The 57,671-nt window shown below is 34.4% G+C and carries 53 protein-coding genes and 1 tRNA gene (1 of these 54 running past the window's edge); 29 read left to right on the plus strand and 25 right to left on the minus strand.

Features of this window, described 5'->3' with window-relative positions; translation table 11 throughout:
- Nucleotides 1–106: 106 nt before the first annotated feature.
- From PQO00_RS00690 to PQO00_RS00700, 3 genes are all read left to right on the plus strand, one after another.
- Nucleotides 107–265, plus strand: coding sequence for a hypothetical protein (locus PQO00_RS00690; protein WP_274182894.1), 159 nt, complete (start codon nucleotides 107–109; stop codon nucleotides 263–265).
- Between the two features lie 152 nt (nucleotides 266–417).
- A complete protein-coding gene (locus PQO00_RS00695; protein WP_274182895.1) occupies nucleotides 418–738 on the plus strand; it encodes a helix-turn-helix domain-containing protein in 321 nt (106 codons plus the stop codon).
- Nucleotides 738–2,000 carry a type II toxin-antitoxin system HipA family toxin gene (locus PQO00_RS00700; protein ID WP_274182896.1) on the plus strand — a complete coding sequence of 421 codons (1,263 nt, stop codon included), beginning with the start codon at nucleotides 738–740 and terminating at the stop codon, nucleotides 1,998–2,000. The genes PQO00_RS00695 and PQO00_RS00700 overlap by 1 nt, the downstream gene beginning before the upstream one ends.
- A gap of 129 nt (nucleotides 2,001–2,129) precedes the next feature.
- Here the strand turns inward: PQO00_RS00700 and PQO00_RS00705 are convergent.
- From PQO00_RS00705 to trxA, 4 genes are all read right to left on the minus strand, one after another.
- Nucleotides 2,130–2,203: transfer RNA gene (locus tag PQO00_RS00705), tRNA-Asp, on the minus strand.
- Between the two features lie 291 nt (nucleotides 2,204–2,494).
- Nucleotides 2,495–3,424, minus strand: coding sequence for a DUF58 domain-containing protein (locus PQO00_RS00710; protein WP_274182897.1), 930 nt, complete (start codon nucleotides 3,422–3,424; stop codon nucleotides 2,495–2,497).
- 160 nt (nucleotides 3,425–3,584) lie between these two features.
- On the minus strand, nucleotides 3,585–4,130 hold the full coding sequence (locus PQO00_RS00715; RefSeq protein ID WP_274182898.1) for a ClpP family protease: 546 nt from the start codon (nucleotides 4,128–4,130) through the stop codon (nucleotides 3,585–3,587).
- Between the two features lie 81 nt (nucleotides 4,131–4,211).
- The gene (trxA, locus tag PQO00_RS00720) at nucleotides 4,212–4,529 is read right to left on the minus strand and encodes a thioredoxin (protein ID WP_274182899.1); all 318 of its coding nucleotides are present in this window, start codon (nucleotides 4,527–4,529) and stop codon (nucleotides 4,212–4,214) included.
- 312 nt (nucleotides 4,530–4,841) lie between these two features.
- Here trxA and PQO00_RS00725 point away from each other — a divergent pair, with 312 nt between their 5' ends.
- From PQO00_RS00725 to PQO00_RS00735, 3 genes are all read left to right on the plus strand, one after another.
- Nucleotides 4,842–5,273, plus strand: a complete 432-nt coding sequence (locus PQO00_RS00725) for an SRPBCC domain-containing protein (RefSeq protein WP_274182900.1) — start codon at nucleotides 4,842–4,844, stop codon at nucleotides 5,271–5,273.
- Nucleotides 5,263–5,592: a helix-turn-helix transcriptional regulator gene (locus tag PQO00_RS00730; RefSeq protein ID WP_274182901.1), complete on the plus strand. Its 330-nt coding sequence runs from the start codon at nucleotides 5,263–5,265 to the stop codon at nucleotides 5,590–5,592. Before PQO00_RS00725 ends, PQO00_RS00730 begins: the two co-directional genes overlap by 11 nt.
- Before the next feature lie 131 nt (nucleotides 5,593–5,723).
- Nucleotides 5,724–6,098 (plus strand): hypothetical protein, encoded by a 375-nt coding sequence (locus PQO00_RS00735; RefSeq protein WP_274182902.1) that lies wholly within the window; start codon nucleotides 5,724–5,726, stop codon nucleotides 6,096–6,098.
- Between the two features lie 402 nt (nucleotides 6,099–6,500).
- On the opposite strand, the gene dnaE is transcribed toward PQO00_RS00735, so the two are convergent.
- Together dnaE and PQO00_RS00745 are read right to left on the minus strand one after the other, a co-directional pair.
- Nucleotides 6,501–10,889 carry a DNA polymerase III subunit alpha gene (dnaE, locus tag PQO00_RS00740; protein WP_274182903.1) on the minus strand — a complete coding sequence of 1,463 codons (4,389 nt, stop codon included), beginning with the start codon at nucleotides 10,887–10,889 and terminating at the stop codon, nucleotides 6,501–6,503.
- Between the two features lie 207 nt (nucleotides 10,890–11,096).
- The gene (locus PQO00_RS00745; protein WP_274183203.1) at nucleotides 11,097–11,546 is read right to left on the minus strand and encodes a PA2169 family four-helix-bundle protein; all 450 of its coding nucleotides are present in this window, start codon (nucleotides 11,544–11,546) and stop codon (nucleotides 11,097–11,099) included.
- Nucleotides 11,547–12,034: 488 nt separating this feature from the next.
- Here PQO00_RS00745 and PQO00_RS00750 point away from each other — a divergent pair, with 488 nt between their 5' ends.
- The 3 genes from PQO00_RS00750 (at nucleotide 12,035) to rimM (ending at nucleotide 14,468) form a co-directional block, all read left to right on the plus strand.
- Nucleotides 12,035–13,096 carry a lactonase family protein gene (locus PQO00_RS00750; RefSeq protein ID WP_274182904.1) on the plus strand — a complete coding sequence of 354 codons (1,062 nt, stop codon included), beginning with the start codon at nucleotides 12,035–12,037 and terminating at the stop codon, nucleotides 13,094–13,096.
- Between the two features lie 84 nt (nucleotides 13,097–13,180).
- A complete protein-coding gene (locus PQO00_RS00755) occupies nucleotides 13,181–13,753 on the plus strand; it encodes a 30S ribosomal protein S16 (RefSeq protein WP_274182905.1) in 573 nt (190 codons plus the stop codon).
- A gap of 190 nt (nucleotides 13,754–13,943) precedes the next feature.
- The gene (rimM, locus tag PQO00_RS00760) at nucleotides 13,944–14,468 is read left to right on the plus strand and encodes a ribosome maturation factor RimM (protein ID WP_274182906.1); all 525 of its coding nucleotides are present in this window, start codon (nucleotides 13,944–13,946) and stop codon (nucleotides 14,466–14,468) included.
- Nucleotides 14,469–14,485: 17 nt separating this feature from the next.
- Here the strand turns inward: rimM and PQO00_RS00765 are convergent, their stop codons facing one another.
- The gene (locus tag PQO00_RS00765; protein ID WP_274182907.1) at nucleotides 14,486–14,935 is read right to left on the minus strand and encodes a hypothetical protein; all 450 of its coding nucleotides are present in this window, start codon (nucleotides 14,933–14,935) and stop codon (nucleotides 14,486–14,488) included.
- Nucleotides 14,936–15,075: 140 nt separating this feature from the next.
- On the opposite strand from PQO00_RS00765, the gene PQO00_RS00770 reads away from it, so the two are divergent.
- From PQO00_RS00770 to PQO00_RS00800, 7 genes are all read left to right on the plus strand, one after another.
- On the plus strand, nucleotides 15,076–15,840 hold the full coding sequence (locus PQO00_RS00770) for a tRNA1(Val) (adenine(37)-N6)-methyltransferase (protein ID WP_274182908.1): 765 nt from the start codon (nucleotides 15,076–15,078) through the stop codon (nucleotides 15,838–15,840).
- A 108-nt stretch (nucleotides 15,841–15,948) separates the two neighbouring features.
- Nucleotides 15,949–17,127: an acyl-CoA dehydrogenase family protein gene (locus tag PQO00_RS00775; protein ID WP_274182909.1), complete on the plus strand. Its 1,179-nt coding sequence runs from the start codon at nucleotides 15,949–15,951 to the stop codon at nucleotides 17,125–17,127.
- A gap of 129 nt (nucleotides 17,128–17,256) precedes the next feature.
- Complete coding sequence (locus PQO00_RS00780) at nucleotides 17,257–18,153, plus strand: metallophosphoesterase family protein (RefSeq protein WP_274182910.1); 897 nt, start codon at nucleotides 17,257–17,259, stop codon at nucleotides 18,151–18,153.
- 24 nt (nucleotides 18,154–18,177) lie between these two features.
- On the plus strand, nucleotides 18,178–18,972 hold the full coding sequence (locus PQO00_RS00785; RefSeq protein ID WP_274182911.1) for a DUF1853 family protein: 795 nt from the start codon (nucleotides 18,178–18,180) through the stop codon (nucleotides 18,970–18,972).
- A gap of 671 nt (nucleotides 18,973–19,643) precedes the next feature.
- Nucleotides 19,644–20,345 carry an ABC transporter ATP-binding protein gene (locus PQO00_RS00790; protein ID WP_274182912.1) on the plus strand — a complete coding sequence of 234 codons (702 nt, stop codon included), beginning with the start codon at nucleotides 19,644–19,646 and terminating at the stop codon, nucleotides 20,343–20,345.
- 9 nt (nucleotides 20,346–20,354) lie between these two features.
- Complete coding sequence (locus PQO00_RS00795) at nucleotides 20,355–21,761, plus strand: DUF3526 domain-containing protein (RefSeq protein ID WP_274182913.1); 1,407 nt, start codon at nucleotides 20,355–20,357, stop codon at nucleotides 21,759–21,761.
- A gap of 1 nt (nucleotide 21,762) precedes the next feature.
- Nucleotides 21,763–23,196: a DUF3526 domain-containing protein gene (locus tag PQO00_RS00800; protein WP_274182914.1), complete on the plus strand. Its 1,434-nt coding sequence runs from the start codon at nucleotides 21,763–21,765 to the stop codon at nucleotides 23,194–23,196.
- 284 nt (nucleotides 23,197–23,480) lie between these two features.
- Here PQO00_RS00800 and PQO00_RS00805 read toward each other — a convergent pair whose 3' ends face one another.
- The 5 genes from PQO00_RS00805 to PQO00_RS00825 all read right to left on the minus strand — a co-directional run bounded on the left by PQO00_RS00805 (nucleotide 23,481) and on the right by PQO00_RS00825 (nucleotide 29,099).
- Entirely contained in the window at nucleotides 23,481–23,810 is a 330-nt protein-coding gene (locus tag PQO00_RS00805; RefSeq protein WP_274183204.1) for a 2Fe-2S iron-sulfur cluster-binding protein, read from the minus strand.
- Nucleotides 23,811–24,081: 271 nt separating this feature from the next.
- Nucleotides 24,082–25,092: a 2-oxoacid:ferredoxin oxidoreductase subunit beta gene (locus tag PQO00_RS00810; protein ID WP_274182915.1), complete on the minus strand. Its 1,011-nt coding sequence runs from the start codon at nucleotides 25,090–25,092 to the stop codon at nucleotides 24,082–24,084.
- A gap of 7 nt (nucleotides 25,093–25,099) precedes the next feature.
- Nucleotides 25,100–26,956, minus strand: a complete 1,857-nt coding sequence (locus tag PQO00_RS00815) for a 2-oxoacid:acceptor oxidoreductase subunit alpha (protein WP_274182916.1) — start codon at nucleotides 26,954–26,956, stop codon at nucleotides 25,100–25,102.
- A 712-nt stretch (nucleotides 26,957–27,668) separates the two neighbouring features.
- Nucleotides 27,669–27,908, minus strand: a complete 240-nt coding sequence (locus tag PQO00_RS00820) for a NifU family protein (protein ID WP_274182917.1) — start codon at nucleotides 27,906–27,908, stop codon at nucleotides 27,669–27,671.
- Nucleotides 27,909–27,962: 54 nt separating this feature from the next.
- Nucleotides 27,963–29,099: an Mrp/NBP35 family ATP-binding protein gene (locus PQO00_RS00825; RefSeq protein ID WP_274182918.1), complete on the minus strand. Its 1,137-nt coding sequence runs from the start codon at nucleotides 29,097–29,099 to the stop codon at nucleotides 27,963–27,965.
- A gap of 860 nt (nucleotides 29,100–29,959) precedes the next feature.
- Here PQO00_RS00825 and PQO00_RS00830 point away from each other — a divergent pair.
- Nucleotides 29,960–30,349, plus strand: a complete 390-nt coding sequence (locus PQO00_RS00830; protein WP_274182919.1) for a hypothetical protein — start codon at nucleotides 29,960–29,962, stop codon at nucleotides 30,347–30,349.
- 16 nt (nucleotides 30,350–30,365) lie between these two features.
- Here the strand turns inward: PQO00_RS00830 and PQO00_RS00835 are convergent, their stop codons facing one another.
- Genes PQO00_RS00835 through trmB form a run of 3 tightly spaced genes read right to left on the minus strand, consistent with a single transcriptional unit; the run spans nucleotide 30,366 to nucleotide 32,005 of the window.
- The gene (locus PQO00_RS00835; protein ID WP_274182920.1) at nucleotides 30,366–30,695 is read right to left on the minus strand and encodes an MGMT family protein; all 330 of its coding nucleotides are present in this window, start codon (nucleotides 30,693–30,695) and stop codon (nucleotides 30,366–30,368) included.
- A gap of 3 nt (nucleotides 30,696–30,698) precedes the next feature.
- A complete protein-coding gene (locus PQO00_RS00840; RefSeq protein ID WP_274182921.1) occupies nucleotides 30,699–31,328 on the minus strand; it encodes a lysine transporter LysE in 630 nt (209 codons plus the stop codon).
- The gene (trmB, locus tag PQO00_RS00845) at nucleotides 31,328–32,005 is read right to left on the minus strand and encodes a tRNA (guanosine(46)-N7)-methyltransferase TrmB (protein ID WP_274182922.1); all 678 of its coding nucleotides are present in this window, start codon (nucleotides 32,003–32,005) and stop codon (nucleotides 31,328–31,330) included. The genes PQO00_RS00840 and trmB overlap by 1 nt, the downstream gene beginning before the upstream one ends.
- Nucleotides 32,006–32,194: 189 nt before the next feature.
- Here trmB and PQO00_RS00850 point away from each other — a divergent pair, with 189 nt between their 5' ends.
- Entirely contained in the window at nucleotides 32,195–33,250 is a 1,056-nt protein-coding gene (locus PQO00_RS00850) for a glycosyltransferase (RefSeq protein WP_274182923.1), read from the plus strand.
- Here PQO00_RS00850 and PQO00_RS00855 read toward each other — a convergent pair.
- Together PQO00_RS00855 and PQO00_RS00860 are read right to left on the minus strand one after the other, a co-directional pair.
- A complete protein-coding gene (locus PQO00_RS00855; protein WP_274182924.1) occupies nucleotides 33,224–34,267 on the minus strand; it encodes a cell wall metabolism sensor histidine kinase WalK in 1,044 nt (347 codons plus the stop codon). The two genes, PQO00_RS00850 and PQO00_RS00855, sit on opposite strands and share 27 nt — an antisense overlap.
- Entirely contained in the window at nucleotides 34,267–34,947 is a 681-nt protein-coding gene (locus PQO00_RS00860) for a response regulator transcription factor (RefSeq protein WP_274182925.1), read from the minus strand. Before PQO00_RS00860 ends, PQO00_RS00855 begins: the two co-directional genes overlap by 1 nt.
- 203 nt (nucleotides 34,948–35,150) lie before the next feature.
- Here PQO00_RS00860 and PQO00_RS00865 point away from each other — a divergent pair, with 203 nt between their 5' ends.
- The 3 genes from PQO00_RS00865 (at nucleotide 35,151) to PQO00_RS00875 (ending at nucleotide 36,916) form a co-directional block, all read left to right on the plus strand.
- Nucleotides 35,151–35,492 carry a T9SS type A sorting domain-containing protein gene (locus PQO00_RS00865; protein ID WP_274182926.1) on the plus strand — a complete coding sequence of 114 codons (342 nt, stop codon included), beginning with the start codon at nucleotides 35,151–35,153 and terminating at the stop codon, nucleotides 35,490–35,492.
- A gap of 125 nt (nucleotides 35,493–35,617) precedes the next feature.
- Entirely contained in the window at nucleotides 35,618–36,598 is a 981-nt protein-coding gene (locus tag PQO00_RS00870) for an acyl transferase (protein WP_274182927.1), read from the plus strand.
- Nucleotides 36,599–36,643: 45 nt separating this feature from the next.
- Nucleotides 36,644–36,916, plus strand: a complete 273-nt coding sequence (locus PQO00_RS00875; RefSeq protein ID WP_274182928.1) for a YHS domain-containing (seleno)protein — start codon at nucleotides 36,644–36,646, stop codon at nucleotides 36,914–36,916.
- Nucleotides 36,917–37,410: 494 nt separating this feature from the next.
- Here PQO00_RS00875 and tyrS read toward each other — a convergent pair whose 3' ends face one another.
- Complete coding sequence (gene tyrS / locus PQO00_RS00880; protein WP_274182929.1) at nucleotides 37,411–38,706, minus strand: tyrosine--tRNA ligase; 1,296 nt, start codon at nucleotides 38,704–38,706, stop codon at nucleotides 37,411–37,413.
- A 251-nt stretch (nucleotides 38,707–38,957) separates the two neighbouring features.
- Here tyrS and PQO00_RS00885 point away from each other — a divergent pair, with 251 nt between their 5' ends.
- Nucleotides 38,958–39,959 (plus strand): NAD-dependent epimerase/dehydratase family protein, encoded by a 1,002-nt coding sequence (locus PQO00_RS00885; protein ID WP_274182930.1) that lies wholly within the window; start codon nucleotides 38,958–38,960, stop codon nucleotides 39,957–39,959.
- Here PQO00_RS00885 and PQO00_RS00890 read toward each other — a convergent pair.
- Genes PQO00_RS00890 through PQO00_RS00900 form a run of 3 tightly spaced genes read right to left on the minus strand, consistent with a single transcriptional unit; the run spans nucleotide 39,934 to nucleotide 42,562 of the window.
- Complete coding sequence (locus PQO00_RS00890; RefSeq protein WP_274182931.1) at nucleotides 39,934–40,488, minus strand: DUF4296 domain-containing protein; 555 nt, start codon at nucleotides 40,486–40,488, stop codon at nucleotides 39,934–39,936. The two genes, PQO00_RS00885 and PQO00_RS00890, sit on opposite strands and share 26 nt — an antisense overlap.
- Nucleotides 40,485–41,831, minus strand: a complete 1,347-nt coding sequence (locus PQO00_RS00895; protein ID WP_274182932.1) for a dihydroorotase — start codon at nucleotides 41,829–41,831, stop codon at nucleotides 40,485–40,487. Before PQO00_RS00895 ends, PQO00_RS00890 begins: the two co-directional genes overlap by 4 nt.
- 8 nt (nucleotides 41,832–41,839) lie before the next feature.
- A complete protein-coding gene (locus PQO00_RS00900; protein WP_274182933.1) occupies nucleotides 41,840–42,562 on the minus strand; it encodes a polyprenol monophosphomannose synthase in 723 nt (240 codons plus the stop codon).
- Nucleotides 42,563–42,682: 120 nt separating this feature from the next.
- Here PQO00_RS00900 and PQO00_RS00905 point away from each other — a divergent pair, with 120 nt between their 5' ends.
- Together PQO00_RS00905 and PQO00_RS00910 are read left to right on the plus strand one after the other, a co-directional pair.
- A complete protein-coding gene (locus PQO00_RS00905) occupies nucleotides 42,683–43,333 on the plus strand; it encodes a DUF4271 domain-containing protein (protein WP_274182934.1) in 651 nt (216 codons plus the stop codon).
- A 24-nt stretch (nucleotides 43,334–43,357) separates the two neighbouring features.
- Nucleotides 43,358–44,107 carry a uroporphyrinogen-III synthase gene (locus PQO00_RS00910; RefSeq protein ID WP_274182935.1) on the plus strand — a complete coding sequence of 250 codons (750 nt, stop codon included), beginning with the start codon at nucleotides 43,358–43,360 and terminating at the stop codon, nucleotides 44,105–44,107.
- A 595-nt stretch (nucleotides 44,108–44,702) separates the two neighbouring features.
- Here PQO00_RS00910 and pckA read toward each other — a convergent pair.
- Nucleotides 44,703–46,319, minus strand: coding sequence for a phosphoenolpyruvate carboxykinase (ATP) (gene pckA / locus PQO00_RS00915; protein WP_274182936.1), 1,617 nt, complete (start codon nucleotides 46,317–46,319; stop codon nucleotides 44,703–44,705).
- Nucleotides 46,320–46,379: 60 nt separating this feature from the next.
- On the minus strand, nucleotides 46,380–46,778 hold the full coding sequence (locus tag PQO00_RS00920; protein ID WP_274182937.1) for a DUF423 domain-containing protein: 399 nt from the start codon (nucleotides 46,776–46,778) through the stop codon (nucleotides 46,380–46,382).
- Nucleotides 46,779–46,860: 82 nt separating this feature from the next.
- Between PQO00_RS00920 and PQO00_RS00925 the strand changes: the two genes are divergently transcribed.
- The gene (locus tag PQO00_RS00925; protein WP_274182938.1) at nucleotides 46,861–48,225 is read left to right on the plus strand and encodes a saccharopine dehydrogenase family protein; all 1,365 of its coding nucleotides are present in this window, start codon (nucleotides 46,861–46,863) and stop codon (nucleotides 48,223–48,225) included.
- Between the two features lie 435 nt (nucleotides 48,226–48,660).
- Nucleotides 48,661–49,131 carry an Lrp/AsnC ligand binding domain-containing protein gene (locus PQO00_RS00930; protein ID WP_274182939.1) on the plus strand — a complete coding sequence of 157 codons (471 nt, stop codon included), beginning with the start codon at nucleotides 48,661–48,663 and terminating at the stop codon, nucleotides 49,129–49,131.
- 888 nt (nucleotides 49,132–50,019) lie between these two features.
- Here the strand turns inward: PQO00_RS00930 and PQO00_RS00935 are convergent.
- Nucleotides 50,020–51,561 (minus strand): glycine--tRNA ligase, encoded by a 1,542-nt coding sequence (locus tag PQO00_RS00935; RefSeq protein WP_274182940.1) that lies wholly within the window; start codon nucleotides 51,559–51,561, stop codon nucleotides 50,020–50,022.
- A 173-nt stretch (nucleotides 51,562–51,734) separates the two neighbouring features.
- Entirely contained in the window at nucleotides 51,735–52,352 is a 618-nt protein-coding gene (locus tag PQO00_RS00940) for an RNA polymerase sigma factor (protein ID WP_274182941.1), read from the minus strand.
- A 112-nt stretch (nucleotides 52,353–52,464) separates the two neighbouring features.
- Here PQO00_RS00940 and PQO00_RS00945 point away from each other — a divergent pair, with 112 nt between their 5' ends.
- From PQO00_RS00945 to PQO00_RS00955, 3 genes are all read left to right on the plus strand, one after another.
- Nucleotides 52,465–53,604: a FecR family protein gene (locus PQO00_RS00945; protein ID WP_274182942.1), complete on the plus strand. Its 1,140-nt coding sequence runs from the start codon at nucleotides 52,465–52,467 to the stop codon at nucleotides 53,602–53,604.
- Between the two features lie 278 nt (nucleotides 53,605–53,882).
- Nucleotides 53,883–57,074 carry a SusC/RagA family TonB-linked outer membrane protein gene (locus PQO00_RS00950; protein ID WP_274182943.1) on the plus strand — a complete coding sequence of 1,064 codons (3,192 nt, stop codon included), beginning with the start codon at nucleotides 53,883–53,885 and terminating at the stop codon, nucleotides 57,072–57,074.
- A gap of 11 nt (nucleotides 57,075–57,085) precedes the next feature.
- A protein-coding gene (locus tag PQO00_RS00955; RefSeq protein ID WP_274182944.1) for a RagB/SusD family nutrient uptake outer membrane protein crosses the window boundary here: on the plus strand, nucleotides 57,086–57,671 show its 5' portion. The gene runs 827 nt beyond the window's last position; 586 of the gene's 1,413 nt are visible here — the first part of the coding sequence; the start codon lies at nucleotides 57,086–57,088; its stop codon lies off the right edge, out of view.

The following is a 57,671-nucleotide window of genomic DNA, read 5'->3' on the forward strand; positions in this document are numbered from 1 at the left end:
TGGATGATTCTAAAATAGTAGCTGCAATAATAGCTGCATCCACTTTCTTAATTATAGGAATATTTAATATTATTTTCAGCTTTCATAAGCAAAAAAAACCAATGAAATGTTTCTTAAACAAGAAGAATTCAATAAGGAATTAGAATCTCTTAAAACACTTAATCAAAAGCAATTATTAGAATTTCAACAAAGTTTACATAAAGAAAACATACAAGAATCAAATAAAATTGATAAGAAAAAATCCATATTGCAATCACTTCTATAATATGCCCATAATGGAAAAATTTTGCAACAAATTCAATTGTCCCAAAAAAAGTGTTTTTTTGGGACAAAAATCAAGTTCACTATATTATTTATTGTAATAACGTAAAATACTATTTACTTTTTTAGTTATATTTGTAAAATATATTTAACGTTATGTCTAGAAACAGTATTATATTACTGCCTAAAAATAAGAAGCTTTTACAAGCAGTGGGAGAAAATATTAAGTTAGCACGCTTACGCAGGAAACTAACGATGGATCAGGTTTCAGAACGAGCAGGGATTTCCCGTCCCACACTTTCTTCCCTGGAAAAAGGAAGTCCTTCCATTTCTTTAGGTATTATTCTCCAAGTTTTATTAGTATTAGGGCTGGAGAAGGATGTATTGCTTTTGGCCGACGATGATGTATTGGGCAGAAAAATACAGGATGCCGCTCTAATCATAAAGGAACGCGGCCCAAAAAATACCAAGAAATAATGGTACTGGAACGAAAAGAAATATTTGTATATGCGCATTGGGATGGCATTGAAGCTCCATTGTTAATGGGGAGTTTATATGCCACGCTATCTAGAGGGAAAGAAATATTTTCCTTTGAGTATGATAAAGGATGGTTACAATCGGATTATGCCCAGATCATAGATCCAGATCTACAATTATTCGAAGGCCCCCAGTACCTCAATGATGAGAAATCTAATTTCGGTATTTTCCTGGATTCCTCACCTGATCGATGGGGACGGGTGCTAATGATGCGCAAAGAGGCTGCCAAAGCCAGAAAAGAAGATCGACGCCCCAAAACCTTAATGGAGTTGGATTATCTACTAGGGGTTTACGACCATAACCGAATGGGAGGACTTCGTTTTAAAACAGTACAGAACGGTGCTTTTTTAGATGACAATGAAGCTATGGCAGCACCGCCTTTCGCTGCTCTTAGAGATCTTGAATTTGCCAGCTTACAGCTAGAGAAAGAAGATGCCCCTGATAATCCGGAATACCTAAAATGGCTCAATATGCTAATGGCACCTGGATCCTCATTAGGAGGCGCAAGACCTAAGGCAAATATACAGGACACTGATGGTAGTTTGTGGATTGCTAAATTTCCAAGCCAAAATGATGGGCAGGATATGGGCGCGTGGGAAATGCTAGCGTATCGGCTTGCCATTCAATCCGGAATTGATATGGCACCATCAAGAATACAAAAATTTTCGCATCACCAACATACCTTTTTAACACAACGCTTTGATAGGAAGATCGATGGTACCCGTATCCATTTTGCCTCTGCAATGACCCTATTGGGATATACAGACGGAACGGACTATCAAGACGGGGTCAGTTATTTAGAACTCCTGGAATTTTTAATGCGGAATGGGGCTGATGTTGATAATGATCTCAAGAAATTATGGAGACGTATTGCGTTCAATGTTTGTGTTTCCAATACGGATGACCACCTTCGCAATCACGGATTTCTGTTAACGGATTCTGGTTGGATACTTTCACCGGCTTATGATATCAACCCAACCCCTAACGGTACGGGGCTAAAACTTAATATTTCAGAAAACAACAATGCTTTGGACATAGACCTAGTACGGGAAGTCGCTCCTTATTTTCGGTTAAAAGAAAAAGAAGCCAATGCTATTATCAGTACAATTGAACAGAATGTAGGTCGGTGGCAACAACTAGCGACGGATTTAGGTATTCCAAGAAATGAAATGGAATTAATGAAAAATGCATTTAAGTATTAAAATATTTAATAAATAATATTTCTTGCTATAAAATAATAGCATTTTAAATCCAGAAAAATTCGGGAACAACACAACGTCGTATTTATTGCCAAAAAAGCCCTAATTTCTTAGGGCTTTTTAGCAATTTCGCGGTCTGGACGGGACTCGAACCCGCGACCTTCGCCGTGACAGGGCGACATTCTAACCAACTGAACTACCAGACCGTTGCTTTATTGCGGTTGCAAATATACACGCCTTTTTTTATATGTCAAACGTTTTTTTGATTTTTTTATATATTCTTTTAAAAAAGAATGCTTCGGGGCTTTTCTCAAGATAACAAGGGATTAAATCCCAAGGCAGGTCTGGACTCTAAAATCCCCAAAGATCACGGCATTACGCTAAAAAAGCGGGATTAGCCTGCCACGACAAAGGCGTCGTTCTACGATCTATTTTGAATGCCTTGCTTCGAAATCTTTCCCACACAATAGACGAGAACTAATAAACTGCTGTAGAATCTATACAAATTTTTGACGTTCTATCATGTATGTTGTAAGAATGTTATTAAAATCTTTATTAATGTCGGCCTCAACATATTTAATCTTGTATTGCGCGCACTTTAAACGTAAAGCCTCAAAATAATCACCCACGGCATTTTTATAACTGTCTTTTATAGTATCTGCATATAAATTAATATGCTCACCTGTTTCTACATCAATAAAACGCTTGGGCTTGTTATCAAAATTAAAAGTTAATTCTTTTTCTTTATCAAATACATGAAACAAAATCACTTCGTGCTTGTTATATTTTAAATGACGTAATGCTTCAAATAGTTTCACGGCATCTTTAGAGGTTTGAAACATATCGGTAAACAAAAAGATCATAGAACGCCTATGAATCTTTTCCGCTATTTCATGTAGGTATTTATAGGTTTCTGTTTCTTTATTTAAGGGTTTAGAAACCACGGCATCGCTCAAATGGTTTAACAGCATTTGATGGTGGCGCTCACTGCCTTTTTCTGGCGCATAGTAATCGTAATCATCACTATAAATACTTAAACCAACAGCATCCCGTTGCTTTTTTAAAATATGCATTAAAGACGCTGAAGCCAAAACCGAAAACCCTATTTTATTTAAACTATTAATAGAGAACGCGTCCATTTTTGGATAGTGCATAGAACTACTGTTATCTATAATGATATGACAACGTAAATTAGTTTCGTCATCATAGCGCTTGGTATAAAGCTTATCCGTTTTAGCAAATAGTTTCCAATCTATATGACGAGTGCTCTCCCCTTGATTATAAATTTTATGTTCGGCAAATTCGGCAGAAAAACCATGAAATGGACTTTTATGCATGCCCGCAATAAAACCTTCTACGACTTGTTTTGCAAGTAGTTCGAGGTTTTTAAAACCATCAGCTTTATTAAGTTCGTGTTGTAAATTCATAATAAGCCCTACCTAGCCTCACCCTAAAGGGAAGAATTGCCTCGCCTAACTTCTCCCAAAAGAAAAATAATCTACTTGGCAACTCTACATTTTAAAAAATTAATAATTAATTTCCACAGCCCACTCTTAAATACATACCTAAGAGTTTCCCCTTCGGGGATTAGGAGGCTATTTCATCAACAATACCATAAGCGACAGATTCTTCGGCTCCCATCCAATGGTCACGATTAAAGTCCTTCATTATTTTATCAAAGGTTTGCCCGCAATTATCCGCTAATATTTGCGCACTTAATTCTTTGGTAATTATAATTTCCTTTGCAGTAATCTCTATATCGCTCGCTTGCCCACGGGCACCCCCACTTGGTTGGTGGATCATAACCCGCGCATGTGGTTGTATAAAACGTTTTCCTTTTTCTCCGGCAGACAATATTATAGAACCCATAGATGCTGCAAACCCTGTACAAATCGTTGATACATTACTTTTTAAGGATTTCATACAATCGTAAACAGCAAAACCAGAAGTCACATAACCTCCAGGGCTGTTAATATATAAATGAATATCCTTTGTTTCTAACGCATCTAAATACAATAAGCGTTCTATAACGTGCTTAGCAGAATCATCATCAACTTGTCCCCACAAAAACACTTTACGTTCTTCTAATAATTTGCTATCAATAGCATTTTGTACTTTTATTTGTTCACTCATATTTGTTTTTTTATTTGCATCTAAAATAAAAAAAGGTTTGCCATAATGACAAACCTTTTCAATTTTCTTTTAAAATATCAATTATAAATGCGAGTCTATCGCTTCAGTATATGTATTTTTTGGAGCTACGCCTACTTGTCTTCCAACAACTTCCCCATCTTTAAAAACCAAAACAGTAGGAATATTACGTACACCATATTTTGCAGCAAATTCTTGGTTTGCATCTACATCTACTTTACCAACAACAGCTTTACCTTCATATTCTCCACTAATTTCCTCAATAATTGGTCCAACCATTCTACAAGGTCCACACCAAGCAGCCCAAAAATCAACCAATACGGGTTTGTCACTTTTTAATACCGTTTCTTCAAACGTTGCATCTGTTATTTCTAATGCCATAATATTTATATTTTAATTCTTAATCTTATTTTTAATGACACAAAATTAGTCAAAATATTTCCTAAAGCTTACAATGTAACAATTTGTTTTATCTATACCAGTATTATTTAGCACTATTATAGTCGAGTACACCTATTAACTTCCTAAAAAACAACCCTCTCAAAAACATATCAAGTCAATCATTTTCAAATCATTACACCAAAACCACTCGATCTCGGATCCTTATTAGGCAACCAAAAAGTTGCGTATTAAAAATATTTAGCTTAGTTTAGCAACCATAAAGTTGCATATCAATTAAAAATCGAACTTATTATGAATGATGTTATTAAAAAAGAAAAAGTATTCAAGCAACCCATAGACAAAGTATGGAATGCCATTTCAAAAGCCGAAGAAATATCTGCATGGTTTATTCAAGCTGATTTTAAAGCTGAAAAAGGGTATCAATATACCTTTACTTCAGAACCTAATGAAAAAGGTTGCACAACCATTAGTGGAGAAGTTAAAGAATCTGATCCTTATAAATTAGTTTATACTTGGATAGTTGCCGATACGAAAGTAGAAACTACAGTAACTTGGGAACTAGAATCTACGGAAGATGGCACTAAATTATATCTGGAACACTCGGGCATTTCCAATTACGAAGGTGAGACCGCTGTAAAAATGTTTGAAAGCTTTAACGGTGGTTGGGATGGCTGTATAAGCGGACTAACGGATTACTTAAAACAATTAGTCAATGCAGGATAAAATAACCAAACTTTTTAAAGCCATTGCAGATCCAACGAGGCGTGATATTTTTCACGCCTTGGTTATTGCTACCTCTGCGCTATCCATTACACAAATATCCAGTCAATTTGATATTAGTAGGCAAGGTGTCACCAAACATATTAAGACACTCGAAGAAGCTGGTTTGGTAAATATAAACGCCATTGGAAGAGAACGTTTTTGTTATGCCAATGCAAAACCTTTAAAAGAGGTAAGCAATTGGGTTCAATTTTACTCACAATTTTGGGATCACTCATTACAAGATCTGGAGAATTATTTAAACACACCAAAAAATGGATAGGGGTGCTGGTGCTAGATTAATAGCATTTCAGGATGGAGATAAGCACTACAAAAATCAATTAGAAGTTAGTGCTAGCTCTAAACAAATATTTTTTTGGGATCACAGAACAAAAGTTGTGTGCGATATGCGGTATGAAATCATTTATAACGAGCCATGACCAAGTTCATAATAACCACTTCAAGGTAAATCCAGATAGTCCAAGTATACCGAGAGCGCACCATAAAAGTAAAACACCTCTTTCTTCCAATTTTAAGCTTAAAATTGAAATTCATCTCCTCTTAAATTTAAGAATCAACATGTGGGGCAAAATTAAAAACAATACCCGAAAAAACAAATCGGACTTGTTCCTCCCTTTTGAAAACTACCGAGAGTACACATCTATAAAAAAGACACGAATGGCACAAATTCACACAAATCCAATACATTATGGAATAGATTGGACACGGCATGAATATGAATCCCTAGACTATATAGGCTTGAAATCTGTCAATAGACAGAATAATTAGTGAAAATTTGTGCCATTCGTGTCTAATCTTTTTTTTGTGCATTATTTGTGTACACACAGTAGTTTTGAAAAGGAGGATAATTTCGACAAAGTCGAAATTTAGGAGGGTTAAACCAGGATAGGTCAATCGCAGGTCTTCTTTTCAGATCGACTAAAACTTTTGCCTAAACACAGCTTTTAAGCATGATCCATTAACAAAAAGAAAAGTAATTCCAAATAGATTTAAATAAATCCATAATATGACGTTTTTAATTTCGGGAGCTATTGATTTAATAAGGTCCCTGAAGAGAAAAAGAATATGGTTTCTAAAATCAAAAATACTATCACATGATAGCATATTATTTTTTTCATAGTCATGAGATCCCTGCTTTACTGAAACAAGTTCAGCACAGGTCGCAGGGATTTAGTTTAGCTTAAACATCACATCCCGACTCTCTAATTCACTAAGTAATTCCTGGGACACCTTAACCTTTTGCCTTCTACTGGGCATATGTAGTTTTAGTTTTTCCTTAATATCGTAAACTATGAAATTTAATGCCTGATTTCCAGGGTGCATTTGCAACAATTCTTTTAAACACAAAATACTTTCTTCGTGCAAATCTTTAATATTAAGCTGAATGGATAATTTCTTAGCATAATTTTCCATAACATCCTGCAGTAATTGAAAACTATTAAACTGCAATCTTGGATCGCTCTTTTTACCTGTATCTTTATTAACCCAACCTTCACGAACAAACGTTTTTACAAATACAAAATTATTCTTCATTAAAAAGTGCCGGAACTTTAAATATTCTTCACCAAAAATCCTAAATTCAAAACTATCTGTATAATCTTCTACAGTAAAAAGCCCCCATCCTTTTCCTTGTTTACTAACACGATGTTGTACATCGGTCACCACACCTCCAAAAACAATTTCCCTGTTTACATAAGGTTCTAAGTTGTTAAACATGGCTATAGTGCCATTGCAAAACGTTTTCATTTCAGTTTTAAAATCATCTAAAGGATGTCCAGAAATATAAACACCAACAACTTCACGTTCTTGAGCCAGTTTCTCCATAGTCCCCCACTCTTCACATGGTGGCACTTCTGGTTCTGCTATTTGCACATCGCTCGTTGCTCCAAATAAACTCACCTGTGATGAGTTCTCATTTTCTTGGTGCTTGTTTCCATATTTAACAGCCTTTTCTAAAAAGGTAATACCATCTCCTTCTTTATGAAAATACTGTGCGCGATGTGTATTTTCAAAACAATCAAACCCGCCGGCTAAAGCTAAGTTTTCAAAAGCTTTTTTATTGGCTGCCCTTAAATCGATTCGTTTCGCTAAATCGAATATGGATTTATAGGGCCCATCATCTTTTCTTTTATCAACTATAGTCTTTACCGCACCATGGCCAACCCCTTTAATAGCTCCCATACCAAAACGTACGGCATTATCCTGATTTACAGAAAATTTATAATACGATTCGTTAACATCTGGCCCCAATACATCCAATTTCATCCGTTTACATTCTTCCATAAAGAAAGTAACCTGTTTTATATCGTTCATATTGTTAGATAATACCGCTGCCATATATTCTGCAGGATAATGTGCCTTCAAATAGGCTGTTTGGTAAGCTATCCACGCATAACATGTAGAGTGGGATTTGTTAAAGGCGTAACTTGCAAAAGCTTCCCAATCTTTCCAAACTTTTTCTAATACTTTAGCATCATGCCCGTTTGCACTCGCCTGTTCTACAAACTTTGGTTTCATTTTATCCAGTACCGCAATTTGTTTTTTCCCCATCGCCTTACGCAATACGTCGGCTTCACCTTTTGTAAACCCAGCCAGTTTTTGGGAAAGCAGCATGACCTGCTCCTGGTATACTGTAATACCGTATGTTTCTTTTAAGTACTCCTCCATCGCTGGTAAGTCGTACTCAATATCTTCATCACCATGTTTTCTTCTAACAAAGCTCGGAATATATTCCATAGGCCCTGGGCGGTATAAAGCATTCATGGCAATTAAATCTTCAAACACCGTAGGTTTTAAATCCCTGAGGTGTTTTTGCATACCAGGAGATTCATATTGGAATACCCCAACAGTTTCTCCACGTTGAAATAAAGCATATGTTTTTTCATCATCTAAAGGAAAAGTCTCAGGATCCAGCAAAATATTATGTTTTGCTTTTACAATTTTAACGGTATCTTTAATTAGGGTCAGCGTTTTTAACCCTAAGAAATCCATTTTTAACAAACCCGCATCCTCTACAACCGAGTTATCAAACTGTGTAACGTATAAGTCGGAATCTTTAGCTACCGATACAGGGACAAACTTTGTAATATCGTCAGGCGTTATTATAACCCCACATGCGTGAATTCCTGTATTCCTTACAGAACCTTCTAAAGCTCTCGCTGTATTGACCGTCTCTGCCTCTAAACCAGAACCCTCAGAAATATTTAAAAGTTCATTGACTTTTTCTAATTCTTCTGCCCTAAACTTACTTGCTAGTCCCTTTTCGTCTAAACCAAAAATTTTACTGAGTTTAGACATATTGGGAATTAATTTTGCGATTCTATCAGCATCAAACAAAGGCAAATCCAATACACGAGCTGTATCTCTAATGGACGACTTAGCAGCCATGGTACCATAAGTAATGATTTGCGCTACCTGATTGGCACCGTACTTATTAATTACATAGTCCATAACACGGCTTCTACCTTCATCATCAAAATCAATATCAATATCTGGCATACTAATACGGTCCGGATTCAAGAAACGCTCAAAAAGTAAATCATACTTCATGGGATCTATGTTCGTAATCCACAAACAATAGGCTGCCACCGATCCGGCAGCCGAACCACGCCCTGGACCTACAGATACATCCATCTTCCGGGCTTCTCGAATAAAATCCTCTACAATTAAGAAATACCCTGGATATCCTGTATTTTCTATAACGCTTAATTCGAAATCTAATCGTTCGACCACTTCTTCACTAAGCGGTTCCCCATAACGTTTTTTGGCACCTTCAAACGTTAAATGTCTTAAATAGGCATTCTCACCACGTTTTCCACCATCTACCAGATCTTCTTCATGTTTAAATTTATCGGGGATGTCGAAAGCCGGCAAAAGAACATCTCTTGCAAGCTGAAACCCTTCAATTTTATCTACAAGCTCCTTAATGTTTAAAATGGCATCTGGTTGATCATGAAACAATTGTTTCATTTCTTCAGAAGACTTAAAATAGTATTCCTGATTGGGAAGCCCATAACGGTAGCCCCTGCCTCTACCAATAGGAGTGGCTTGTTTTTCGCCATCCTTTACACATAATAAAATATCATGCGCATTGGCATCTTCTTGTTTCTGGTAGTAAGTATTATTGGTTGCAACTAATTTTACGTCATGTTTTTTAGCCAAGGCTATCAACGTTGGATTGACGCGATTTTCATCTTCCTGATTATGGCGCATCAGCTCTACATACAAGTCGCCTCCAAATTCATTTTTCCACCATAGCAATGCTTCTTCGGCTTGTTTTTCACCAATATTGAGCACTTTACTTGGGATTTCTCCATATAGACTCCCCGTTAGCACTATAATATCTTCCTTATATTCCTGTATTAGTTTTTTATCTATTCTAGGAACATAGTAAAACCCATTAACGAAAGCATGCGACGATAGTTTTGCAAGATTATGATAGCCATTTTTGTTTTTTGCTATCAATACCACCTGGTACCCATTATCTTTTCTTGATTTATCCTGATGGTTTTCACACACAAAAAACTCACACCCTACAATTGGTTTTATAAGTTGCTCTTCTGAAACCGCTCCTTTTTCCTCAGCTTCAGCGATGTTTGCCTTTATGCTGCTATTTTTTCTGTTTACGGCATTAATAAAGTGGAATGCTCCCATCATATTCGCATGATCGGTAAGCGCTACAGCAGACATATTATGAGAGGCAGCAGCATCCACTATGTCACCAACGCTCATGGTGGACTGTAATACAGAAAACTGTGAATGATTGTGGAGATGAACAAAACCAGCATCTGCCATATCGGATATATTTTGCTTAATATCCTCAGTAGAAATCGTTTTTTGTTTAAGACTTTGAAGGCGTTTTCGAATTTTAGCACTTTCCTGTTTAAGGTTAACGTGCTTTAAGTTAATAAGCTCAATTTCCTTTGGATTGGCTTCGTTAAAATTCTGAAAATAATCAGGTTCTACATCAAGCTGCTCTTTAGTATACTCTCCCAAACGAACCAGCTCGAAAAAGCAACGTGTGGTTGCCTCCACATCGGCTGTGGCATTATGGGCTTCAGCAAAAGGGGTTTTAAATAAAAACTCGTGCAACTCGGTTAACGTTGGCAATTTAAATTTACCATAACGTCCTCCTGGTATCTGGCATAGGCTTGCCGTATGTTCTGTACAGGTATCTAAAACAGGTAGTTCCTGTAACGGATTAGAAACATCGCCACGAACAAATTCGGCACCCATGATGTTTAGGTCGAACTTTACATTTTGACCAACAACAAATTTGGTTTTACTTAAAGCGTCATTAAATTTTTCTAAAACCTCGGCTAACGGCACCCCTTGTTCTTGAGCTAATTCGGTAGAAATACCATGAATTTTCTCGGCATCATAAGGAATATTAAAACCTTCAGGTTTCACCAAATAATCTTGATGGTCGATACAATTCCCCATGGCATCGTGTAGTTGCCATGCGATTTGTATACATCTGGGCCAATTATCGGTATCCGTAATGGGTGCATCCCAGCGTTTTGGTAATCCAGTAGTTTCTGTATCGAAAATTAAGTACATAAGCCCCGCCTAACCTCCCCAAAGGAAGGGATTTTTTAGTCAATTAATAAAAAAGTGTATTCGTTTTAAGTAAAAACGAAGTGTATAAAAGTACATAGAATTTATACTTTTTTAAAGTGAAGTTTTGAAGAGTTGTAAACAAAAAATACAACCCATCCGATAGCTATCGGATGGGTTGCGCTTCTCTTAACCAAAACCAGTCAACTTTTATGAAACTAGCTCTTCATGTACTTTTTCTGTGTTTATTGCTGCTTGAATAGCATTTCGTTGATTAAACAACATCGTATCAATACTTGGCGGCAAAGTTCTATCTTTTAAAATCCCATCGTATTCTTCAAGACTGGCTTGTTCACCCCTAATGGCTTCTTCTAAAATAGTTTCATCATCATTCGATGTAAAAAGCGACTTTAAACGCATCCAATTTCTGTGTACTATACCTTTAAAACTTCCAGAATCTTCCGGAACTTCACCATAACGCAAAATTTCGGTTCTTAAATCTTTGGCAAACTCGCTTCGTTCTGAAGCTCTTCGTTTAAAAAAAATTTTTAATGTCGGACTATCTACATTTTCAGCAGCATTTAAATACCCTTTTTCGGCATCATAATTTTTAACCAATAATTCGTTTAACTTGTTTGAAATTTCTTCACTGTAATTCATAATATCATTTTCATTTTTAAATTTCAATAAATTCTTTAAAGATGCGTATTGTTTCACATCATTATACTATAACATACATAAAAAAAGCGCTTTTGTCAAGCAATTTAACATGGTTTATGATGAATTTAAGAGACATTAACAAATTCAAATTAATTTTTTTTAATCGAAAAGAATTCCTCGAGGCTCTGCCTCGGGCCTGCCAGCAAAGGCAGGGTTTCCGTTGAGCTTGTCATTCCCGTGAAAACGGGAATCTAAATACCTAAACATTAATCTAATACGTATATATCTGTACGTAAATATTTTGTTATGGATCCTAAATTGACTTTAAAATTAAATCAATCGTAGCCTAATTATTTGGGCAAAACACTTGTTTTTTTCAAAAAACACGATCCGTCCAGACAAAGAAAGCTATAAACAGTTTTAAACAAAACTTACTTTTTTACTGTTCTATAAAATTATTCTACTTTAGAGGCTAAAAACATTTTATAATGACTTTTAAATTACCCTTGCTATGCCTTACTATATGTTTATTGAATTGTACAAACCCAAGTACATCTTTATATGTAGGAACCTATACAGACGAAGACAGTGAAGGCATCTATCAATTTGAATTTAATTCTGAAACAGGTGAATTAAATAAAAAACAATTAGCCACAACTTCTGAAAACCCATCATTTATAAGCTATTCGCCCGATAAAAACCATATTTATGCCGTTAATGAAAATGAAAATGGAACGATATCTGCTTTTAAAGTTGAGGACGACAAAACCCTAACATTAATAAACAAAGTTAGTACTCAAGGGGCACACCCCTGTCATGTTACCATTAATAAACAAGGTGATAAAGCAGTAGTTTCAAATTATACTGGTGGAAATTTTTCTTTACATACTGTTGAAAATAATGGTATTTTAAACGAGGCGTTTCAGGTAATAAACCATAAAACCGATAGTCTTATTTCGCATGTGCATTCTGCTCAGTTTTTCAATGAGGACTTATATGTAGCAGATTTAGGTCTTAATGCCGTTTTTAACTACCAATTATCTAACAATAACTATAAATTAGTTTCACCTTCCATTGTGAAAATGGAAAATAATGCTGGTCCTAGGCATTTTTCCTTAACAAAAGACGGTAAGTTCATTTACATTATAAACGAACTTTCAAGCACGATTACTTCGGCTAAAAAAACAAAAAACGGATTTGAGTTTATTGAAACTGTTTCTACATTAGCCGATGCTTTTAAAGAAAAAAGCTACTGCGCCGATATTCATCTATCTAAAGACGAGCAGTTTTTATATGGCTCAAACCGTGGCGAAAACTCCATTGTTGTTTTTAAAAGAGATATAACTTCTGGAAAGCTTAACAAAATTCAAAACATTCGTGTTCATGGTGATTGGCCTAGAAACTTTACCCTGGACCCTACAGGGCGATTTTTATTAGTTGCCAATCAAAAAAGCCACAATATTTCCGTTTTTAAGATTGATGGGGCTACAGGAAAACTCAACTTTTTACATTCAGTTGAGATACCGTCTCCCGTATGTTTATTATTCTAAACAAATGACTGATAATTAAAAAAATATAGTATCTTTGCGCCCTCATTAATAACCGAGGTCGAGAACCTCAAATAATTAATTATTATGCCAGTAAAGATTAGATTACAAAGACACGGTAAAAAAGGAAAGCCTTACTACTGGATCGTAGCAGCAGATGCACGTTCAAAAAGAGATGGTAAATACCTAGAAAAATTAGGTGCTTACGATCCAAACACAAACCCAGCAACCATAGATTTAAATATTGATGGTGCGGTACAATGGTTACAGAATGGTGCACAACCAACTGATACAGCCAAAGCTATTTTATCTTACAAAGGGGCTTTACTAAAAAATCACCTAGCAGGTGGTGTTAGAAAAGGTGCTTTGACCGAAGAGCAAGCAGAAGCTAAATTTACTGCTTGGGTAGAAGAAAAAGAAAGCAAAGTTAATGCTAAAACTGATGATTTAGCTAAAGCAGAAGCAGACGCTAAAGCAAAAGCTTTTGAAGCAGAGAAAGCTGCTAATGAAGCTCGTATTGCTGCAGCTGCTCCTGTTGTTGAAGAGGAAGTTGCTGAAGAAGCGGAAGCTGAAGCAACTACTGAAACTGCAGAAGAGGTTGTTGAAGAAACAACTGAAGCTGTAGCTGAAGAAACTCCAACAGCAAAAGAAGAAGAATAAAAAAGATTTTTTTATACTTTTAAACTCCGATATTTTTATCGGAGTTTTTTATTTAGTCAAACTTTTACAAGTTTGACTAAATAATTCCCACCTTCGTGGGAATCTCATGAGGCTTAGAGATAAATTTTAAAAAGATTCCCACCCCTGTCTGCCGACAGGCAGGTTCGTGGGAATGACAAAATCATTCGTCATGCGAAAAGAAGATTGTTTTTACTTAGGTAAAATTGTAAAAAAATATAGTTTTAAAGGTGAAGTTTTAGCTAAACTTGATACAGATCAACCTGAACTTTATGAGAATTTAGATGCCATTTTTTTAAACTTAAGAAATAATCTCGTCCCATTTTTTATTGAGCGCTCACAGCTTCATAAATCAGAATTATTACGTATTAAATTTGAAGATGTTGATGAAGAAGCAGATGCAGATGCTATAATGAAAAGCGATTTATATTTACCCCTCGACTTACTTCCCAAACTTGAAGGTAATAAATTCTATTTCCATGAGGTGATTGGTTTTACTGTTGAAGACGTCAATTACGGAAAAGTAGGCACCATAAAAGCTATAAACGATTCGACTGCACAATCGCTTTTTGAAATAGACAGAAATGGTATCGAAATTTTAATTCCTATGAATGATGAATTTATAGTAAAGGTGGATAGAGAAAATAAAACTATTATTGTGGAGACCACAGAAGGATTAATAGACTTGTATCTGTAAAATTTTACCTAAACAAACTAAGCAACCTGGGTCAATTCTTCTTTTATTAACCGTAACCCATATTGAACATGATCCTGTTGTTTTATCAATAATCTACAAAGTGATAAAGACAGATTCATTTGCTTAAGTAATTCATTATATTTTTCTATACATAACAGCTCAATTTTATAAATGCCATTTAATAATTCCCTATTATTCTCCCACTGTAATAAATTGTTAAAACTTTTCATATAAAGATGATAGCGTCTTTTTGACATTATTGAATCTTCAACAGAAGCATCAAGCTTTTTAATTTCCTTTTGCAACATTTTACCAAAGTTGCATCGTTCTATACTTTTTTCCTTTAAAAGAGCTTTTATTTTTATGTTGGAATTTTTTTCGTATGCTTTTGTGTAGATTTTTTCAATGACCTCATTCATTAAAATGACGTCGTTCAACTTCACTATAATTTTATTTTCTCTTTTCATTCTGTTAAAATAAGCTAATATTTTTATATACGTTAGCTATAAACTAAACGGATATATTTAGTATTAATTTTATATACTTTTATAATTTTGCTTCAAGTTATCATTTTTATACTATTACTCAAAATTTCAAACACCATTTCATGTCTAAAAATCCCTTTATTTTTAAACAATTTTCTGTAAATCAGGAACAATGTGCTATGAAAATTGGCACTGATGGTGTTTTACTTGGTGCTTGGACATCTATTAAAGAGCAACCGTTTTCAATATTGGATATTGGAGCTGGCACAGGTATTTTATCGCTTATGTTAGCACAACGAAGCCATGCAGAAATTATTGATGCCATTGAAATTGATGATCGTGCTTATGAACAATGCGTTGATAATTTTGAACGATCCCCGTGGGGAGATCGATTATTCTGCTACCATGCTGCACTTGAAGAATTTGTCGATGAGATAGACGACACCTACGACCTCATCATTTGTAATCCGCCTTTTTTTTCTCCCTCTCTGGCTTCACCAGCTTCTTCTGAAGAAGATACGTTAATGTCTAACGCACGAAAAACGGCACGATTTTACGATGCCATGCCCTTTGGGCATTTAATTGAAAGCGTGTCAAAATTATTGTCAGAAAATGGTATATTTTCAGTAATCATCCCATTTAAAGAGGAAAAGACACTAATTGATTTAGCTTCAAATTTCAAACTTACTCCAAAAAGAATACTACATATAAAAGGAACGCCTTCCTCAAAAATTAAGAGAAGTTTAATTGAATTTTCCTTCTGCGCTGTACCTTCAAACACACAGGAAAGCGATCTAAAAGTTAATTGCTTAATCATTGAAACATCAAGACACCTATACACCAAAGACTATATAAATCTTACTAAAGATTTTTATTTGAAAATGTAATCGAATCGATATGAATTAATTAAATTTGAGTCCTTAGATATTGAATTAATAAAAAGAGCGTGCTTTTATTAATAATTTGATTTTAAAACATACTTAAATTTAGTTTTTATGCGACCAGACCTATTCGAAGCTCCCGATTATTATAATCTTGATGAGTTACTTACAGATGAACATAAATTAATACGTGATGCTGCTCGTGAATGGGTAAAACGTGAAGTCTCTCCAATTATTGAAGACTATGCGCAAAAAGCAGAATTTCCAACACAAATCATTAATGGATTAGCAGAAATAGGTGCTTTTGGACCATACATACCTATGGAATATGGTGGTGCTGGATTAGATCAAATTTCTTATGGTTTAATCATGCAGGAAATAGAACGTGGAGATTCTGGGATAAGAAGTACGGCTTCAGTACAGTCTTCATTGGTTATGTATCCTATTTGGAAATATGGTAACGAAGAGCAACGTCAAAAATATTTACCAAAATTGGCTAGTGGCGAATGGGTTGGCTGTTTTGGTTTAACAGAACCTGACCATGGAAGTAACCCAGGGGGTATGGTTACAAATTTTAAGGATATGGGCGACCATTATCTTTTAAATGGTGCCAAAATGTGGATTAGCAATGCGCCATTTGCTCAAATAGCGGTTGTTTGGGCAAAAGACGACACGGGACGCATACATGGTTTAATTATTGAGCGCGGCATGGAAGGTTTTACAACGCCAGAAACCCATAATAAATGGTCGCTGCGCGCTTCGGCAACTGGTGAACTTATTTTCGATAATGTTAAAGTACCAAAAGAGAATTTGTTGCCTAATAAATCTGGTTTAGGAGCGCCACTTGGATGTTTAGACTCGGCGCGTTATGGGATTGCTTGGGGGGCTATTGGCGCTGCAATGGATTGTTATGACACCGCACTTCGATATAGCAAAGAGCGTATTCAATTTGGAAAGCCTATTGGCCAGTTTCAATTACAACAAAAAAAATTGGCAGAAATGATTACAGAGATTACCAAGGCACAGCTATTAACTTGGAGACTTGGTGTTTTACGCAATGATGGTAAAGCGACTTCGGCACAAATATCCATGGCAAAGCGCAATAATGTGGATATGGCCATAAACATTGCTCGAGAAGCCAGGCAAATGCTTGGTGGTATGGGCATTACAGGAGAATACAGCATTATGCGCCACTCCATGAATTTAGAGAGCGTGATTACTTATGAAGGGACACACGATATACATTTGCTTATTACAGGTATGGATATTACTGGTTTAAATGCTTTTAAATAAAGCCTAAAGCTTATTTAATTATTTCACTCGGTTGGCTAACAGGCCGGTAAATCATTGTGAAAATAAAATTCATAAAATGCTTCTCAAATTGGGAAGCATTTTTTATTGAAATTTATTTACATTTACCCTATGTCTTCAAGAACCAGATTAGATAAGGCTTATGCAACTGCTAAGATCATCGACTTTGATGATGACAGCAAGTTTATACTTTTTAGTGATTGCCATAGAGGGGATAATAGTTTTGCAGACGATTTTGCCAACAACAGAAATATTTATTTTCATGCCCTAAAGCACTATTACGCAGAAGGTTTTCAATATTGCGAAATTGGTGATGGTGATGAGCTCTGGGAAAACATTTCTTTTAGCGCTATTTTAAACGCACATAAAAATGTGTATATGCTTATGAAATTGTTTCACAAAGCAAATAGACTGCATATGATTTGGGGAAATCACGATATGGTATACAGAGATCCAGATTATGTTAAAGAACATTTGTCCACTTATTTTGATCCTAAAACCGGAGAAGATGTTGAGCTTTTTAAAAATATTAAGTATCACGAAGGCATTGTTTTAAAACACCGTACAACTGCACAAGAATTATTTTTAACTCATGGCCATCAGGCAGATTGGTGGAATTTTTTGTTTTGGAAATGGAGCCGATTTATGGTACGTGTTCTCTGGAAACCCTTAAATGTTATGGGGATCGCAGATCCAACAAGCCCTGCTAAGAACTACAAAGAACTTATAAAAGTAGAACGCAGAACTAAAAGATGGATTATCGAGAACCATAATTTATTAACCATTGTGGGTCATACGCATAGGCCCCGCTTTCCCGAGCCTGGGGATATTGCTTTTTTTAATGATGGTAGCTGTGTACACCCTCGAAGTATTACCGGCATTGAAATTGAAAACGGTGAAATCTCGTTAATTAAGTGGCAAATTGCCACTAAGGATGATGGCACGCTACAAATTGTACGGGTGTTACTCGAAGGTCCCAGAAAGTTGATCGACTATAAAACCGAATAATTAATTCTATCGCTTACCAGGCTCATGCTCCAAAAAAGATATATAGGCTTTTTAAATACTCCTTTTTTATGGGAAAGTGATATTATTTCGAATTTAAATCAATTCAAGATCATTTCTAAACCTCATAAAATTGATATTGCTATTGATGAAAAATTACGTTTAGGGAAATACATTGAACGGTTTGTTTCCTTTGAATTAGAGCAGCATGAGAATATGTCCATTATAGCCGAAAACATACAAATTCAACATAATAAAACAACCTTAGGTGAATTAGATTGTTTACTGCTTAAAAACAATAAACCCATTCATTTAGAAATTATTTATAAGTTCTACCTGTACGACATCTCAATGGGAACCACTGAAATTGACCATTTTATTGGCCCTAACAGAAAGGATTCCTTAAACGAAAAGCTCACCAAACTAAAAGATAAACAACTACCTCTTTTATATTCCGAAACATGTAAAACCTATCTGGAAACTCTCCATTTAAAATCGGAAGCCATTTCGCAACAAGTCTATTTTAAAGCACAATTATTTGTTCCTTTTTCAAATCAGGACATGCCACTTAAAACACTAAATACAGATTGTATTGCTGGTTTCTATATCAACAAAAATCAGCTAGACCTCTTTAATGATTGCAAGTTTTATATACCAAAAAAGAAAGATTGGCTAATAATGCCTCACGCAAACGTTAAATGGGTGAACTTTAACGAGTTTGAAGCCATCGCTAAAGATTATTTTGAACGGCAATTTTCTCCATTATGCTGGGTGAAATTTAAAAACGGCACATTAAAAAAAGTATTCTTGGTCTGGTGGTAAATATGTTTTTAAAGATCATTTTTTCGAATAAAAAATTATTAACAAATATTTAGGCAAATCAATCTTAGAGCACTTAGAAAAAAACAATATTTTAGCATTGTGAAGTACCAGCCTAAAAATATTTTAATTAGCTGTTTATTAGGAGCTATACTCCTAGTAAACACTGTTAATTTTCACGTTTTCACTCACTTTTTTGATAGTGACGAAAGTGATCCTATTGAATGTGAATATTGTATTCTTGTTGCCCAGCAAGAGGAACCTTTTTATCTTGCCCACCCCTCTTCACCTGTAATAGTGTATAACACTCCCGACCATAAGGGGAAAATTAATATCGACATTCCCAGAGTTGTTAAAAAAACAATTATAACCGATTATTTTTTTAACAAACCCCCTCCTGTTCCTTTTATACCAGGTATACTTTGAATTTACACAAAAAGAAAATGATATTTTTTGTGATAGATGAGGCATAAAATTAAGCATAGCCTTCGCTCTGTTTTATTTTTACAACGAAATGTAGTGCAAAAAGGTGCATTTTATTGTGTAAATCCAAGGTGTAAATGATATTAGTTCTTAGGAACACTTAAAAAAACACTTTATATACACTTCCCTTATAGGGCATGGCTTTATACTACCTATAAGGCTTTTATTAAGATACACTTAATTTATTAACTATGATTGTAACCACAGATCTTACAAAAAAATATGGTGATTTCACCGCCTTGAACAATTTAAACTTAAATATAAAACAAGGAGAAATATACTGCTTATTAGGCGCTAATGGTGCTGGTAAAAGCACGACTATAAATTTGCTACTCAACTTCATTCAGCCTTCTTCAGGAACTGCTTTAATCAATAATATTGATGTTACCAAGCAACCTTTGGAAACCAAAAAATACCTGGCATACATACCGGAAAACCTCATGCTATATCCCACATTATCGGCATTGGAAAATCTTGATTATTTTTCAGGAATAGCAGGCAAGGTATTAACCAAAAGCGAGATGGAAGTCTTTCTACAAGAAGCTGGACTCCAACAAGACGCCTTCAACAAAAAAATAAAAGCATTTTCTAAAGGGATGCGCCAAAAAGTGGGCATAGCTATTGCGTTGGCTAAAGACGCAAAATTATTATTGCTAGACGAGCCTACTTCGGGATTAGACCCAAAAGCGAGTAACGAATTTGGAATGCTTTTAAAAAAATTAAAACAAAAGGGCGTAGCTATTTTAATGGCTACACACGACATATTCAGAGCTAAAGAAATCGCTACTCATATTGGTATTATGAGGCATGGAGTGATACAACATCAATTTGTAGCAGATCAATTATCGCTCTCTGAACTGGAAAAACACTATCTGGAAACTATGAACTATTAAACTTGTTTTATGATACGCAAAACGATTATAAAAGAATTAAAAGAGATCTTTAGAGATGGGAGGTTTCAGTTTTCGGCACTACTTGTACTTCTTTTAATTACGGTAGCTGTGGCTATAGGAATTAACCAATATAAAAACACAAACGAACAATACAAAGCCTCTCAAAGTACAGAGCGCAATATATGGGACAACCAAGGGGAGAAAAACCCGCACTCTGCCGCACACTTTGGGAACTATGTATTTAAACCTAAAAATGCCTTGGCTTTATTAGACCAAGGCGTTGATAAATATGAAGGTGTCTCTATTTTTTTAGAAGCACACTCAAGAAATGAAGCACAATATTCTGCCGCGGGAGACCAAACCGGACTATCAAGATTTGGTGAATTGACCCCAGAGTTTATTTTATTATTTGTGATGCCTTTACTTATTATCATTATTGGCTATAATAGCTTCACTAAAGAAAAAGAAGGAGGGACAGATGTTTTGCTAAAAAGTCAAGGTATTTCTAACCTAAAACTTACCATAGCGAAATTAATCGCAGTTTACATTCCTGTATTTATCATTTGTGGCATACTATTCCTTGTCGCTGGTATTATTTTATCTTTCTTAAAAGATTATGGTGCTTTTAACTGGGCAAGATTATTTTCTCTTTACGTAGTTTATTTACTTTACTATCTGGTTTTTACCCAAATAGTTTTGTTGATTTCTGCCATAACAAAACGTTCTGGTATATCCTTAGTAAGTGCTTTATCATTTTGGATTATAAGCTGCTTTATAGCACCAAAAACAGCTTCAAATATTGCCGAATTAAATTATCCTTACCCAACAAAACAGACATTTTTGAGTCAATTAAATCAAGCTAAAAAAGGTGGTTTAAATGGGCATAACCCTTGGAGCAAAGAATCTAAAGCCCTAGAAGCTAAACTACTAAAAGAACACAATGTAAGTCATGTATCTGAACTTCCTTTTAATTTTAGTGGTTACATTATGCAAAAAGGAGAAGAGCATGAAGCCGAAGTCTATTTTAAAGAATATAGTAAGCTGAAACAGCAATTCTCTAATCAGGCAAATACCTATAAGGCCTTAGCTTTTATCTCTCCTTTTCTACCTGCAAGATTTTTGTCTATGGGAATTGCAGGTACAGATTATGAAAGCCATATGGCTTTTGCCGAAGCAGCCGAAGCTTATAGAATAAAAACACAAAAGTTTTTAAATGACAATAACATGAATAATTCCAAATATGGTGAACGGGGATATAGAGCTGATGCCGATTTTTGGAAAACACTTCCCAATTTCACTTATACACCAGTAGGATTAAGTACTGTTATAAATCATCAAAAAACGAATATGTTTCTTTTGATTTTTTGGGTGATTTTATCTGCGATATTGTTATTTACTTCAACTAAAAAAATATAATATGCTTTCTTATAATTTTACATACGAGCTTAAATTACTTATCCGTAACAAGTGGCTGCCAATTCTTGGCTTATTACTTGTTATAACGTTTGCCTTTGCAGCATTTAACGGAAATTCCAGAACACAAAAGCGCATAAAGGAAATAACAAATATTGAAACAAAAACAGAGCTGAGTGATGCTAATATGCTCAAACTTTTAGATTCTGTGGAAAAGGGGCTGGAAGTTAAAACCAGTTTTAGAAATATTCCCAATACACCTATGGCCATAGGCTATCAACATCCCAGAGCAGTAACCATGACACCAAACGGTATGAGCGCTATCGCCATTGGTCAAAGTGATATTTTTACCGATGTTATTATGCCTATAACGGTTGACGACGATTTTGGTATTGATTTTACTGAAATGACAAGTTCTATACAGTTATTATTTGGAAGTTTTGATCTTACATTTGTAATTATTTATTTGTTGCCTTTGCTCATTATTGCTTTTTCATACAATATTCTATCGGCTGAAAAAGAGCGTGGAGCGCTTCGCCTATTAGCATCACAACCTGTTTCTATTTATAAATGGATATTTCAAAAAATGCTACTCCGCTTTTTTTGGCTAAGCCAAATTGTGATTGTTGCATTGGTGATCTCATTTTTAATTAATAACATTGACCTTGCCCAAATTCAATTTATCTGGTTACTAGGACTTATATTGGTGTATATACTGTTTTGGTTTTCCCTATCGTTTTTAATTAATCTGCTGGGTAGTTCTTCTGCTAAAAATGCGGTGTTTTTAATTGGCTTATGGGTGTTTTTTGTATTATTAATCCCCTCTTCCATAAACCAAATAGCGCATAGCATTTACCCCATACCTTCCAGGAACAAAATGGTAAATACTATGCGAACATTAAAAGTGGATGTTTCTAAAAAACAAGATAAGGTGTTAGATCATTATTTAAGAGATCATCCCGAATTAGCGTCAAAAGAAGAAGACAAAGGGAACTATACTTTCTGGCATAAATATATGGCAAGCTTAGATTTAGTTGCTCAAGAAATAAACCCCTTATTCTCTTTATATGACGAACAACTTGAAGCGCAACAATCTTGGGTTAAAAAATGGACATGGCTATCACCTTCTTTAGTCATTAATAAAGAAATGAATCGTATTTCTGGGAATTCTACTGCTGATTATCAAAATTTTAAAAATCAAGCTTTGGCATTTTCTAAACATTGGAGAAACCATTTAATCTTTATGCTATATAATAAGCAGCCTTTTACAACAAAAGACTATCGTACCTTACCAAAATTCACCTATAAACCTTTAAAGTTAAATGGTATTGGTAAGCATATAGTCATAGAGCTTATACTTTGTGTCCTTATTGGCTTATTGGCTGTATTTCTATTTAAAAAGCGATTACAAAAAGGAATTGCTATTTTAAACAATTAGATTTGGACTGAGTCGTCCTAAAATAGGTTGGCAATTTTAATAAATTAAAAAAAAGGCTGTCTGAAAAGTGTCATTCTGAATATTACCGAGAAACAAAATATATTTTGTTTTGAAGGTAGCTGAGAAGCTGTTATGAATCTCTTAAAAACATAATATATAGATTTAAAAAACTATAAGATTCTTCACTATAGCCTGTACTGAGCGTAGTCGAAGTACTCTGAATGACAAATTTTATTACTTTTCAGACTGCCTCTTTTTTTAAGTCATTCCTTGAGTTTTCTATTTTAACTCTCTGGTGCTAACTCAACCTCTAGACCCTGCATCTCTGGAGTTATTTGTATCTGGCATCCCAGACGACTATTATCTTTTACATCAAAAGCTTCAGCGAGCATCGCCTCTTCATCGTCGCTCATTTCTGGCAATTCTGTTTCGCTTACCACATAGCATTGGCATGATGCACACATAGCCATCCCCCCACAGACACCAATAGTGCCTTCGGGAGCCAGTTCATAAGACCTTACAACTTCCATAAGGTTCATTGCCATATCTGTTGGTGCGACAACCTCATGCAATTTACCTTCTCTATCTGTTATTTTTATATTGATATCAACCATCATTTTAGTGCAAAAATTTCACCAAAAATAATACTTAATTTAGAATAAAAAAATTAATTCCTACTAAAATGGTAGGAATTTAAGAAAATAAATTATTTTTGCTCTATTAATTAAGGGCATTTATTTAAAAATAAACCTGTTTTTAGGGTATAATCCCTAATAGGTAAGTATCTTCATCAAGTGCGTAAAGATCAAGACGGGAGATGAACTAACCTCTTTCTTAAAAGCAATTAAAAAGCAAGGCATGAAATAGGTTTATGTATGTTTTTAATTAAAACACCTGGTAAATATCTCCCGAGAAAAACAGATCGTCTGTTTTACTAAACTTAGATTTACTCTTTACTTCGGCAGTTAAGGCATTCTTTCTTTCTTCAAAGGTGACATCTTCAAAGCTCCTAATAATACCAGTAACCAACGGGTATCTTAATCTAACCAGCATTTGATGCAATGTGGGATCTTGTTCTTTGGCATTATGAATTAATATATCCTTTTCTGTTATTCCATTTTCACCTACAGTAACGACTTCCAGTTTTAAACCGTTTAACACCAACCCTTTGTCTTTTTCTTTACCAAAAATCATCGGCTCGCCATGTTTAACATATAGCTGCTTATCTTCCCTTACTTTCTTGTCTGTAAATTTATCGAAACAACCATCATTAAAAATTGGACAGTTTTGTAATACTTCTATTAAAGACGTCCCTTTAAATTTTTCGCATTCAATAAAAATTTGGGTCAATTCTTTGGGGGTATTTCCTCCTATTCTAGCAAAGAATCGTGCTTGTGCACCTATCGCTAATTCACCAGGAGAAAACGGTGGTTGCGTATTACCATAAGGCGATGATTTTGTTTTTTGTCCTATCAAAGATGTTGGTGAGAATTGACCTTTGGTCAAGCCATAAATTTCATTATTGAACAATATAATATTCAAATTTACATTTCTACGCAATACATGAATAAAGTGGTTGCCACCAATTGCCATAGAGTCCCCATCACCAGTAATTACCCATACGCTCAAGTCCGGGTTTGCCATTTTAACACCCGTTGCAATGGCCGGAGCTCTTCCATGTATGCTGTGCATGCCATAAGTATTCATATAATAAGGGAATCGCGACGAACATCCAATACCAGAAATAAAAACGACATTTTCTTTTTTAATGCCCATTTCTGGAAGTGCTTTTTGCATGGCACGTAAAATAACATAGTCATCACAACCTGGACACCACCTTACTTCTTGATCGCTAGCAAAATCCTTAAAAGTGTATTTTTTTACAGTGGCTTCCATAACTTACCTATTTTACTAATTGCTTAAATTTTTCTGCCAACTCACCATTTCCAAAAGGGAGTCCTTGCACCTTATTATACTGTAATAAATCTAAATTATTAAAATTGATCTTCAAAATTTTAGCAAACTGCCCACTATTTAATTCGCAAACAATAATCTTTTTAAATTTACTAAAAACGGTTTCTGTATTTTTTGGCAATGGATTAATATAATTAAAATGTGCTAAACCTATACCGTTAAGACCTTCTTCGTTCAATCTTTTTACGGCAGTATACAACGACCCGTAGGTGCCTCCCCAACCAACAACCAACAAATCCCCTTCTTCGGTAAACTCGGTAGATAAATCCGGGATGTAATTTTGCACACGTTTAATTTTTTCAGCTCTAATTTTGGTCATATACTCATGGTTTTCGGGAATATAAGACACATTACCTGTAATCTTATCTTTTTCCAACCCGCCTATTCTATGTTCAAATTGAGGGGTTCCCGGGATGGCCCAATTCCGAGCAAGTGTTTCCTTATTCCTATCATAAGGATGCCAGTTTTCATGATATTTAGAAACTATATTATTCTTTATTTCCGGCATGTCCTTAACAGATCGTATTTTCCATGGTGCCGAACCATTGGCTATGTAACCATCTGATAATAAAATTACAGGCGTCATATGTTCTAAGGTCATTTTTGCTGCCTGATATGCAAAATCAAAACAGTTAGCAGGGGTACTTGCTGCAATAACAATAACCGGGCTTTCTCCATTTCTTCCATACATAGACTGTAATAAGTCCGATTGTTCTGTTTTTGTAGGCAGGCCCGTAGATGGGCCTCCTCGTTGTACATTAACAACCACCAAAGGCAGCTCTACTATCATGGCTAAGCCCAGGGCTTCTCCTTTTAAAGCCAGACCTGGGCCCGATGTGGTCGTGATTGCTAAACCTCCAGCAAAAGAAGCGCCTATGGCAGCTGTAATACCTGCAATCTCATCTTCGGCCTGTAGTGCTTTTACTCCAAAGTGTTTATGCTTAACAAGCTCATGAAGAATATCAGAGGCTGGTGTAATAGGATACGACCCCAGGAACAGCTCTAAACCCGTTTTCTCTGAAGCAGCTAAAAAGCCCCAGGCAGTTGCCGTATTCCCCATAATAATTCTATAAGTCCCAGCAGACATCTTTGCAGGTGCTATGGTATATGCATTGGGTATGAGCTCTAAAGTTTCGGCAAAATATAAACCCGCATTCAAAACCTTGGTATTCGCTTCAATAATTTCAGGCCTGGATTTAAACTTTTTATTAAAAAAACCTATGGTATGATCGGGAGAGCGATTATACATCCAATAAACCATGCCTAAAGCAAACATATTTTTACTTCTGGTAATACTTTTATTGTCCAAGCCTTCAACACCTTTTAACGTCTCTTTAGTTAATGATGTCATGGCCACCTCAATAACCCGATAATTTTCAAGGCTATTATCTTCTAAAGGATTAGAGTCATATTGTGCTTTTTCTAAATTCTTTTTTGTAAACGCATCTGTATCTACAATAATGGTATGACCGGGTTTTACAGCATGCAAGTTTGTTTTTAAGCCAGCAGGGTTCATCGCCACCAATAAATCCACCTCATCACCGGGCGTACTAATCTGAACACTTCCAATATGTACTTGAAAACCCGAGACCCCATACAAACTGCCTTGAGGTGCTCTTATTTCTGCCGGATAATTGGGAAACGTAGCTATGTCATTACCAAACATGGCTGAAGTATCGGAAAACTGCGTGCCAGTTAATTGCATGCCGTCTCCAGAATCTCCTACAAACCTAATAATTACAGCTTCAAGAATTTCATGCTGTTTATGTGATTGTATTGTAGCCATATGACATTAATGATTATCAAAATTTAAGCTAAAAATTTTGTCTTTAGGTAAAAGTATATCTTTAGATAGTTACCAAATATAATTTCACTTTGTGGTATTCAACATGGCTTTATTAGCCTTAAAACCAGAAATCTAATCTAAATTTACAAATATTTATTTTATTAAATGTTCTAATTATGGCTATTATTATAACAGACGAATGTATTAATTGCGATGCTTGTATTGCGGAGTATCTAAATAGTACGATTTCTGAGCCTGACCAAGAATGAGCCTATTTAGAAGAGACTGCTTTAAACGGTAACGTCACGCTTGTTAACGGAGAAGATGCTGATGCTGTAAAGTGAGCGATCCCATATCTGATGAGTTTATTATATTGTACCTAGAAAAGTGAGAGAATGCAAAGGATTCCATGAGGAACCTTAGGGCGTGCCTGATGAAGACCATGTTATACCAATTAGAATATAAAATGTCGCATGTCGACTCGTTTACCCAATCAAGTTGAGTACAGGCTTTTTTAAATTTAAAAGCCTAGTTCATAAATTCCGTAGCAACACTATGCAATCTAATCACAGCGTTTTTACATTTAAAAATAACTTCGGCTTTAATACGACATTTTATACTCAAATTGGTATTAAACCTAAAGAGGTTTTACTTGATAAAAGAAACTTGGTTGTATGCAGAATAAAAACTACTAAAATCTATAGTTTTTAATTTATTCAATATTTATAACCTGCTCTATTTGTGGCGCATACTTTTTTATGGTCATTTCTACACCAGATTTTAGTGTCATTTGATTAACACTACAGCCTACACACGCTCCCTTTAATTGAACTTTAACCAAGTTATCGTTTTCTATGGAGAGTAGAGAAATATCACCGCCATCGCTTTGTAAAAACGGACGGATCTCCTCTAAGGCTTTCTCAACATTTACTTTAAGTTCTTCTGAAGTCATCTGTTATTTTTTCCTCTCCCCAGCCCTCTCCAAAGGAGAAGAAATAAGGAGCTTTTATTTTTTTACTGCTGAACACCCAGCCATTGTTGTTATTTTTATTGCTTCTGTAGGAGGTAAATCACTATTTCGCTTTACTACTTCTTCAACAATATTCTGTGTTAACTTTTCAAACGCTTTTTCTAAGGGTGTAGCGGTTTGTAAAGCCGCTGGGCGACCAACATCCCCTGCTTCCCTTATACTTTGTACTAAGGGCAGCTCTCCTAAAAAACGCACTTTTAAGTCCTCTGCCAAATTTTTAGCACCTTCTTTTCCGAAAATATAATATTTATTATCTGGCAGTTCTTCAGGTGTAAAGTATGCCATATTTTCTAAAATTCCTAATACTGGCACATTAATACTTTCTTGTTGAAACATGGCAACCCCTTTTTTAGCATCTGCCAAGGCTACATTTTGGGGTGTACTTACCACTACTGCTCCAGTAATTGGAAGGGATTGCATGATACTTAAATGAATATCGCCAGTTCCTGGAGGTAAATCCAAAAGCAAAAAATCCAAGGTTCCCCAATGTGCATCAAAAATCATTTGATTTAATGCTTTTGCAGCCATAGGCCCTCTCCAAACTACCGCTTGATTGGGCTGCGTAAAAAAACCAATAGATAATACTTTTACCCCGTAATTCTCTACAGGTTTCATTTTAGACTTTCCATTAATGTTTACTGCTAAGGGTCTTTCTGCCTCTACATCGAACATAATAGGAATAGATGGCCCATAAATGTCGGCATCTAAAATACCTACCTTAAAGCCCATTTTAGCCAAGGTCACTGCTAAATTTGCTGTTATTGTAGATTTACCTACCCCTCCTTTACCCGATGCTACGGCTATTATATTTTTAATTCCGGGTATCGGATGACCTTTAATAACATTTACTTTTGGTTTTTCGGGAGCCTCTACTTTTATATTCACTTTAATTTTAGCTTTTTCGTAAACTTGCTCGTGAATCGTTTTTAAAATATCTACTTCGGTACGTTTTTTTGCTTGTAAACTAGGATTTTTAATAATCATATCTACAATAACTTCGTCTCCAAAAGTAATGACATTCGTCACCGCACCGCTTTCAACCATGTTTTGTCCTTCTCCGGGTACCGTTATAGATTCTAATGCTTTTAATATATCTTGTTTATTAAGCTTCATTCCTTATTTAGATTTATTCTAAGACACAAAGATACAGTGAATTGTTTAAAATTTAAAGCCATTTTATTGAAATGATTTATATGAGGATTTGGTTTGTTTATAGGGAATAATTTATGTTATTATTTGTAAATTCTGTATAAATTAGTAAAAAATAAAAGGTATTAAACCCCAGAGCAAGCCATGTCCCTTAAAAATAGACCTTAGTGTCGTGGTATTAAACCTGGGATCCCGCTAAAAACAGAATGGGTCTGCCACGACTTAGGCGTGGTTCTACGGTCTGTTTTGAATGCTTTGTTCGCTACTTTTCCTCCGCAATAAGTGTAGACCAAGACAAAATAATCGAAGAAATCCCTACTTATTTACTATATAACGTGAGTTCGATGTAAGCATAATATTATTGATCTGACTATCAATAATTTAGTCTTGGTTGTCAGGTTGAGTACTTCGGTAAACTCAGCACAGGCTCTGTCGAAACCCATTTAAATAGCTAGTTTTAATGACCTTTCGACTTTAGTTTATGCTGAGCCTTTCGACTTCGCTCAAGATAAACTATAGCCGAAGTACTCAAGGCGACAAATCGCTTTATTAGTGAATTTATTGTTAAAAACTCCCTTGCCTGCCTGTCTGCAGACAGGTTTTAAATCGAACTCACTTTATATAACTCTTGAACAATTTATTATTTAAACGTATTATCCTACAAATTAAGTCGTTCAACTAATAATTTAATAATTATAAGGTTGAAATACACTTATAAACGACAAGCTACTGTAAACAAGCTATTTAACAAACTTTGGCATCACTATTGTTTCTATAAGAGTATAATCTTCTTGATCTACATGAATCAAGTTTAAACAAAAAAGATGTTTACATTTAAGAAAAAGACAATAAAAGAAGATGCTAAATTTATTATTGATATAGTATCCAATTACTCCAATAATGAGTCTATAAAAAAATTGATCTCTCCTATTTCTGATGAATATTTTTTGATAGATGATAAAAACAAAATATCTATTTGTATAAGTGATGGAGAAGTAACACTATCTAATCATACCTTTCTATATAAGAAACTGTTTAACCTATCACTTACTGATAGGCTCAAAAAACAAATAAGAAAAGCCATAGAACAAGAAATGCAGCTTTTAAAGGAATCTCTTTTTAAAAACGAAACAGATCTGCTTTCAAAAATTGTAAATCTATCAACAAAAAAGAGCAACCCTTATATTATTAAACCCAACTTTAAAACTAGTTAAAAACATAAACGTTTGTTTATAGAATTTCGTTAGGATCCCAAAAAACCTTATCAAAATCCTGTATTTGATTATCTATTACTTTAATACCTTCACTTTCCAATAGTTGTTGCATCAGGTTCGTTCCATCAAAATGGTGTTTGCCCGTTAATAGGCCTTTTCTATTTACAACGCGATGTGCCGGAACATCTTTTCCTCCAGAGCCATTCATGGCATAACCTACCATGCGTGCGCTCCTTGCTGCTCCTAAATAGTTTGCAATGGCCCCATAACTTGTAACCCTGCCATAAGGGATCTGTTTGGCAACCTCGTAAACTTTATCAAAAAAATTCAGGGTTTCTGGTTTCATAGCCTACAATTCCTTAATTATATTGATTAGTGTAATAATTGAAATGACACCTGTAATACCACCAATAACATAATTCATGTTCTTTTGGGATGTAAACGATTTTCCTTTTATTTTATCGAAAAAGAAAATATACATATATAACATCACAAAAGTTCCCATAGCTGCCCCAGCCACATAAGATATGATCCTTGTTTGCTCAAAAGACATCCATCCAAAAGACGCCAATGTGATGGTCATGTAGGCTTGATAAGGAATAGGAAACACATTGATTGCCGAAAGAAGCATCCCTTGAAAAAACCGACTATGCTTACTGCGCATTTGTGGTTTTATTTGTTGTTGGGGGTTTGTTTTCGCTATAAGCAGAAAATAGATCGTTACTAATACAAAAATAACGAACGCTACTCGCTGTAGAATGTCTACGACCTCTAAATGCCTACTTAAATATCTTGCAAAAACAGCGGCAGCATAAGTTTGAAGTAAAACAACAACACAAACACCGATAGAAAACATAATGCCTCTTGCATGCCCTTCTTTTAAACTTATTTTAGCAGCTGTCATATTTAACAACCCTGGGGGGATAACCCCTATTAAAGCTATAAATAATCCTAAAATGAAGATAAAAGTTATGTTCACTAATACTTAATTTTAAACCGAATATACGTAATTGGTTTGTTTTGTTCTAAATATTGTGATTCGTAGAAGGTTTGAATGCTTGTAACTTCTTCTGGGCTACCTTCCTGTTTATATACATTATGATTGGCATAAAGCACCTCGTGCCCTGCACCGTGCAACAATCCAAGTGTGTACCCATGCATAAACTCACTATCGGTTTTTAGGTTAACAACGCCTTCCTTTTTTAATATTTTTTTATAGCGTTTTAAAAACGTCTCATTGGTCATTCTATGCTTAGTGCGTTTATATTTTATTTGTGGATCCGGAAAGGTTATCCAAATTTCGTCTACTTCATTCTCTGCAAAAGCATGATCTATTAATTCGATTTGCGTTCTTAAAAAAGCAACATTTGGAATACCTTCTTCTATAGCTGTTTTAGCGCCTCTCCAAAAGCGTGCCCCTTTAATATCTATTCCTATAAAATTTTTGTTTGGATACTTTTTTGCCAATGCTACAGAATATTCGCCTTTTCCACAACCTAACTCCAACACTAATGGGTTTTCATTTTTAAATACAGATGCTCCCCAGTTTCCTTTTAACCCATATTCCCCATTAACCAATTCATCCCTAGTTGGTTGAAATACATTTGAAAAGGTTTCATTCTCTTTAAATCTTCTGAGTTTATTTTTACTTCCCACTATTATTTAAAATTTTGGTAAAATTAAGGAAATATACGAGAGTGTTTATATGCTTATCTTTGATTTTACCGAAAACTTGCGTGGGAGGTTGCGGGAACACCCTTTTTAATTTCGTTTATATACAAATTAGATGAAAGGTATAGCGAAAAACCTGGTTTTTCAAAAACAAAAACACGCCTTAAATTATTTATGAAAAAAAGAATTTTAGTTGCGCCCTTAAACTGGGGTTTGGGGCATGCTACAAGAAGCATCCCTATTATTTATGAGTTAATAAAGCATGGTTTTGAACCTGTTATTGCTAGTGATGGTGCTGCATTAACGCTTTTACAAAAAGAATTTCCTTCGCTTTCGTCCATAGAATTACCATCTTACAATGTAACTTATGCTAAAAAAGGAAAGCATTTTAAACTAAAACTCATTAAGGATTCTCCAAAACTCATAAAAGCCATTAAAGCTGAAAAAAAAGAAACAAAGCTTATCATAGAAACCCATAATATTCAGGGTATCATTTCAGATAACCGACTAGGGGTTTACAGTAAAAAAGTCCCATCGGTCTTTATAACCCATCAATTAAATGTTTTAACGGGAAGTACCACATGGTTAAGCACAAAAATGCACCAAAAGATCATAAAAAAATTTGATGTGTGTTGGGTGCCCGATACTAAAGGGAAAATTAATTTAAGTGGTAAGCTTGGACATGTTGATAATTTTGAAATACCTATAGAATATATTGGTCCTTTAAGTAGGTTTGAGAATAAACGCCTAAAAGTTGAAAACGATTTAATGGTGCTGCTTTCTGGTCCCGAACCACAGCGTACATTACTTGAAGACTCCCTTTTTTTAAAGCTAAAAAATTATACTGGAAAAGTCGTTTTTGTTAAAGGTATTATGGAAAAGGAACAAACTATCCAGATGAAAGGAAATATGACGATATACAATTTCATGACCTCAAATTTACTAGAGAAAACCATTAACCAAAGTGGATTAATTTTATCCAGGTCTGGTTATACTACTATTATGGATTTAGCAAAACTTAATAAAAAAGCTTTTTTTATACCTACGCCCGGGCAATTTGAACAAGAATATTTAGCAAAAAGATTAACAGATCTAGAATTAGTCCCAAGTTGTAATCAAGAGGATTTTACATTGGATAGATTAAAAAGCGCCACCTCCTTTAAAGGTTTAAAATCCTTTGATTATAATGTGAATTTTAAAAAACTATTCCACCTTTTCGAGTGTGAATGAGAACTCACTACCTACGCCAAACTCACTCTCTACATATATTTTTTCGTCATGAGCTTCAATAATATGTTTCACTATAGAAAGCCCTAACCCAGAACCTCCTTCTTTACGGGAACCACTTTTATCAACTCTATAAAAACGTTCAAATAAACGAGGCAGGTGCTTTTTTTCAATACCTTCACCGTTATCTGTCACACGAACAATAACTTTGTTTTTTATTAAGTTTTCAATACTAACTTCTGTCGTTCCTTTTTCTCTTCCGTATTTTAAGGAGTTTACAATTAAGTTTGCCAATACTTGCTGTATACGTTCCTTATCGGCTTTGACCAATACCAATTTATTATACTCTGTATCAAAAGTAAGTGTAATTCTTTTTTTGCTGGCTTTCATCTCCAGCATTTCAAATACATTCTCAACCAGCTCGACAATATCAAATGTTTCTATATTTAAACTTAAATCACCAACTTCTAATTTGGTTATCATATCTAAGTCCTTAATAATATAGCCTAATCTCTCAATACCCTTACTGGCTCTTTCTAAGTACTTTTCTCGTACTTTTTTGTCGTTCATGGCACCATCTAATAGTGTAAGAATGTACCCTTGTACTGTAAATAAAGGTGTTTTTAATTCATGTGATACATTTCCTAAAAACTCTTTCCGATACTTTTCACGAACTTTTAAAGTCTCTATTTCAAGCTTTTTATCGCGGGCAAACTTATCGATCTCTTGGGTTAGGGTTCGCATATCTGTCGTAATAGGCCCCTTATTTAGGTTAGCAGATTCTAAAAGTGTTAAATCATCGTATATTTTTTTAACCCGTTTATATATAAATCGTTCTACACTAAATTGAATCACTAAAAAGGAAAAGGCATAAACACTAACCAACAAGGCAAATATATGCAGCCAGTTAAACTCATATAAATAATATAAAAAAACACTCATTAAGAGCGTTGTATATAAGGTTATATATAATGACGTTTTTAAGGAAAACCTATATGATCTTTTAAATTTTGCCTGCATTATTCTACAAACTTGTAGCCTACCCCTTTTATGGTTTTAAAACTAGTATCGCCCAGTTTTTCTCTCAATTTACGAATGTGTACATCTATGGTTCTGCCCCCAACTACGACCTCATTACCCCAAACAGCATCAAGAATCTCATCTCTTTTAAAAACTTTCCCTGGCTTTGAGGCCAATAAAGATAGCAATTCAAATTCTTTTCTTGGCAAAATAATCTCTTCTCCTTTAGAAATAATCTTATACTCATCTCTATTAATTACCAAACTCCCTATTTTAACAGTATCGGTAACATTTTCCTCTTTAAAACGCCTTAAAAGTGCTTTTACTTTACTAACTAAAACCTTGGGCTTTATGGGTTTGGTAATATAATCGTCTGCACCAGCATCAAAACCTGCAACCTGAGAATAATCTTCTCCTCTTGCTGTTAAAAAAGTAATGATACTATTCTTTAAATCCGGGGTCTTTCTAATTAATTCACAAGCTTCAATGCCATCCATTTCAGGCATCATGACATCTAAAATAATTAATTGCGGGAGTTCTTTTTTTGCTTTTTTAACCCCTTCATAACCATTCTCTGCAGTAATAACCTGATACCCTTCGTTTGACAGATTATATCCTATAATCTCCAAAATATCCGGCTCATCATCAACTAATAATATCTTTATATCATTCTTTTTCATACTTAAATAATAAATTATATTTATTTCTTAAAGTAAAGATAAAACTTATAATACCGTTTTGATCGATCTTACAAAATTAATAACATTAACGTAACCGACAATTTACGGTAAATTAATATTTCGACAAAATAACTAAATCTTTAACACTTTTTTGGCATCACTTTTGTTGTAATTTAGTACCTTTATAATGTTGAAAGGAACATATGAAAAAAAACTACCTATTCATTTTATTTTTAACTTTAGCATTCGCCGTAACCCAACAAGGGTTTACTCAAAGCAATGCTAACAGGGATCCTATTAAACAAAATATAGAAGGTTTATCTATTTACCCAAATCCTGTTAATAGTGGAAAAACATTTATATACCTAACATCAAAACGTAATTTAACCAAAAAAATTGAGTTCTTTAATGTTTTGGGCAAACAGGTATATGCTACTATTTTAACAGGTAAAGAATTAAACATTTCAAATTTAAGCAAAGGGGTCTATATTTTAAAGATTACTGAAAATGGCATTAGTGAAACAAGAAAACTAGTGATTAAATAATATCTCAATTTATAAATTTTAAAAGCGTTACCAATGGTAACGCTTTTTTATTTTATATATTTTTGTCTTATACCAAATAGATTTTAAAATAACCCTAATAATTTATTTGGTATTACTAAAAAATTATGATTGACACCAATTCTATTTTCAACATTACCAACCAAACTGAGTTTGAAGATCTGGCACTACAAATTTTTAAATTTCAATTTGAAAACAATCCTGTTTATCGTTCTTTTTGCGATTTACTATATAAACATCCCTGCGATGTAAAAACCATTAATGATATTCCGTTTTTACCCATTCAATTCTTTAAATCCCATAATGTACTGAGTTCTAAAAATCCCATTAAAACTACTTTTTTGAGTTCTGGTACTACTGGAAGTATTACCAGTAAGCATCATGTAACAGATTTAGACATTTATACCCAAAGTTTTACTAAGGGATTTCAGCAATTCTACGGGCCTATTGAAGATTATGTCATTCTAGCTTTATTACCTTCTTATCTAGAGCGCGAAGGGGCTTCGTTAATATATATGGTAGATGCCATGATTAAACAATCAAAATATACTGAAAGCGGGTTTTATTTAAATAATTATTCTGAACTGAAAGACACTTTAGCGGCATTGGACTCCCCTGGAAAAAAGATCTTGTTAATTGGTGTGTCTTTTGCCCTATTAGACCTCGTTGAAAGGCATCAATTTAACTTAAGTCATACTATTATAATGGAGACCGGTGGTATGAAAGGCAGAAGAAAAGAACTTATTAGAGAAGCTCTACATTCAAGATTAAAAGCAGGCTTTGGCGTGGATGCCATACATAGTGAATATGGTATGACCGAACTTTTAAGCCAGAGCTATTCTAAAGGACACGGTGTTTTTAATGCGCCTAATTGGATGCGTATTTTAACACGCGACATAGAAGATCCGCTCTCTATACTTGCGCCCGGTAAAACAGGAGGGGTAAACGTTATTGATCTAGCTAATATAAATTCCTGTTCCTTTATTGCCACTCAAGATTTAGGTCGTGTTAATAACAATGGGACCTTTGAAATTATTGGACGTTTTGATAATTCAGACATTCGTGGGTGCAATCTTATGGTACTTTAATCTGTAAGTTCCCATTCATTTTCGACATATTAAAAAACACTTTTTATGAGAGCTATTATCTTTTTGTTAACGCTTTGTACCTCGTTATCCTTTTCTCAACCTATCGATCATAATCTTAAAAGAGGCTTTGCTGTTAATGGTTATGATGTTGTTGCTTATTTTAAGAACACGCCTTTAGAAGGAAGCAAAAAAATTATTACGGAATATAATGGGGCTAAGTATAAATTCTCTTCAAATGAGAACCTTAATATATTTAAGAACAGCCCTGAAAAGTACCTCCCTCAATATGGTGGATATTGCGCCTACGCTATTCTTTAAAGGCAAGCAAAGTACCTATAAACCCAAAAGCTTTTAAAATTATTAACGAGAGGCTTTACTTGTTCTACAATGCCTGGGGCACAAACACCTTAGACTTATGGCAAAAAGAAAACGAAAAAGAATTATTAGAAAAAGCTGATAAAAATTGGAGCCGTATAAAATTTAAAAAATAATACTGAATGTCCATAATTTGTCATAAACCTAAAAATATATTGTTTTTGTCATCCCGAGGCAACGAGGGATCTCCATTGATTATCAACAGATTCCCTGCCTGCCGGCAGGCAGGTTCACTTCGTTCTGAATGACAAAAATATCATTATGCATGATTACGGACATTCAGTAAAATAATTGATCTCATGTAAGTTATTTAAAATAACTACGACAAAACTATTGCTAAGAAAAAGAAAAATTTATTTTTTAGTTGGTTGGTTAAAGCAAAGCCTGATTTTAAAAAATCAGGCTTTGTTATTTTTGAAGCGGTTTAAACCACTTCTTTATATCATTCGTAATACAAAATAGTTTTTCTTACCGCGTTGCAATAGCACAAACTTATTATTAATTAAGTCCTTTATGGTAATGCTATAGTCGTCCTTTACTTTTTCTTTATTTACAGAAATAGAGTTCTCTTTAAGAGCCCTTCTTGCTTCTCCGTTGGATTTTAAAAACCCGCCCTTTTCTGCTAAGGCCGCTATAATATCTAAACCATCAGCAATATCAGACTGGGATATTTCTGTCTGCGGTACGCCATCAAATACATCTAAAAATGTTTGCTCATTCAATCCTTTTAAATCATCACTAGTGGATTTACCAAAAAGGATGTCGCTGGCTTTTATAGCATTTTCCAAATCGTCTTTAGAATGCACCAACATGGTTATTTCTTCTGCCAAACGCTTTTGTAACACACGTAAATGAGGAGCTTCTTTATGTGTTTCAACTAAAGTATTGATTTCTTCCTCGGTTAAAAAAGTAAATATCTTTATATATTTTTCAGCATCTTCATCACTGGAGTTTAACCAATATTGATAAAATTTATATGGAGAGGTTCTATTAGCATCCAACCAAACGTTTCCACCTTCAGATTTCCCAAATTTAGAACCATCAGATTTTGTAATTAATGGACAGGTTATAGCAAACCCTTTTCCGTTGCCAATCCTTCTAATCAACTCGGTTCCTGTTGTAATGTTACCCCACTGGTCACTGCCTCCCATTTGTATGGAACAGTTATTTTCCTTGTATAAATGAAGAAAATCGTACCCTTGAACTAATTGATATGTAAACTCTGTAAAACTCATGCCTTCAGACGACTCGGATGAAATTCTGTTTTTCACAGAATCTTTTGCCATCATATAGTTTACAGTAATATGCTTCCCAACATCGCGGATAAATTCAAGAAATGAAAAATCCTTCATCCAATCATAATTATTTACTAAAACCGCAGCATTTTCGGCATCACTTTCAAAATCCAAAAAATGTGACAATTGTTTTTTAATAGCGTCTTGATTATGACGTAATGTTTTTTCATCTAACAAATTACGTTCGTTTGATTTCCCCGATGGATCTCCAATCATTCCCGTGGCGCCTCCCACCAAAGCTAAAGGCCTATGCCCGCAACGTTGGTAATGTGCCAAAAGCATGATAGGCACCAGGTTTCCAATATGTAAAGAATCCGCTGTAGGATCAAAACCTACATAAGCACTCCGCATGCTTTCCATTAAATGGGCTTCAGCTCCAGGCATTACGGTATGTATCATGCCTCTCCAAGTTAATTCTTCAACAAAATTCTTTATCATTCTTTTCAATTTTTACAAAACTATGCAAAGATAAAAATCAATGCATAATTACTTTAGTATTATGAATAATTCTTTATCCTAAAACATAAGGGGATCTAAAAAGTGTTTCATGTGCTCGATTTTAATTGCAAGGGCCATTTGCCAACTTGCTACCTCATTTATTTCCATAAAAATGAAGATCCAAGTGGTAAATTTCCACATAGATAACATTTTGGATCTAAGTACTCTTAAATATTTATTACTTTCGCTGCATGATTTTAGTAACAGGAAGTACAGGTCTGGTTGGCTCTCATTTACTTTATAAACTTGTTAGCAATAACGAGAAAGTGAGGGCTATCTATAGAACAGAACGCAAACTTGCGAATGTAAAATCTGTTTTTGCCACCTATACTTCTAACTACGAGTCTCTTTTTAAAGCGGTGGAATGGGTGAAAGCAGACCTTTTGGATATTCCTGCATTATCTGAGGCATTTAGACATGTTACTTATGTTTATCATTGTGCCGCTTTCGTATCTTTTGATCCAGATAAATATCAAACATTACGTAAAACAAATATTGAAGGCACTGCAAATATTGTAAATCTCTGCTTATCAAATACGATTAGTAAACTTTGTTATGTAAGTTCTGTTGCTACTTTAGGAAGCACTATTAATAATGGAGAAGTTACAGAAGACACTGTTTGGAATCCCGAAGATGATCATAGTGTTTATGCCATTACAAAATATGGTGCAGAAATGGAAGTTTGGCGTGCGACCCAAGAAGGCCTTCATGTAGTTATTGTTAATCCTGGTGTTATTTTAGGTGCCGGCATTTGGCGTTATGGAACGGGGAGTTTATTTAAAAAAGCACATAAGGGCCTTAAATATTACACGTCTGGCTCCATTGCTCTTATAGCTGTTGAGGATGTGGTATCGATCATGATAACGCTTACAAAAAGCGACATTATAAATGAGCGCTTTGTGTTAGTTGCAGAGCATTGGCCTTATAAACGGTTTTTGCAGACTTTATCTAAGTCGGTTCATGTAAAGCCCCCAGAAAAAATGGCTAGTCGTTGGTTATTAAAATGGGCTTGGAAATTAGATTGGTTAAAAACCAAATTAACAGGTAAACGAAGACAATTAACCAAGCATATTGCCATATCCCTATCAACAGAAACCAAATACAGTAGTCATAAAGTTAAAACAGCTTTAAATTACAAGTTTAAACCTATAGATGAAACGATTGCTACTATTGGTGGTCTTTATCTGAAATAGGCTCTATCAAACCTCTTATTTCTTCAAGTCTTTTTTCTATTAACGTATCTGTTAGTGAATCTTTTACTTTCAATACCTTTAATGAATCTTTAATTTTTAATAGACCCAGAGAGTCCTTTTCCGCAAATAGTAATTTAAGCGAATCCGTTTTTCTTTTTTCCTGTGCTATTCTTTCTTTTTCCTCCTCTTCTTTAAACTTAACCTTTAGTAATTCCAAACTATCGTTAACCTTTGTATAAATAGCTTCGTAATCCTTTCCATGAAATGCATAATATTCGTTACTCAAAGCAAATTGCAAGCTATCTATATCATGCTTTGTGTAAACATATGTATTTAATTTAACACCATGATCTTCCATTATTTTTCTGTTCACAGAATTTGCTGATGTTATTATTTTAGCGTCAATTAAAATATCTACCATTTTCTCCTTGGATATTAAATTATCCGGTTTCTTTGGCTTATCCATATTATAACAGGCCGAAGCGAGTAAAATAACACTTAAATATATGGTGAATCGTTTTAAAATCATCTATTAAAAGTTAATCGTTTAGCAGCTTTCACATTATTGAATTTAGAATTTTCATATACTAAAGTCCCGTTTAAAAATGTATGTGTAACTCTAGATTTAAAAGTTGTTCCTTCAAAAGGAGACCACTTGCATTTATATAAGATATTATCTTTGTTCACAGTCCATGGATTATTTAAATCTACTAACACCAAATCTGCAAAATAGCCTACCTTAATGAAGCCTCTTCTCGCAATTTGAAATAAAATTGCCGGATTATGGCACATTTTTTCAACCGTCTTTTCCAAAGAAATCTTACCCTTATGATACATTTCCAACATGGCAGGTAACGCATGTTGTACCAAGGGCCCACCAGATGGTGCTTTAGTATAAGCGTTTTTCTTTTCCTCAAAAGTATGCGGGGCATGATCGGTAGCTATAACATCTATTCTACCGTCCAGTAAAGCTTCCCATAATTGTGCGCTATCTTCTTTAGTTTTTACCGCTGGATTCCACTTTATAAAAGTACCTTTTTTATCATAATCTTCATCACTAAACCATAAATGGTGTATACAAACCTCTGAGGTAATTCTTTTTTCTTTTAAAGGTATTTTGTTGCTAAACAAATGGGTTTCTTTTCCTGTTGAAAGATGAAACACGTGGAGCCTTGCTCCTGTTTTTTTCGCTAGCTCAATAGCCCTTGATGATGACAAATAGCAAGCCTCTTCACTTCTAATAATGGGGTGATATTTAACAGGTATATCATCTCCATACGTTTCGATATGCTCTTGAAGGTTCTTTTTTATAGTCGCTTCATCTTCACAATGAACAGAAATAAGCATCTTGGTGCTTTTAAAAATTTTCTCCAATACGTCTAGGTCGTCAACCAGCATATTACCTGTTGAAGAACCTAAAAACAATTTTAGGCCGGCAGCCTGATTTATATCTAATTTTAAAATTTCATCTAAATTATCGTTGGTTCCTCCAAACATAAACGAGTAGTTCGCAGAAGACGTTCTTGAAGCTATGTCAAATTTCTCTTCTAATTTTTCAATAGTCGTCGTTTGTGGGTTCGTATTTGGCATCTCAATAAAAGAGGTAATACCACCAGCAATAGCTGCTTTAGATTCTGTTTCTATGTTGCCTTTATGGGTTAACCCCGGTTCCCTGAAATGAACTTGATCGTCAATAGCTCCTGGCAGTAAATACTTCCCTTCTGCATCGACAACAAGCACATCGGAAGACTTAACACTTATTGATTTATTTATCTCTTTGATATATTCCCCTTCTATTAGGATATCGCCGTTAAAAATAACACCTTCATTTACAATATTTGCATTCTTAATAAGTATTGATTTCGATTTCATGTACGTTTTTATTTTTTAAAAAAACTTTTTAACTTCATTGAAATAACCCCAAAAATAGCTTCAGAAATGATGCCTGAGCTGAGCTTTGATTCGCCTTTTGTCCTATCTGTAAAAATAACCGGTACTTCAGTAATCTTAAACTTCTTTAAATAGGCCTTAAATTTCATTTCAATTTGAAACGCATAACCAATAAATTCTATAGCGTCTAAATTTATTGTTTCTAGCACATGTCGCTTATAACACACATAACCTGCCGTAGTATCATGAATTCTCATCCCGGTAATGATACGCACATACCTTGATGCACAATAGGACATAAGAACGCGATTCATTGGCCAGTTAACAACATTTACACCCGTTACATATCTGGAACCTATAGATAGATCTGCTCCATCTTTGTGACAGGCATTATATAGTTTTATTAAATCCTTTGGATCATGCGAGAAATCTGCATCCATTTCAAAAATATACTTATAGGTCTTGTTCAAACACCATTTAAAACCATAAATATAAGCCGTACCTAGCCCCGATTTTTCTTTTCGTATTTCTAAAAATAATCTGCCAGGGAAATCGGCCTGTAGCTCTTTTACCCTTAAAGCTGTTAAATCTGGTGAATTATCATCAACAATAAGAATATGAACAGTATCCGATTGAGAAAACACAGCCTTTACAATAGCTTCTATATTTTCTATCTCATTATATGTTGGAATGATAACAACCGTATCTTTCATTCATTAGCTTTGTTAAGTTTTTAGCAAATGTACATTAATAAGCGTTTATTTTTTTGAAGTGGTTTAAACTTTATTTAATAATTATAAGTATAGTGTTAATAATTATAATAATTTTATGGCATGCTTCGGGATATTGTATCAAATGACTTATATACCATTTTGTTAATTGCAGGGCTGCTTATTGTAGCTATTGCAAAATTGAACGCACCTAAGCGTTTCAGTGATTTTATATATGTTTTGGGGAATTCTAAATATCTTAAAATTTATTCCAGAGAGCAAAAGTTCTTAGACAAATTCGATGCCTTATTATTTGGCAATTTAATTCTTTCTTTATCTGTTTTTAGCTTTATTGCTTACCAACACATAACCCATAATCAACTACTTTCAATAGATACGATATTTAAACTAACTTTTAGCATTGGCGTTTTTATTTTGATAAAGGTTCTTGTTGAACGGCTTATTGGAAGCATTTTCGAAATTGATACACTCATAGATCAATACCTTTTTCAGAAAATTAGCTATAAGAATTACTTGGGTATTTTATTGCTCCCTATAAATGCCTTACTATTATTTAGTTTTAAACCTTCTTTACCTATTATATACATAATTGTTATTTTATTGTTAATTGTTTATATTATTGGCCTTATTACTTCTTTTAAAACACATCAAAGTTTAATAAAACGCAATTATTTTTATTTTATTTTATATCTTTGCACTCTCGAAATCTCACCTTACATCATTTTATATAAGGTGTTTATTGCCAAACAATAAATAGAGCACAAACTACTTACCAATATGAAAGTAAAAACAATTCTAGTATCTCAACCTGAACCTAAAATAGAGAACTCACCCTACTTTGATTTACAAGAAAAACAAAAGGTAAAAATAGATTTCAGACCCTTTATTCATGTTGAAGGTGTATCTGCAAAAGATATAAGACAGCAAAAGGTAGATTTAAACAATTACACAGCCATTATTTTAACAAGTAGAAACGCTGTAGATCACTTTTTTAGAGTTGCTGAAGAAATGCGATTTAAAGTTCCAGACTCTATGAAATACTTCTGTCAGTCTGAAGCTGTAGCCTTCTATCTTCAAAAATATGTGGTGTATAGAAAACGTAAGATTTATGTTGGTAAACGTACGTTTTCAGAATTATCCCCATTAATTAAAAAGTATAAAGAAGAAAAATTCTTATTACCTAATACAGATAAAGTAAAACCAGAAGTACCGGAAACGCTAGATGCTTTAGGCGTAAATTGGAAACAGGCTACATTTTATAAAACAGTGGTTAGCGACTTATCGGATTTAGCCAATGTGTATTACGATGTTTTAGTATTCTTTAGCCCTTCTGGGATAGAATCTTTATTTCAAAATTTTCCAGATTTCAAACAAAACAATACGCGAATTGCTGTTTTTGGAAATACAACAATAAAAGCTGTAGAGGAAAAAGGATTGCGAGTAGATATTGCTGCTCCTACTCCCGAAACGCCTTCAATGACCATGGCTTTACAGAAATATATTGATAAAGTTAATAAAGGAAAATAAGCTTATATTATTATAAAAAGTCTTTTATTTATAAACTCATTTAAAGTTTATGAGTTCATAAATAAAAAAGGGATGGTTTTTTTTAAATCATCCCTTTTTTATTTTGATTCCCGATTTTATGGGAATAACAATCCTGCCTGACTGCAGCTACGGTGTACCTACATCTTTTTCGGTATACAAGCTAAAAGTTTTTTTACTTACTTTTCTTTGCTCGTCCAAAGAAAAGTAACAAAAGAAAAGACGCCCTTTCGAGAGGGATTTCTTCTCACGCTCTCGCTTGAGAAGAACCGAGTCCAAAACTTCGCGTCGCCCCACCTCCATGGCCAACGCCAATGCTCCTGTTCCTCGAAGCTTTTGTACCCTATCCTTCCGAAAGGTCGGGGACAGCCCTATGGCCTTTTCTCAACAACTAGCAGAGAGACTCGACCGTTCTATAAAAAGCGACCTCGGAGGTTGGCATAGCTGCCTATCTAGGGAGCAAGGGGTATAGGGCGAGTTCTTTTTATCTGCGGCTGTGACAAAAGATCATGATTTGTGGGTACACCGTAGCTGCCTGCCGGCAGGCCCAAGGCAAGCCTCGGATAATTCTTTTATATTAAAATGCATAACGCTGCGGACCGCCACGTCTGATTTCCTCGTTACAATGTGCTTCGAATTTTTTGAAATTCTCACGAAACGCATTGCTCAGCTTAAAAGCTGTTTTGTAATATTTTTCATCGTCGTTCCAAGTCGCTCTAGGGCTTAAAACACTCGTTGGCACACCTGGACATTCTCTAGGTTGTGCCACACCAAAAACAGAATGTATATGATAATCGTCATAGTTGTATAAACCTAGATCACCATTTAACACAGCATTAATCATTGCTCGTGTGTATTTTAATTTCATTCTCGTACCAACACCGTAAGGGCCACCGGTCCAACCTGTATTTACCAGCCATACGTTAACCCCGGAGTCTTTCATTTTTTTACTTAACATTTCGGCATATTTAGCTGGATGCAATGGCATAAAAGGAGCACCAAAGCATGCAGAAAAAGACGGTTGTGGTTCTACAACCCCAGCTTCGGTTCCTGCTACTTTCGCCGTATATCCTGAAATAAAATGATAGGCCGCCTGACTAGGTGTTAACTTAGATATTGGGGGCAATACACCAAAAGCATCGGCTGTTAGGAAAAAAATATTTTTTGGGTTTTTACCAATTGAAGGCATTCGAATATTTTCAATATGCTCAATAGGGTAACTAACCCTTGTATTTTGGGTAATTGAAGTATCTTCAAAATTTACGTGTCCAGCTTCATCTAAAATAACATTTTCCAGAATCGCGCCCTTTTTAATAGCATCATATATTTCCGGTTCATTATCTCTCGATAGGTTAATGACCTTCGCATAACAGCCGCCTTCAAAATTAAACACAGAATCTTCTGCGGTCCAACCATGTTCATCATCTCCAATTAAACTCCTATTTGGATCTGTCGACAAGGTTGTTTTTCCTGTACCTGATAATCCAAAGAAAATAGCTGTATCTCCTTCTTTGCCTACATTAGCACTGCAATGCATTGGCAATGTATTTTTAAATACCGGAAGAATAAAATTAAGAGCGGAAAAAATACCTTTTTTAATTTCACCTGTATACCCTGTACCTCCAATTAATGCTATTTTTTTAGAAAAGTTTAAAATGGCAAAATTATGTTGACGCGTACCATCTACTTCAGGATTCGCCTTAAAACCTGGTGCATTAACCACTGTCCAGTCTGGGGCAAAATCTTTTAGCTCGTCTTCCGTTGGTCTTAAAAACATATTATATGCAAATTGATTACTCCATGGATATTCATTAATAACACGAATATTCAATCTATAATCTTCATCGGCACAGGCATAGCTATCTCTTACAAAAACTTCTTTATTAGATAAATAATCAACAACCTTATTATATAGGGCATCAAATTTGTCTGTATCAAATGGAATATTGATATTTCCCCACCAAACGCGGTCTTGTGTTATAGCATCTTTAACAATAAATCGATCTTTTGGAGAGCGCCCAGTAAATTCGCCCGTATTAACGGCCAAAGCTCCAGACGAGGCTTCTAATCCCAATCCCTTTTCAACAGTAATATCATGAAGTTCTTCTGGCGAAAGTTGATACTTTATTTTAGCATTTTTTATTCCGTATGCCTCCAACGAAATCGTTTTCGTAACTTGATTATAGTTTACCATAATTTGTTATAAAATTATTTATTGTGCAAAACTAAAACAATTATTTTAAACTATTTATTATTAAGCATCGTTTTTAGACTCCATTTTTAAGAAATTCACAAATAGAAGCCCCCATGCTAAAATTAGAAGCAGACCACCTATTGGGGTTATAAAACCAATGGTTTTAAAATTAAAAGTTGTTAACAAATCTGTTGCTAGTCCATAAATAGATCCTGAAAACAAAATGATTCCCGATACAATTAAATAATATAAGGTTTTCTTGGTTTTTTGTTGAATATATGTTGTACACCCTATAAACAACAGTAAAATAGCGTGATACATCTGGTATCTCACACCCGTTTCAAAGGTTTGTTGTGCTTCGACCGTAATTAATTCTTTTAACGTATGTGCTCCAAATGCTCCAAAAATAACAGCCAATAATCCAAAAATTGATGCCGTAATTAATATTTTTTTGTTCATAATATATGTTTCATGATAACTATTTAAACCTAATGTATTTATTAAATTCGTTTTTACAAAACTAATTTAACTATTCTTCATTATGCGAAAAATTTTGGTCATTGGTTCAGGAAAATCGGCTTCTAGTCTTCTAAAATATTTATTGGATAAATCGGTTTCAGAAAATCTTTTTATCACTGTTGGTGATTTAAACCTTGAAGCAGCTAAAAAATTAATTGGCAACCATCAAAATGCTAAAGCCATGGTATTGGATATTTTCGATAAAACATCTCGTACCAACGCTATAAAAAATGCAGATATTGTAGTATCTATGCTACCTGCCCGCTTTCATATAGAGGCCGCTAAAGATTGTGTCTTATTAGGAAAACATATGGTTACGGCATCTTACGTAAGCCCGGAAATGCAAGCCTTAGATGAAGACGCAAAAGCCAAAGGGCTTATACTAATGAATGAAATTGGTGTCGACCCAGGTATAGACCACATGAGTGCCATGCACGTTATTGATCGTATTCGCAACAACGGTGGGAAAATAATCTTGTTTGAATCATTTACAGGGGGGTTGGTCGCTCCCGAAAGTGATAATAACTTGTGGAACTATAAATTCACCTGGAACCCTAGAAATGTAGTAACAGCAGGGCAAGGTGGCGCTGCAAAGTTTTTACAGGAAGGCACCTACAAATACATCCCCTATCACCGTTTGTTTAGACGTACTGAATTTTTAGATGTTGATGGCTTTGGACGTTTCGAAGCTTATGCGAATCGAGATTCCCTAAAATATCGGAGTGTTTACGGACTCGATCATGTAAAGACGTTGTATAGAGGAACCATGAGACGTGTTGGCTTTAGTCGTGCATGGAACATTTTTGTTACCCTGGGAATGACCGATGACAGTTATACTATAGATGATAGCGAAAATATGAGCTATCGTGATTTTATAAATGCTTTTTTAACTTATAGTCCTAGTGATTCTGTAGAATTAAAATTAAGGCATGCGCTTAAAATTGATCAAGACGATATTGTTTGGGATAAGCTCATAGAACTTGATATTTTTAATGCTGAAAAAAAGGTAGGTCTAAAAAAAGCAACTCCGGCGCAAATACTTCAAAAAATACTTATGGATAGCTGGACTCTTGATGCCGATGATAAAGACATGATTGTTATGTATCATAAATTCGGTTACGAAAAAGAGGGTAAAAAGCATCAAATAGATGCCAATATGGTTGTTTTAGGAGACGATCAAACGTATACCGCTATGGCAAAAACGGTAGGCTTACCTGTTGCTATGGCCACGCTTGCCATTCTCAACAAAAAAATTACAACACCAGGTGTTCAAATCCCTATTACTAAAGAAGTTTACGAACCTATTTTAAAAGAGCTGGAAGCTTTTGGCGTAACTTTTTATGAAAAGGAAGTGCCTTATTTGGGTTATAATCCTTTGAACAACTAAGGTAAAGATAGGATAGGTCATTGTCCTCACTTGAAAGTCAAACCCATGATTTGGTTTATTAAAACGACCGTACGTACACATCATTAAAGAGACACTAATTACACGGATTTGCACGAATTCATTACCCTATGTTTATATAGTATTGGGTTGAACATGGGCATGAACCAATATTTTACAGGTTGATCTGTAAGAATTTGTGGCATCCGTGTCAACTTTTATTGTTCATTGCATATGGTAATATTTATTTGGTATGGTTCTACTCTTAAATTTAAAATTGGAAGAAAGCGCTATTTTTAGTGTAATTTCCATATTTTGCTTTATATTTTGAACACTCATAATAGGAATCCTTTCAGAACTTATTTTGGAATAATCTTTAGCGCAAAACAGTTTCAATTTGAAACCAAATAACTATTTTTATGTTTTAAAATTCAATTAATGAAGTCCAAAAAGGAGTCTATAACAATAGATGGTATCGATAAAAAAATACTGCGTGCATTAACCGAGGATGCCAGAACACCTATTTTAGAAATCGCCCGTCATGTTGGTATTTCTGGTGCCGCTATTCATCAACGCCTACGAAAATTAGAGAAATCTAAACTTATTTCTGGTTCACAGTTTATTATCGACCCCAAAATTTTAGGTTATTCTACCATGACTTTTGTTGGTATTTATCTTGAAAAAGCTACAAATACCGAAGATGTTATTAGAGCTTTAAAGAAAATTCCTGAAGTTCTAGAGTGCCATTACACTACTGGCAACTGGAATATTTTTATTAAAATGCTGGCTTATAACAATAATCATTTAATGCTATTGTTAAATAGCAAAATTCAAACTATAACAGGGGTTTTAAGAACAGAATCCATCATTTCCTTAGACCAGCAAATTAATAGGCAAATACGTATATAATACCATTTCTAACTTAAATTTACTCAAAAAAATACAGTTATTTTTTGTTAAGGCAAAAAGGAAAAGCAAGTGCTCAGCTTGACTGGGTAGCAAGCATAGCCTAGCTCAATGTCATTAAGTTAAGGCCGTAATGTCAGTCTGAGCGCAGTCGAAGACCTATTGGAGTTCTAGCTTTTATTAGCATTTCGACTGCGCTCAATGTGACAAATAAAGAACAAATTTCCTTAACTTAATGACATTGAGCCTAGCTACGTTTAAGCCTTCCTCCTTTATTTTTTGAATAAATAAGTATAGATTCTTCAGTCGTCCCTCCCTGTCTGCCGACAGCTACGGTGTACCCACATCTTTTTTCAATATAAAGAACAAAAGCTTATTTCCCTTTTTACTTACTTTTTGCTCACTGATCTTATTTGATAAATAGGTGTTCGTGAATCTTCGATTTCTTTGCTCGTCCAAAGAAAAGTAACAAAAGAAAAGACGCCCTTTCGTGAGGGATTTCTTCTCATGCTGTCGCCAGAGAAGAACCGGGCCCAAAACTTCGCGTCGCCCCACCGCCATGTCCAACACCAATGCTCCTGTTCCTCGAAGCTTTTGTGCCCTATCCTTCCGAAAGGTCGGGGACAGCTCTATGGTGTTTTTCCAACAGCTAGCAGAGAGACCTGAGCGCTCTATAAAAAGCGGTCTGCGAGGCTGGTACGGCAAACCTATACAAGAAAGCAAGGGACATAGAGCGAGTTCATTTTATCTGTGGCTGTGACAGAGGATCATGATTTGTGGGTACACCGTAGCTGCCGACAGGCAGGCTTCTGAATGAATTAAAAAAAATCCCAAACAAAAGTGCTTGGGATTTGGAATTTGAGATTCCTTTTTTTCAAAGGAATTTGTGTATCACATTTTCATTAACCAAGAGCGTACATCGACTTCTTGTTTAATGATCCCCCTTAAATCTTCTATTTTAACGCGTTGTTGTTCCATGGTATCTCTATGGCGAATGGTCACGGTATTATTCTCTAAAGTATCATGATCTATGGTGATACAAAATGGTGTTCCGTTTGCATCTTGTCTTCTGTAACGTCTTCCAACAGCATCTTTTTCATCATAAATCACATTAAAATCCCATTTTAATTCGTCCACAATTTTACGGGCAACTTCTGGTAACCCATCCTTTTTAACCAAGGGCAAGATAGCTGCTTTTACCGGTGCCAAAACACTTGGTAATTTTAAAACAGTACGTGTCGTGCCATTTTCTAGGGCTTCTTCTTCTAACGAATTGGAAAATACGGCTAAAAACATGCGGTCTAAACCAATAGAGGTCTCTAAAACATAAGGCGTATAGCTCTCGTTATCTTCATGGTCAAAATACTGTAATTTCTTTCCTGAGTATGCTTCGTGGGCTTTCAGGTCGAAATCCGTACGGGAATGAATCCCTTCCAGTTCTTTAAATCCGAATGGGAATTTAAACTCAATATCGGCAGCAGCATCTGCATAATGTGCTAATTTTTCATGATCGTGGAAACGGTATTTATCTGCTCCCATACCCAAAGACAAATGCCACTTTAACCTGGTTTCTTTCCAATGTTCGTACCATTCTTTTTGAGTGCCGGGTTTTATAAAAAACTGCATTTCCATTTGTTCAAACTCACGCATTCTAAAAATAAACTGCCTGGCTACAATTTCATTTCTAAAAGCTTTTCCTGTTTGTGCAATGCCAAATGGAATTTTCATACGTCCTGTTTTCTGAACGTTCAAAAAATTCACAAAAATACCTTGTGCCGTTTCTGGGCGTAAATACAAATCCATCGCCGACTCTGCAGAAGCACCAAGTTTAGTCCCAAACATAAGGTTAAACTGCTTCACATCTGTCCAGTTTTTACTTCCAGTTAACGGGTCGGCTATTTCCAGTTCCTCAATGAGTGCCTTAACATCGGCTAAATCTTCATTTTCAAGAGATTTTGCCATTCGGGAAAGGGTGGTATTTATTTTTTCCTGATAGCCTAAAACACGTCCGTTTGTAGAGACAAATTCTTCTTTGTTAAAAGCGTCTCCAAAACGCTTAGCCGCTTTAGCAACCTCTTTCTCAATTTTAGTTTCAATTTTAGCACAATAGTCTTCAATTAAAACATCGGCCCGATAGCGTTTTTTAGAATCTTTGTTGTCAATTAATGGATCATTAAAGGCGTCTACGTGCCCAGAAGCTTTCCATGTGGTTGGATGCATAAAAATAGCGGCATCTATGCCCACTATATTTTCATGCATCTGCACCATCGCTTTCCACCAGTAATCGCGTATGTTTTTCTTTAGCTCTGCACCATTCTGCGCATAGTCGTAAACTGCACTTAATCCATCGTATATTTCGCTACTTTGAAACACGTAACCATACTCTTTCGCATGCGATATAACCTTCTTAAATTGATCGTCTTGATTTGCCATGCTGCAAAAATAAAAAACCGCTTGAAACAAAGGGGATTCTTTCTTAAAAAATAAAGATGAGGAAGTGTTTTTTTTAGCTATTAGTGATCGTATTTATTTAAAATAAGCGATTTCTAAGGTTTAGGAACTGAGATTGTGGTCTAGTGAAGCCCTTAAATTATTTTAAGTTGACCTTAGCTTGGATGGCCTAAACCTTTCTTTTTTAAAAAGAATAACCCAGAAAAATGCAAAAACAAATTAAAAAGCCCACTTTTATTAACTTCTTTCCTAATAATAGAAAAAGCTTTCCCCATTTGAACTTCGACTGTCTTGATAGAAAGCCCAAGTTGTTCTGCAATTTCTGCATATTTTAGCTGCTCAAACTTACTCATCACAAATATTTCTTTGCATTTGGGAGGGAGCTTTTCTATAGCTTTTTCTATAAGATGTATTTTTTCTTTTTTTATATCACTTTCTTCTTTTACCAATAACATTAGTTTTTTATACTGCCAGACATCAAGCATAGATTGTTCTCTTTTTTTTTTTCTAAAGGTATCAATAAATGTGTAATAAGCTATCTTGCATAAAAAACCTCCTAAAGAAATATTTTCATCTATACCTTCTTTCGCATTCCACAATTTAATAAAAGTGTCTTGAACAATATCATCTGTTTGAGCTTGATTTTTTGTATAGCTATTAATAAAAGCACTTAATGGTTTTTTGTTACTTTCATAAATAGTTTTAAAAGCACGCTCATCCCCTTTTTTTAAGGCAGTTATTAAAAGAGAGGTATGCTGCTTATTATGTTTCATTGTTAAATGATAATGATTTGGTAAAACTAACATAAAAAAATTAAAAAAAATCCATAGAAAGAATAAGGGTTTTTTAAAACACTATCGTTTAATTATTAATAAGCAGATAATTATGACTGAAGGTATTGAAATATTAATTGCAAAATATTGCTCAGATAAGTTAACAGATGATGAAATGAAGAATCTCATCGGTTGGATTGAGGTGGGGAAAAACAAGAAGATTTTTAATGATTATATCTCCCTAAACTTCACTATTGAAGAGCTTAAAAATGAAAATCAAGATGATTCCATTTTATGGAAGCATATTGAATCTAGTTTTAAAAACCCAGAAAGAAAACTTAGTTTTTGGAAATATGCAGTAGCAGCATCCATTGTACTTCTAATTTCTTTAACCTTTATTTTTAATAGGGATAATACAGAAATTGTAGAACCAATAGTCGTAAACAACAATATTAAAGTAGGAACAGACAAAGCTACATTGACCCTAGAAGATGGTTCCGAAATAGTTTTGGGAAAAGGAGAAACATTTATAAAAGATAATTTAGAAAGTACTGGAGGTGATTTAATATATAAATCTTCAACAACTAAAAACTCTGAAATTAGCTATAACTATTTAACCATTCCAAGAGGAGGGCAATATCATGTAAAATTATCTGATGGCACTCAAGTTTGGTTAAATTCAGAATCCAAACTTAAATATCCCGTAAACTTTAACGAGGGTGAAGCTAGAACCGTTGAATTGGTTTATGGTGAAGCTTATTTTGATGTATCTCCAAGCACTCAGCACCAAGGAGATAATTTTAAAGTAATTCATAATAGACAAGAGGTTAGGGTTTTAGGCACAGAATTTAATATAAAAGCGTATAACGACGAAAATACTATTAGCACAACGTTAGTTGAGGGGAAAGTTGCTATTGAATACAGTAAGATTAAACAAAATCTATACCCTAATCAGCAATTTGAGATAAATATTTTAAATAATTTTTTCTCAGTAAAAGAGGTAGATGTTAAAAGTGAAATTTCTTGGAAAGATGGTGTTTTCAGTTTTAAAGAAAAAACATTAGGAGAAATAATGAAAGTATTATCTAGATGGTATGATATGGATGTGATTTTTGAAAATAAATCATTAGGAGCTGTTAAGTTTAAAGGTGCTTTAAGAAAACACCAAAGTATTGAAGAAATTTTAAACGTAATAATGTCTAGTTCAATTGATAATTATGAGATAAAAGATAAAACTTTAATATTAAAATAGTTTTTAAACCTTTAAGTTTTTACTTAAAAGAGCTAATAAATAACCACTTAAAATATCTAAAATATGAAGATTAAATAATTTAAAAAAGCAAAAGGAACTTGTTAAAACCCGCAAAAGTTAAATAACAAAGTCCCTTTTTAGATGTCATTAATTAATTGATTAACAAACTAACAACAAACAAATTTATGGAAATTAAATTAAGCAAAGCAATGTTTCTTTTTAAAAGGAGACTATTGAAGATTTTTATGAGAACACTCATTTTTTTATGCTGCATTTCTATGTTCAGCTTTTCACCAAATACCGCGATATCTCAAAACTCTAAAATAAAAGTAGAAGTAGATAAAGTGTTAACGGTAGATGAGGTTTTTGACCTTATCATGGATCAAACTGAATATAATTTTATTTACGAACTGGATTTATTTAAGGATTTCCCTTTGGTTAAAGTGAAAAAAGGAGTGATTAGTACTAATAAATTGCTAGAAAGAAGTTTAGCTTACAAAGATTTAAATATTATTGTTACCGAGAATAATACAATTGTTATTAAGAAAAAGGAAACAGCTACTCAACAACAAATAGAGGTCACTGGAAAAATTTTAGATCCATCAGGTGTTCCTATGGCAGGAGTATCCATTATAATAAAGGGAACTTATAAGGGAACTTATACGAATTTTGATGGAAAATACACAATTCTCGTGCCTTCATCCAAAAACAGTTTAGTGTTTAGCTTTTTAGGATTTAAAACTAAGGAAGTACTAGTAGATAACAAAACTGTTATTGACATTACTTTGAAAGAAGAATTTAATAAATTGGACGAGCTTTTATTGATTGCCTATGGAAAAACTTCAAAGCGATTGGCTACTAGTAATTTTTCAACTATAACCTCAGAAGAAATTGAAAAACAACCAGTAACAAATGTATTAGAAGCATTAGCGGGGAAAGTTCCTGGTTTATTTATTTCGCAAAGTAATGGTTTAACAGGAAGCAAATCGAATGTTTCCATAAGAGGGCAGGTATCCATAGCAAGTGGACAAGAACCTCTTTATGTTATTGATGGCGTTCCCTTTAATTCAACACCAATAAACACATTAAGTGGCAGTTATAATAGTTATGGTTCTGCAGCAGGTTTGATAGATCCCTTAAATTCAATAAATCCAGCAGATATTGAGAGTATTACTGTTTTGAAAGATGCAGGAGCTACGGCAATTTACGGATCGAGAGGAGCAAATGGTGTTATTCTTATTAAAACAAAAAGAGCCAAAGGAACAGGTACGCGTTTAAGTGTTAATACCTATACAGGTTTGGGTAAAATCGCTAATACGGTACCCACACTAAAACTATCAGATTACTTAGATATTAGAAAAGAAGCTATAGCAAATGATGGTCTCATTCCCAATCAAAACAACGCACCAGATTTAGTAAGTTGGGATCAAACAAAATCAACCGATTTTCAGAAGATGTTTTTAGAAAACACAGCAAAAAAAACTGAAGTATCAGCCTCTTTCACTGGAGGAAATGATAAGTTTAATTATATTTTCTCAAACACCCTTCATAACGAATCTACTGTTTTCCCTGGAGACTTAGGATATAAGCGTTTTTCTTCTCATTTAGGATTTGAAAATACATCTGATGATGATAAGTTTAAGATTGGAGTAACTCTATTTTATACAAAAGAAGATAACAATCAAAGTCCTGTAGATTTAACAAGTAGCGTTTTTACATTACCTCCTAATTACCCACTTTATAATCAAGATGGGTCATTATACTGGCTCACAAATTCAAACCTAACTAATCCATTATCTTTTTTAATGCAAAAGTCCATTTTTAAGTCAAATAACTTACTTGCAAATGCAACGTTAAGCTATAAACTGTCTCCAGGATTAACTGCAACCGCTAATATAGGGTACAATAAAATTAACCAAACCAGTAATGTCCAAATCCCATTAGCATCAGTAGCACCAGGAACAGCAGACAGTTCAACATCTTTGTTTACTTCAAATTATGTAGAAACATATAATATTGAACCTCAATTGGATTATGTGAAAAATTTTAAAAATAGTGAACTATCTGTACTACTTGGAGGAAGTTTTCAAGCATCCGATTATGTGCAACCATATAATGTTAGAGCTACTGGATATACTGTAGATAATCTTTTAGGTAATTTAGGCGCTGCTTCAGAAATAACATCCTATGATAATGGGTTTCGTGAATATAACTTTGCCTCTATGTTTGGACGTGTAAACTACACCATTAAAAATCGCTACTTGTTTACTTTAACAGCGCGTCGAGACGGATCCACTCGTTTTGGTGAAAATAAGCGATGGGGAAATTTTGGATCTGTAGCAGCTGGTTGGATTTTTAGCAATGAAGATTGGTTTAAGAATTCATTGCCTTGGTTTAGTTATGGAAAATTACGTAGTAGTTACGGTACAGTTGGAAATGATCAAATTCCTGATTATGGCTATCTAGACTCTTATGGAAGTTGGTTTTATCTATATGATGGTGCTGTATTAGTCCCTCAAAGAGTAGCTAATCCAGATTATAGTTGGGAAACTACTCGTAAATTTGAAGTGTCATTAGAGACCGGGTTTTTAAATGACCGATTATTTTTAACAACCACATGGTTTAGCAATCGTACCGATAATCAATTAATTAGCACACCTCTACCGTCTCAAACCGGATTTACATCTTATCAAGCAAACCTACCTGCTCTAGTTGAAAGTAATGGGCTAGAAGTGAGTCTAACATCGACAAATATTAAAAACACTAACTTTTCATGGAACACGGCGTTTAACCTTACCGTCCCAAGAAATCGTTTAGTATCATTTCCAGGTTTAGAAAACACGGTTTACAGAGGCGTTTTTATAGAAGGGGAATCTATTAGAAATCTTACAGGCTATAACTTTACAGGCTTGGTTAATGGTATTGCTACCGTAGAAGATTGGAATGAAGACGGAAATATAACTCCTGGCCTTAAAGAAACTCTTAACGGCGATTATAAAATACTTGGTAGAAGTACGCCAGATTTTTACGGTGGGCTTAATAATACCGTAACTTATAAAGGCTTAAGTTTAGATGTGTTTTTTCAGTTTGTAAAACAAGAAAAATATGGAATACGTCAAAATAGTACAGCTCCAGGAACATTAACTAACCATGCCGATAATATTTTAAACGACGGCTTTTATTATTCACAAAACACTAGTGGAGCTGCAGTAGGAGCATATACTAATTATTACCTAAGATCAAATGCAACCCTATCTGATGCTTCTTTTATTAGGCTGAAAAATGTTTCGCTATCTTATCAGCTCCCAACCTCTTTTTTAAAGTCAAAAACCTTTAAGAAATTTGGTGTTTCGTTAAAAGGGCAGAATTTATTAACAATTACTAACTATAATGGTTTTGATCCAGAAACTGGAGCTCTAGCTCTGCCCCCATTAAGAATGATAACCTTAGGCTTAAATTGTTCAATTTAAAAATAAACGAAATGAAAAAAATAAATAAATATATAAAGTCAGTTATTCTAGTATTGTTTATTGGATTTTCTTTAATAAGTTGTGAAGATTTAATTGAAATTGATATACCAAATAACCAATTGGTAACCGCTAGCGTATTTCAAGATACTGCAACTGTTAATTCAGCAGTTTTGGGTATGTACGCCAAAGTAGCTAACCCCGACGGAACCCAAGGAGGCTTGGGTACAATAGCCGCTATGTTTAACGGTATGAGTGCAGATGAAATACATCATTTTTATACATTTTTATATGGCGAGTTTGTAACTAATACAATAGAAACAAATTCTGTTTATGTAGCTGGTTATTGGAGTTTTTTATATAGAGATATATATACTGCTAATGCTATTATTGAAGGATTGAATAAATCGTCTTTATCTAAATCTTATGTAGATCCTATTCTTGGAGAAGCTAAATTTATACGGGCACTATGCTATTTTTATTTAATCAATGAATTTGGTCCTGTGCCTTTAGTGCTTCAAACAGATCCTACAGTTACTGCTACACAACCACGTGAAAGCGTAAATCTTATTTATGAGCAAATTAAAACAGATTTATTAG

The sequence above is a fragment of the Flavivirga sp. 57AJ16 genome (assembly GCF_028736925.1).
Lineage (GTDB): Bacteria > Bacteroidota > Bacteroidia > Flavobacteriales > Flavobacteriaceae > Flavivirga.

What these genes read in the sequence shown, in the direction of transcription:
- PQO00_RS00920 (WP_274182937.1), bottom strand. Translation starts at nt 46,778, where the DNA reads ATGAACAAAAAAATATTAATTACGGCATCAATTTTTGGATTATTGGCT.
- PQO00_RS00935 (WP_274182940.1), bottom strand. Translation starts at nt 51,561, where the DNA reads ATGGCAAATCAAGACGATCAATTTAAGAAGGTTATATCGCATGCGAAA.
- PQO00_RS00690 (WP_274182894.1), top strand. Translation starts at nt 107, where the DNA reads ATGTTTCTTAAACAAGAAGAATTCAATAAGGAATTAGAATCTCTTAAA.
- PQO00_RS00780 (WP_274182910.1), top strand. Translation starts at nt 17,257, where the DNA reads ATGTCTTCAAGAACCAGATTAGATAAGGCTTATGCAACTGCTAAGATC.
- PQO00_RS00715 (WP_274182898.1), bottom strand. Translation starts at nt 4,130, where the DNA reads ATGAGTGAACAAATAAAAGTACAAAATGCTATTGATAGCAAATTATTA.
- PQO00_RS00825 (WP_274182918.1), bottom strand. Translation starts at nt 29,099, where the DNA reads ATGAAGCTTAATAAACAAGATATATTAAAAGCATTAGAATCTATAACG.
- PQO00_RS00730 (WP_274182901.1), top strand. Translation starts at nt 5,263, where the DNA reads ATGCAGGATAAAATAACCAAACTTTTTAAAGCCATTGCAGATCCAACG.
- PQO00_RS00945 (WP_274182942.1), top strand. Translation starts at nt 52,465, where the DNA reads ATGACTGAAGGTATTGAAATATTAATTGCAAAATATTGCTCAGATAAG.
- PQO00_RS00750 (WP_274182904.1), top strand. Translation starts at nt 12,035, where the DNA reads ATGACTTTTAAATTACCCTTGCTATGCCTTACTATATGTTTATTGAAT.
- trxA (WP_274182899.1), bottom strand. Translation starts at nt 4,529, where the DNA reads ATGGCATTAGAAATAACAGATGCAACGTTTGAAGAAACGGTATTAAAA.
- PQO00_RS00865 (WP_274182926.1), top strand. Translation starts at nt 35,151, where the DNA reads ATGAAAAAAAACTACCTATTCATTTTATTTTTAACTTTAGCATTCGCC.
- PQO00_RS00875 (WP_274182928.1), top strand. Translation starts at nt 36,644, where the DNA reads ATGAGAGCTATTATCTTTTTGTTAACGCTTTGTACCTCGTTATCCTTT.
- PQO00_RS00895 (WP_274182932.1), bottom strand. Translation starts at nt 41,831, where the DNA reads ATGAAATCGAAATCAATACTTATTAAGAATGCAAATATTGTAAATGAA.
- PQO00_RS00785 (WP_274182911.1), top strand. Translation starts at nt 18,178, where the DNA reads ATGCTCCAAAAAAGATATATAGGCTTTTTAAATACTCCTTTTTTATGG.
- PQO00_RS00850 (WP_274182923.1), top strand. Translation starts at nt 32,195, where the DNA reads ATGAAAAAAAGAATTTTAGTTGCGCCCTTAAACTGGGGTTTGGGGCAT.
- PQO00_RS00805 (WP_274183204.1), bottom strand. Translation starts at nt 23,810, where the DNA reads ATGGTTGATATCAATATAAAAATAACAGATAGAGAAGGTAAATTGCAT.
- PQO00_RS00770 (WP_274182908.1), top strand. Translation starts at nt 15,076, where the DNA reads ATGTCTAAAAATCCCTTTATTTTTAAACAATTTTCTGTAAATCAGGAA.
- PQO00_RS00835 (WP_274182920.1), bottom strand. Translation starts at nt 30,695, where the DNA reads ATGAAACCAGAAACCCTGAATTTTTTTGATAAAGTTTACGAGGTTGCC.
- PQO00_RS00775 (WP_274182909.1), top strand. Translation starts at nt 15,949, where the DNA reads ATGCGACCAGACCTATTCGAAGCTCCCGATTATTATAATCTTGATGAG.
- PQO00_RS00765 (WP_274182907.1), bottom strand. Translation starts at nt 14,935, where the DNA reads ATGAAAAGAGAAAATAAAATTATAGTGAAGTTGAACGACGTCATTTTA.
- PQO00_RS00735 (WP_274182902.1), top strand. Translation starts at nt 5,724, where the DNA reads ATGAAATCATTTATAACGAGCCATGACCAAGTTCATAATAACCACTTC.
- PQO00_RS00830 (WP_274182919.1), top strand. Translation starts at nt 29,960, where the DNA reads ATGTTTACATTTAAGAAAAAGACAATAAAAGAAGATGCTAAATTTATT.
- PQO00_RS00925 (WP_274182938.1), top strand. Translation starts at nt 46,861, where the DNA reads ATGCGAAAAATTTTGGTCATTGGTTCAGGAAAATCGGCTTCTAGTCTT.
- PQO00_RS00870 (WP_274182927.1), top strand. Translation starts at nt 35,618, where the DNA reads ATGATTGACACCAATTCTATTTTCAACATTACCAACCAAACTGAGTTT.
- PQO00_RS00940 (WP_274182941.1), bottom strand. Translation starts at nt 52,352, where the DNA reads ATGAAACATAATAAGCAGCATACCTCTCTTTTAATAACTGCCTTAAAA.
- PQO00_RS00930 (WP_274182939.1), top strand. Translation starts at nt 48,661, where the DNA reads ATGAAGTCCAAAAAGGAGTCTATAACAATAGATGGTATCGATAAAAAA.
- PQO00_RS00885 (WP_274182930.1), top strand. Translation starts at nt 38,958, where the DNA reads ATGATTTTAGTAACAGGAAGTACAGGTCTGGTTGGCTCTCATTTACTT.
- PQO00_RS00700 (WP_274182896.1), top strand. Translation starts at nt 738, where the DNA reads ATGGTACTGGAACGAAAAGAAATATTTGTATATGCGCATTGGGATGGC.
- PQO00_RS00910 (WP_274182935.1), top strand. Translation starts at nt 43,358, where the DNA reads ATGAAAGTAAAAACAATTCTAGTATCTCAACCTGAACCTAAAATAGAG.
- PQO00_RS00755 (WP_274182905.1), top strand. Translation starts at nt 13,181, where the DNA reads ATGCCAGTAAAGATTAGATTACAAAGACACGGTAAAAAAGGAAAGCCT.
- PQO00_RS00890 (WP_274182931.1), bottom strand. Translation starts at nt 40,488, where the DNA reads ATGATTTTAAAACGATTCACCATATATTTAAGTGTTATTTTACTCGCT.
- PQO00_RS00790 (WP_274182912.1), top strand. Translation starts at nt 19,644, where the DNA reads ATGATTGTAACCACAGATCTTACAAAAAAATATGGTGATTTCACCGCC.
- PQO00_RS00950 (WP_274182943.1), top strand. Translation starts at nt 53,883, where the DNA reads ATGTTCAGCTTTTCACCAAATACCGCGATATCTCAAAACTCTAAAATA.
- PQO00_RS00855 (WP_274182924.1), bottom strand. Translation starts at nt 34,267, where the DNA reads ATGCAGGCAAAATTTAAAAGATCATATAGGTTTTCCTTAAAAACGTCA.
- PQO00_RS00710 (WP_274182897.1), bottom strand. Translation starts at nt 3,424, where the DNA reads ATGAATTTACAACACGAACTTAATAAAGCTGATGGTTTTAAAAACCTC.
- pckA (WP_274182936.1), bottom strand. Translation starts at nt 46,319, where the DNA reads ATGGTAAACTATAATCAAGTTACGAAAACGATTTCGTTGGAGGCATAC.
- PQO00_RS00860 (WP_274182925.1), bottom strand. Translation starts at nt 34,947, where the DNA reads ATGAAAAAGAATGATATAAAGATATTATTAGTTGATGATGAGCCGGAT.
- PQO00_RS00745 (WP_274183203.1), bottom strand. Translation starts at nt 11,546, where the DNA reads ATGAATTACAGTGAAGAAATTTCAAACAAGTTAAACGAATTATTGGTT.
- PQO00_RS00795 (WP_274182913.1), top strand. Translation starts at nt 20,355, where the DNA reads ATGATACGCAAAACGATTATAAAAGAATTAAAAGAGATCTTTAGAGAT.
- tyrS (WP_274182929.1), bottom strand. Translation starts at nt 38,706, where the DNA reads ATGATAAAGAATTTTGTTGAAGAATTAACTTGGAGAGGCATGATACAT.
- PQO00_RS00820 (WP_274182917.1), bottom strand. Translation starts at nt 27,908, where the DNA reads ATGACTTCAGAAGAACTTAAAGTAAATGTTGAGAAAGCCTTAGAGGAG.
- PQO00_RS00810 (WP_274182915.1), bottom strand. Translation starts at nt 25,092, where the DNA reads ATGGAAGCCACTGTAAAAAAATACACTTTTAAGGATTTTGCTAGCGAT.
- rimM (WP_274182906.1), top strand. Translation starts at nt 13,944, where the DNA reads ATGCGAAAAGAAGATTGTTTTTACTTAGGTAAAATTGTAAAAAAATAT.
- PQO00_RS00905 (WP_274182934.1), top strand. Translation starts at nt 42,683, where the DNA reads ATGCTTCGGGATATTGTATCAAATGACTTATATACCATTTTGTTAATT.
- PQO00_RS00900 (WP_274182933.1), bottom strand. Translation starts at nt 42,562, where the DNA reads ATGAAAGATACGGTTGTTATCATTCCAACATATAATGAGATAGAAAAT.
- PQO00_RS00695 (WP_274182895.1), top strand. Translation starts at nt 418, where the DNA reads ATGTCTAGAAACAGTATTATATTACTGCCTAAAAATAAGAAGCTTTTA.
- PQO00_RS00815 (WP_274182916.1), bottom strand. Translation starts at nt 26,956, where the DNA reads ATGGCTACAATACAATCACATAAACAGCATGAAATTCTTGAAGCTGTA.
- dnaE (WP_274182903.1), bottom strand. Translation starts at nt 10,889, where the DNA reads ATGTACTTAATTTTCGATACAGAAACTACTGGATTACCAAAACGCTGG.
- PQO00_RS00800 (WP_274182914.1), top strand. Translation starts at nt 21,763, where the DNA reads ATGCTTTCTTATAATTTTACATACGAGCTTAAATTACTTATCCGTAAC.
- PQO00_RS00725 (WP_274182900.1), top strand. Translation starts at nt 4,842, where the DNA reads ATGAATGATGTTATTAAAAAAGAAAAAGTATTCAAGCAACCCATAGAC.